The sequence below is a fragment of the Saccharopolyspora elongata genome (genome assembly GCF_004348985.1).
In the GTDB taxonomy this organism is placed as follows: Bacteria; Actinomycetota; Actinomycetes; order Mycobacteriales; family Pseudonocardiaceae; genus Saccharopolyspora; species Saccharopolyspora elongata.
Window position 1 is genome coordinate 1 of sequence record NZ_SMKW01000018.1, and the last position, 57,671, is coordinate 57,671.

The 57,671-nt window shown below is 69.4% G+C and carries 15 protein-coding genes (1 of these 15 running past the window's edge); 13 read left to right on the plus strand and 2 right to left on the minus strand.

Features of this window, described 5'->3' with window-relative positions; translation table 11 throughout:
• The first annotated feature begins 51 nt into the window (after nt 1–51).
• From E1288_RS15625 to E1288_RS15640, 4 genes are all read left to right on the plus strand, one after another.
• The gene (locus E1288_RS15625; RefSeq protein ID WP_456320501.1) at nt 52–16,392 is read left to right on the plus strand and encodes an amino acid adenylation domain-containing protein; all 16,341 of its coding nucleotides are present in this window, start codon (nt 52–54) and stop codon (nt 16,390–16,392) included.
• Nucleotides 16,385–16,606 (plus strand): MbtH family protein, encoded by a 222-nt coding sequence (locus E1288_RS15630; RefSeq protein ID WP_132485671.1) that lies wholly within the window; start codon nt 16,385–16,387, stop codon nt 16,604–16,606. The genes E1288_RS15625 and E1288_RS15630 overlap by 8 nt, the downstream gene beginning before the upstream one ends.
• Nucleotides 16,607–16,714: 108 nt before the next feature.
• On the plus strand, nt 16,715–29,470 hold the full coding sequence (locus tag E1288_RS15635; RefSeq protein ID WP_165968135.1) for a non-ribosomal peptide synthetase: 12,756 nt from the start codon (nt 16,715–16,717) through the stop codon (nt 29,468–29,470).
• Entirely contained in the window at nt 29,467–38,406 is an 8,940-nt protein-coding gene (locus E1288_RS15640; RefSeq protein WP_132485675.1) for a non-ribosomal peptide synthetase, read from the plus strand. The genes E1288_RS15635 and E1288_RS15640 overlap by 4 nt, the downstream gene beginning before the upstream one ends.
• 93 nt (nt 38,407–38,499) lie before the next feature.
• Here the strand turns inward: E1288_RS15640 and E1288_RS15645 are convergent, their stop codons facing one another.
• Together E1288_RS15645 and E1288_RS47960 are read right to left on the minus strand one after the other, a co-directional pair.
• Nucleotides 38,500–39,384 (minus strand): ArsR/SmtB family transcription factor, encoded by an 885-nt coding sequence (locus tag E1288_RS15645; RefSeq protein ID WP_132485677.1) that lies wholly within the window; start codon nt 39,382–39,384, stop codon nt 38,500–38,502.
• A 512-nt stretch (nt 39,385–39,896) separates the two neighbouring features.
• Complete coding sequence (locus tag E1288_RS47960; RefSeq protein WP_132485679.1) at nt 39,897–40,130, minus strand: hypothetical protein; 234 nt, start codon at nt 40,128–40,130, stop codon at nt 39,897–39,899.
• Nucleotides 40,131–40,431: 301 nt separating this feature from the next.
• On the opposite strand from E1288_RS47960, the gene E1288_RS15655 reads away from it, so the two are divergent.
• The 9 genes from E1288_RS15655 to E1288_RS15695 form a co-directional block, all read left to right on the plus strand.
• The gene (locus E1288_RS15655) at nt 40,432–41,217 is read left to right on the plus strand and encodes a thioesterase II family protein (protein WP_132485681.1); all 786 of its coding nucleotides are present in this window, start codon (nt 40,432–40,434) and stop codon (nt 41,215–41,217) included.
• 10 nt (nt 41,218–41,227) lie between these two features.
• Nucleotides 41,228–42,493, plus strand: a complete 1,266-nt coding sequence (ccrA, locus tag E1288_RS15660) for a crotonyl-CoA carboxylase/reductase (protein ID WP_132485683.1) — start codon at nt 41,228–41,230, stop codon at nt 42,491–42,493.
• Nucleotides 42,494–43,136: 643 nt separating this feature from the next.
• Nucleotides 43,137–48,404 carry a type I polyketide synthase gene (locus tag E1288_RS15665; protein ID WP_132485685.1) on the plus strand — a complete coding sequence of 1,756 codons (5,268 nt, stop codon included), beginning with the start codon at nt 43,137–43,139 and terminating at the stop codon, nt 48,402–48,404.
• A 39-nt stretch (nt 48,405–48,443) separates the two neighbouring features.
• Nucleotides 48,444–53,858, plus strand: a complete 5,415-nt coding sequence (locus tag E1288_RS15670) for a type I polyketide synthase (protein WP_132485687.1) — start codon at nt 48,444–48,446, stop codon at nt 53,856–53,858.
• Nucleotides 53,855–54,994: a cytochrome P450 family protein gene (locus tag E1288_RS15675; RefSeq protein ID WP_132485689.1), complete on the plus strand. Its 1,140-nt coding sequence runs from the start codon at nt 53,855–53,857 to the stop codon at nt 54,992–54,994. The genes E1288_RS15670 and E1288_RS15675 overlap by 4 nt, the downstream gene beginning before the upstream one ends.
• 55 nt (nt 54,995–55,049) lie before the next feature.
• Nucleotides 55,050–55,718: an O-methyltransferase gene (locus E1288_RS15680; RefSeq protein WP_132485691.1), complete on the plus strand. Its 669-nt coding sequence runs from the start codon at nt 55,050–55,052 to the stop codon at nt 55,716–55,718.
• Nucleotides 55,719–55,839: 121 nt separating this feature from the next.
• The gene (locus E1288_RS15685) at nt 55,840–56,706 is read left to right on the plus strand and encodes a 3-hydroxyacyl-CoA dehydrogenase family protein (protein ID WP_268951836.1); all 867 of its coding nucleotides are present in this window, start codon (nt 55,840–55,842) and stop codon (nt 56,704–56,706) included.
• Entirely contained in the window at nt 56,703–56,990 is a 288-nt protein-coding gene (locus tag E1288_RS15690) for an acyl carrier protein (protein WP_132485693.1), read from the plus strand. The genes E1288_RS15685 and E1288_RS15690 overlap by 4 nt, the downstream gene beginning before the upstream one ends.
• Nucleotides 56,980–57,671 carry the 5' portion of an acyl-CoA dehydrogenase family protein gene (locus E1288_RS15695; RefSeq protein ID WP_132485695.1) on the plus strand. The gene runs 421 nt beyond the window's last position, so 692 of the gene's 1,113 nt are visible here — the first part of the coding sequence; its start codon is at nt 56,980–56,982; its stop codon lies beyond the right edge, outside the window. Before E1288_RS15690 ends, E1288_RS15695 begins: the two co-directional genes overlap by 11 nt.

Sequence of the window (57,671 nt, forward strand, 5' to 3'; positions counted from 1 at the left end):
GGGCCGGGTTGTGTTGTGGGGCTTGCGGTTCCGCGGTCGGTTGAGATGGTCGTGGCGGTGTGGGCGGTGCTCAAGGCGGGTGCTGCGTATTTGCCGGTCGATCCGGGCTTTCCGGCCGAGCGGATCGGGTTCGTGTTGGCCGACGCCGACCCGGTGCTGGTGGTGACGACCGTCGAAGCCGAACACGCGATGCCACGGGGCTTTCCGGTTCTCGTGTTGGACGATCCAGGAACCGCGGCCGCAGTGGCCGGCGCTTCGGGTGCGGATATCACTTGTGCGGATCCTGCTGCCGTGCAGCTCGATGATGCGGCGTACGTGTTGTTCACGTCGGGTTCGTCGGGGCGTCCGAAGGGCGTGGTGGTCTCTCACCGGAATGTGTGCGGGTTCGTTGCGGCCGTCGATCCGTGGTCGGGGACCCGCTCCGGGGACAGATTGCTCGCGGTGACGACCTTGTCGTTCGACATCGCCGTGGTCGAGTTGCTGGCGCCGCTGCTCGCCGGTGCGGCGGTGGTCGTGGCTCGTGGTGGTGAGGTCGGGGATCCGCGGGCGTTGGCGGCGTTGGTGGCCGACCACGCGGTGACGGTCATGCAGGCGACACCGGCTCTGTGGCAGGCGCTGGTGTCCGAAGCGCCGGGGATGATTCACGGGCTGCGGGTGTTGACCGGCGGTGAGGCCCTGCCAGAGCAGCTGGCGGTCCGGCTGCGCGGTTCGGCCGGTGAGGTCGTCAACCTCTACGGGCCGACGGAGGCCACGGTGTGGTCGACGGCGGCGGAGATCGATCGCGATGGCCGGGTGACCATCGGCCGCCCGTTGGGCAATACCCGCGTCTACGTCCTCGGCCCGAACCTGCGGCCGGTGCTTCCCGGAGTGACCGGTGAGTTGTTCATCGCCGGTTCCGGGGTGGCTCGGGGCTATCTCGGGCGTCCCGGGTTGACGGCCGGGCGGTTCGTGGCTGATCCGTTCGGTCCTTCGGGTGGGCGGATGTACCGGACCGGGGATGTGGCGCGCTGGAACCGGGATGGGGAGTTGGAGTTCGTTGGCCGGGTGGATGATCAGGTCAAGGTTCGGGGTTTCCGGATCGAGTTGGGTGAGGTCGAGGCGGTGCTGGCTGCTCATCCGGCGGTGGCGCAGTGCGTGGTGGCCGCGCGGGAGGACCGGCCGGGCGAAAAGCGCCTGGTCGCCTACGTGGTGGCCGATGCCGGTGACCCGGCTGAATTGCGGGCGTACGCGGCTCGGCGGCTGCCCGACTACATGGTCCCGTCGGCTGTGGTGGTCCTCGACGGTTTCCCGTTGACGGCGAACGGGAAGCTGGATCGGAAGGCATTGCCCGCTCCCGATTTCGGCTCCGGCGTGGTGAAGGTTCCGCCGCGGACCGAGCGCGAGATGTTGTTGTGCGGGTTGTTCGCCGAGGTGCTGGGCGTTGCGGAGGTGGGGGTAGAAGACAGCTTCTTCGACCTGGGCGGCCACTCGTTGTTGGCGACTCGATTGGCCGGCCGTGTCCGTGCCGAATGCGGTGTGGAGTTGTCCGTACGCGCGGTGTTCGAGGCACCGACAGCCGCACAGCTGGCCATCCGGATCGACACCGAGGCGGGGATGCATCACCCGGTGGCGCTGCGCGCCGAACAGCGGCCGGAAAGGGTTCCGCTGTCCTTCTCCCAACGCCGCTTGTGGTTCGTGGGAGAGCTCGACGCGACCGGCTCGGCGTACCACATCCCCCTGGCGTGGCGGATCCCCGGTGAGGTCGACAACGTCGCCCTGCGAACGGCGGTGCGGGACGTTCTCACGCGCCACGAGGCGCTGCGGACGGTATTCCCGTTCGGCGAGGACAGCGTGCCCTGGCAACAGGTCCTGGACGCCGACACCGCGCTGGAACGAGCCTTCGGTACTGCCGAAGTGGAGATCAGCTCCGACGACGTTGAGCGGGTGGTCGCGGAGCATTCTGCGCAGGCCTTCGACCTGGGGGTGGAGCCGCCGATCAGGGTGCGATCGTGGGAGATCGTCGGCGGTGGCCGTGTCCTGATGGTGGTCTTGCACCACATCGCCGGCGACGGTTGGTCGGTGGGACCGCTGGTGCGGGACTTGGCCGTCGCATACGCGGCACGGTGCACCGGCGAGGCGCCAGGTTGGCGGGAATTGCCGGTTCAATACGCGGATTTCGCGTTGTGGCAGCGGAAAAACCTGGGCAGCGAGGACGACCCCGGCAGTGCGATTTCGCGCCAGCTGGACTTCTGGAAGCAGGCTCTGCGGGACCTTCCGGAGGAACTGGCGCTTCCGGCGGACAGGTCTCGGCCGACCGTGGCGTCGTATCGGGGCCGGACTCTTTCGGCCGTCGTCGAGCCGGGTGTGCACCGGAGATTGGTCGAGCTGGCCCGGGAGTGCCGGGCGAGCACCTTCATGGTGCTCCAGGCCGCGCTCGCCGCGTTGTTGGCGCGGTTGGGTGCGGGGACGGACATCCCGATCGGAAGTCCGATCGCTGGACGTGACGATGAGGCGTTGCACGATCTTGTTGGTGCGTTCGTCAACACGCTGGTGTTGCGGACGGATACTTCGGGGGATCCGAGTTTCCGGGAGCTGCTGGCGAGGGTCAGGGAGACGAACCTGGCTGCATACGCCCATCAGGACTTGCCGTTCGAGCGGCTCGTGGAGGCGTTGAACCCGCAGCGGTCCCTGGCGCGGCACCCGCTGTTCCAGGTGGCTCTCGCGCTCAACAACGGACCCGTCGCCGCGCTCGACCTGCCCGGCGGGAACGCCGAGCCGATTGCCGTCCCCATCAGCACCGCCAAGTTCGACCTCGCCTTCACCGCGGTCGAACTCCCGGCCTCGGGGGAGCACCCCGGCGGCCTGGAGGTGTCCGTGGAGTACAGCGTGGACCTCTTCGACGCGGACACCGCCGAGCAGCTCCTCCAACGATTGCTGCGGCTGCTGGATCGGGCGTCCGCCGATCCCGATCGGCCACTGCACGAGCTCGACGTCCTCGCAGCAGCCGAGCGCCACCGGCTCCTCCACGAGTGGAACGGCGGTCAGGCGGCACCCGGTGCCGTGGTCCCCGATCTCTTCGAAGCCCAGGTCGCACGTACTCCCGACGCGATCGCGGTCCTGTGGGACGGGACGGCGGTGACGTACGCCGAGCTGAACGCGCGGGCGAACCAGTTGGCGCGATGCCTGGTCGAGAAAGGGGCCGGGCCGGAGACCGCGGTGGGGCTCGCGATCCCCCGGTCCGTCGAGATGGTGGTGGCGCTGCTCGCCGTGCTGAAGGCGGGGGCTGCATACCTGCCGCTGGATCCGGCATATCCGGCCGACCGGCTCGCGTTCATGGTGGCCGACTCCGCACCGGTGCTCCTGCTCGCCCGCAGCGACGTCGAGCAGCAGTTCGCGGCCGGCCGAATGGTCTTGGACGAACCGGGTGTCGTCGAGGCGCTGGCCCGGTACGCCGGTACCGACCTGACCGACGCCGAGCGGAATGGTCCGCTGGATCCGGCGAACCCGGCCTACGTCATGTACACCTCCGGCTCGACCGGAACCCCCAAGGGGGTCGTCGTCACGCACTCGGGGATGGCGGATTCCGTCGCGTGCGCGCACGCGGTCGTCGGCCCGGAACGACTCGCCCGCGTGCTCGCCTCGACATCGCTGAGCTTCGACACCTCGGTGCTGGAGATCTTCCCGCCGCTGACCTCCGGCGGGGCGATCGAAGTGGTACCCGATCTCCTCACCTTGGCGGAGCGCCCGCAGGTGCTGTCGGACGGCGGCCTCGTCAGCGCCGTGCCGTCGGTCCTGGCGAAGGTGATTCGCGGCCAGGAGCGGGCGGAGGGGGTGCACACGGTGATCTTGGGCGGCGAATCCTTCACCGCCCAGCTCGTCCGGGACATCCGCGCGGTCTTCCCGAACTGCCGGATCATGAACTTCTACGGGCCGACCGAGGCCACGGTCTACTCTGCGGTCTGGTACTCCGACGGCGACGAGCCGCCGCAGGCGCCGATCGGGCCGCCGGTGCCGGGCACCAGGGCTTACGTGCTGGGCCCCGCCCTGGAGCTGGTGCCCGCCGGGGTGGTGGGCGAGCTGTACATCGCAGGTGCCGGGGTGGCGCGCGGGTACTCGGGGCGTGCCGGGTTGACGGCCGAGCGCTTCGTGGCCGATCCGTTCGGCGCAGCCGGCGGGCGGATGTACCGGACCGGCGACCGGGTGCGCTGGAACCGGAACGGGGAGCTGGAGTTCCTCGGTCGCGCCGACGACCAGGTCAAGGTCCGTGGTTTCCGCATCGAACTGGGCGAGATCGAGGCGGCGGTCGCTGCGCACCCGCGGGTCGCGCAGTGCGTAGTCGTGGCGAGGGAGGAGCAGGAGGGCGAGAAGCGCCTGATCGCCTATGTCGTCCCCGAGGCCGGCGGGTGCGATCCGGCGGAGGTGCGGGCTCAGGTGGCCCGCAGCCGACCGGATCACATGGTGCCTTCGGCGGTGGTCCTGCTGGAGAGCCTTCCGCTGACCGCCAACGGGAAGCTGGACCGGAAGGCGCTGCCCGCGCCGGACTTCGGCTCAAGGAAGGCGATCACGCCGCCGCGGACGCCGCGCGAGGAATTGCTGTGCGGGTTGTTCGCCGAGGTCCTGGACGTGGACGAGGTGGGGATAGGCGACGGCTTCTTCGATCTGGGCGGTCATTCGTTGCTGGCGACCCGGTTGGTGAGTCGCATCCGCACCACGTGCGGCGTGGGGTTGTCGGTGCGTGCGGTGTTCGAGGCGCCGACGGTGGCGGAGCTGGCCGCGCGGTTGGACGGCGCTGACGAGTCGGTGCGCCCGGTGTTGGCGGGGATGGTGCGGCCGGAGCGGGTGCCGTTGTCGTTCGCGCAGTACCGGTTGTGGTTCGTGGACAAGCTGGACGCGGTTGGTTCGGCGTACCACATTCCGCTTGCTTGGCGGTTGACCGGTGAGGTCGACGTTCCCGCGTTGCAGGCGGCGGTGTGGGACGTGGTCGATCGTCACGAAGTCCTGCGGACGGCGTTCCCAGACGTGGCGGGGGTGCCGTTCCAGCGGGTGGTCGGCGATGCCCGGGATGTTCTGGACGTTCCGGTGCTCGCGGTCTCCGCGGATGACGTCGAGGAGGTGTTGGCCGATCAGGTCGAGCGGGGTTTCGACCTGTCCTGCGAGGCACCGGTCCGGGCGCGAATCCTCGTGGTGGACGAGCGCGAGGTCGTGCTCTCGGTGGTGTTGCACCACATCGCCGGCGACGGTTGGTCGGTAGGTCCCTTGCTGCGGGACCTGGCCGCGGCGTATGCCGCGCGGTTCGCTGGTGAAGCGCCGGGTTGGCGGGAATTGCCGGTGCAGTACGCGGATTTCGCGGTGTGGCAGCGGCAAGTCCTGGGCAGCGAAGAAGATCCGGACAGCGTGATCTCCCGCCAGCTGGAGTTCTGGAAGGAAGCCCTGCAGGGTCTTCCGGAAGAAAACGCCCTTCCCACCGACCAGCCGCGTCCGGCGACCGCTTCGTACCGGGGGCGGACCCATTCGGCCGCCGTCGCCCCCGAGGCGCATCGGAGGATGGTCGAACTGGCCCAGGCGTCTCAGGTGAGCACCTTCATGGTGGTGCAGGCTGCGTTGGCGATGTTGTTGACGCGGTTGGGTGCGGGTACGGACATCCCGATCGGAAGCCCGATCGCCGGTCGTACGGAGCAGGCGACCGAGGATCTGGTGGGGTTCTTCGTCAACACGCTTGTGTTGCGGACCGACACTTCCGGTGATCCGAGCTTCCGGGAACTGCTCGCGCGGGTCCGTGAGACGAACCTGGCCGCTTACGCCCACCAGGACTTGCCCTTCGAGCGGCTCGTCGAAGCACTCAACCCGCAGCGATCCCTCGCCCGGCACCCGCTGTTCCAGGTCCTGCTCACGGCCGACAACGCGCCGGCCGGGGCGCTCCAACTGCCCGGCGCCCACGTGGAGCAGGTGACGGCCGCGGCCCGGACCGCCAAGTTCGACCTCGCCTTCACCGCACTCGAGCACGGTGGGACGGACGGCGGGCTCGACCTCTTCCTCGAATGCAGCGCGGACCTGTTCCGGCCGAACACCGGCGAGGCACTGCTCTGGCGGCTGGTTCGGGTGCTGGAAGCAGTCGTGGCCGACCCCGACGTCCGGGTCGGGGACGTCGAGGTCCTGTCCGGGGCGGAGCGGCGCCTGCTGCTCGAAGCGCGGCGGGAAGCCGATGTCCCGGTCGCCACGCTGCCGGAGTTGTTCGAGGCCCGGGTGGCGGAGTCGCCGGACGCCGTGGCGGTGGCGTGCGGCGACGAGTCGGTGACCTACGCGGAGCTGAACTCCCGCGCGAACCGGCTCGCGCGGTGCTTGGCGGATCGCGGGGTGGGGCCGGAAAGCGTTGTGGGATTGGCGTTTCCGCGAACGCCCGCGATGATCACGGCGATGCTGGCCGTGCTCAAAGCCGGCGCCGCCTACTTGCCCATCGATCCGGATCAGCCCGCCGACCGGATCGCGTTCATGCTCGCCGACGCCGAGCCCGTGCTGGTGCTGACGACCACCGAGGTCGAACAGGCCCTGCCACCCGGAACGCCCCGTCTGGTCGTCGACGATCCACGCACGGCCGACGTGCTGGCCGGGATGCCGGATGCGGATCTCTCCGATGCCGATCGCGCTGCCCCGCTGCGCGTGGGCAACGCGGCGTACCTCCTCTACACCTCGGGTTCGTCGGGACGGCCGAAGGGCGTGGTGGTCGATCACGCGAACGTTGCGAGGTTGTTGGCGGTCGCCGGCTCCCGAATCGATGCGGGACCCGGCGATGTGTGGACGTTGTTCCACTCGTACGCGTTCGACTTCTCGGTGTGGGAGATATGGGGCGCGCTGGCCGGCGGCGGGCGGCTCGTGGTCGTGCCGTGGGAGGTGACGCGTTCCCCGGCGGATTTCGCGGAGCTGCTGGTCCGTGAGCAGGTGTCGGTGCTGGACCAGACCCCGTCGGCGTTCTACCAGTTGGTGCAGGCCCTGGAGGACGAGCCGTCCCGACGGGACGGTTGGCGGGTGCGCTGCGTGGTCTTGGGCGGCGAGGCCCTGGACCCGGCTCGCGTCCCGGTCTGGGAAACCGGCATGCCCGCGGTGGTGAACATGTACGGGATCACCGAGACCACCGTGCACGTCACCCACGCGGAGATCGACGCCGAGGATCGCCACGGCCGCAGCGTGATCGGCCGGCCGCTGGCGGACCTGCGGGTGTACGTGCTGGATGCGAACCTGCGACCGGTCGCGCCGGGCGTGGTGGGTGAGCTGTACGTCGCCGGTGCGGGGGTGGCGCGGGGCTATTCGGGGCGCCCCGGCTTGACGGGGCAGCGGTTCGTGGCCGATTCGTTCGGCCCTGCCGGGAGCCGGATGTACCGGAGCGGCGACTTGGCGCGCTGGAACAGCGACGGCGAGCTGGAGTACGCGGGGCGTGCCGACGACCAGGTCAAGGTGCGCGGTTTCCGGATCGAACTCGGCGAGGTCGAAACCGTCCTGACCGGCCACCCCGACGTCGCCCAGGTCGCCGCGGTCGCCCGAGAGGACCAGCCCGGCGAGAAGCGGCTCGTCGCCTACGTCGTCCCCGGCTCCGGTGGGTGCGATCCTGCCGACGTGCGGGCTCACGCGACCCGTCGCCTGCCGGACTACATGGTGCCCTCGGCGGTCGTGTTGCTCGATGCGATTCCGTTGACCACCAACGGAAAGCTCGACCGCAGTGCGCTGCCCGCGCCGGCGGTCGAAGCCGTCCGCGGGCGACGTCCGGGCAACGAGCGCGAGGAACGCCTGTGCGCGGCGTACGCCGAGGTGCTGGGCGTCGCCGAGGTGGGAGCGGACGACGACTTCTTCCGGCTCGGCGGCGACAGCATCATGACGATCCAGCTGGTGGCGAAGGCTCGTCGCGCGGGGGTTCGGATCAGCCCGAAGCAGGTCTTCGAGCAGAAGACCCCGGCGGCCCTGGCCGTCGTCGCCGAGGTCTCGGACGAGCCCGGCGCGATGGTCGGCGGTCCGGAGGCCGGACCGGTCGCGTTGACGCCGATCCTGCACTGGCTGCGCGATCGCGGCGGCCCGGTGGACCAGTACCACCAGAGCATGGTGGTGCAGGTGCCCGCGGCGGTCGGCGAAGCCGAATTGGCCAGGGCCCTGCAGGCCGTCATCGACCACCACGATGCGCTTCGGCTGAGCCTCGACGACTGGAACCTGCGGGTGCTCCCGCCCGGGACCGTTCGGGCCTCCTCGCGGCTGCGGCGCGTCGTGCTGGACGGCCCCGACTTGGACGAGGTCGTGGGCGAGCACCTCGACGACGCGGTGCGCCGCCTGAACCCCCGCACCGGCGAGCTGCTTTCCGCGACCTGGCTGGATGCGGGGAACCACTGCCCCGGCCGGCTCCTGCTCGTGGTCCACCACGTGGCCGTTGACGGGGTGTCCTGGCGGATCCTGCTGCCCGACCTGCAGGACGCGTGGTCCCAGGTCGCGGCGGGGGAAGACCAGGTGGTCCTCGAACCCGTCGGCACATCTCTGCGCGGCTGGGCCGACCACCTGGTCGAGCAGTCCCGCTCCCCGGAGCGGCTCGCCGAGCTGCCCGGCTGGCAGCTGGTGTCCGGTGTCGAGGAGCCCATGCTCGGAAACCGGCCGCTGGATCCGGCCATCGACACCTCGGCGACGCTGCGCGCGATCGAAGTCGTCGTCTCCGCCGACGACGTGCTGCCGCTGCTGACGACCGTTCCCGCCGCGTTCCGCGGCAATGTCGACGACATCCTGCTCACCGCATTGGCCTTGGCCGTGCGGCACCGGCGTGGCGGCGGCGCCGTGCTGGTGGACGTGGAGACGCACGGCAGGCAGGAGGCGGCCGGGATCGATCTGTCCCGCACCGTCGGGTGGTTCACCTGCATCGCCCCGGTCGTCCTCGATCCCGGCGAGGTGGACCGGGAACAGGTGCTCAACGGCGGCCCGGGTGCGGCGCGGGCCGTCAAGCGGATCAAGGAACAGCTGCGCGCCATGCCAGATCGCGGGCTCGGCTACGGGCTGCTGCGGTACCTCAACCCCGATGCCCGGCTCGCCGGCGCGAAGGCGCAGATCGCGTTCAACTACCTCGGCCGCTTCACCGCACCGGCCGAGGCCGCGGATTGGGCACCGGCGCCAGGGGCGGGCCTGGGAGCCGGGAGCGATCCGGATCTGCCCGCGGCCCACAGCCTCACCATCGACGCCGTGACGGAGGACGCCCCAGGCGGACCGAGGCTCGTGGCGACCTGGTCGTGGCCGGAAGGCCTGCTCGCGGAGTCAGAAGTGAGGGCCTTGGCGGCGGACTGGGTGGAGACGCTCCGGGCGTTCGTCCGCCACCCCGGCGGTGGCGGCAGCCCGTCGGACTTCCCGCTGGTTCCGCTGAGCCAGGACGACGTGGACCGCATCGAGCAGGCCGGCCCGGCGGTCGAGGACGTTCTCCCGCTGACCCCGCTGCAAGAGGGGTTGCTGTTCCACGCGTGGTTCGACGAGCTGGGGCCGGACGTGTACTTGGTCCAGCTGTGCGTGGAGCTGGCCGGTTCCTGGGACCTGCAGCGACTGCGCAACGCCGCGCAGCGGCTCTTGGATCGGCACGGGAGCCTGCGCGCCGGGTTCGACCGGCGCGGCCGGGAGCCGGTGCAGGTCGTCGCCCGGCAGGTGTCCCTGCCTTGGCGCGAGGTCGATCTGACGGGCGCGGACGATGTCGAGCAGGCGTACCGGGACCTGCTCGACCGCGACCGGCGGGAGCGGTTCGACCTGGGGCGTCCGCCGCTCCTGCGCTGCACCGCCGTGAAGGTCGGGGACGGTCGCCATCGTCTGGTGATGACGCACCACCACGTGCTGCTGGACGGCTGGTCGCTCCCGATCGTGCTGCGGGAGCTGCTCGCCCTGTACTACTCCGAGGACGAACTTCCGCCGGCTCCGGTGTGGCGGGACTACTTGGCGTGGTTGTCCGATCAGGACGGTGCGGGGGCTGTTCGGGCGTGGGCCGAGGCCCTTGCGGGGGTGGAACAGCCGACGTTGGTGGCTCCGGGCGCGGCTCGGGGCGGAGTGGTGCCGGGCCGTGTGGTCGCGGGGGTGTCGGGCGAGCTATTGGGTGGTCTGCGGGCTCTGGCCGGCGGCCGTGGTGTGACGTTGTCGTCGGTGGTTCAGGCTGGTTGGGGGGTGTTGCTCGGTCGTCTGGTCGGTAGCGGGGATGTCGTTTTCGGTTCTGTGGTGGCGGTCCGCCCCTCGGAGGTCCGGGGTGTCGAGTCGCTGGTGGGTTTGTGCGTGAACACGGTTCCGGTGCGGGTTCGGTGGTCGTCCGGAACGCGTGTTGGCGGCTTGCTGGGGGAAGTTCAGTCCGCGCAGGTCGAGTTGATGCCGCACCGGCATGTGGCGTTGCCGGAGATCCAGGGTGCGCTGGGTGTTGGTGAGCTGTTCGACTCGGTGGTGATCTACGAGAACTATCCTGCGGGACCGGACCTTCTCTCGGATGGTCCTGACTCGACCGTCGACGACGAGCCGTCAGTAGTGAGCGTCGAAGGCCGCGATGCAACGCATTACGGGTTGGCCTTGGTAGTCGTACCGGGGGACGAGCGGCTGACGTTGCGCCTGGACTACCGGCCGGATTGCTTCACCGCCGAGGAAGCGGAACTGGTCCTGCGGCGGTTCGTCCGCGTGCTGGAGTCGATGGCGGCCGATCCCGACACGCTCGTGGCGGACATCGACATCCTCACCGACGAAGAACGGTGCCAACTCCTCGAAGGCCGGAACGGACGGAGGCCTGACGTTCCGGTGTCGACTCTGCCAGAGCTGTTCGAGGCTCAGGTGGTGGAGTCGCCGGATGCCACTGCAGTGGTGTGCGGCGATGAGTCGGCGTCGTACGCCGAGTTGAACGGCCGGGCGAATCGGCTTGCTCGGCGTCTGATCGCTCTTGGTGCCGGGCCGGGTTTCGTTGTGGGGCTTGCGGTTCCGCGGTCGATCGAGATGGTCGTGGCGGTGTGGGCGGTGCTCAAGGCGGGTGCCGCGTATCTGCCGGTCGACCCGGGCTTTCCGGCCGAGCGGATCGGGTTCATGCTCGCCGATGCCCGCCCGTTGCTGCTCGTAGCGACTTCCGGGGTTGTGCCTGGATTGCCCGGCGAGGTCGATGTTCCTGTTCTGGTGGTGGATGATCCGGTCGTTCGTTCGGAGGTCGCGGGTGCAAGTCCGGACGACGTGGTCGATGTTGATCGCGTGAGCGGTTTGTGCGCGGATCACCCGGCGTACGTGTTGTTCACGTCGGGTTCGTCGGGGCGGCCGAAGGGCGTGGTGGTCACGCACCGGAATGTGTGCGGGTTCGTTGCGGCGATCGATCCGTGGTTGCGGGTTGGGCCGGGGGATCGGTTGTTGGCGGTGACGACGCTGTCGTTCGACATCGCCGTGGTGGAGCTGCTGACGCCGCTGCTCAACGGTGCATCGGTGGTCGTGGCTCGGGGTGGCGAGGTCGGGGATCCGCACGAGTTGGCGGCGCTGGTGAGTGATCACGCGGCGACGGTCGTGCAGGCCACGCCCGCTTTGTGGCAGGCCTTGGTTTCCGAGGTTCCCGAGACGTTGCGGGGGCTGCGGGTGTTGACCGGTGGCGAGGCCTTGCCGGAGCACCTGGCGACCGGGCTGCGGACCTTGTCCGAGGAGGTCGTCAACCTCTATGGGCCGACGGAGGCCACGGTGTGGTCGACCGCGGCGGAAGTCGACAGCGATGGTCCGGTGACCATCGGCCGGCCGCTGGGCAATACCAGTGTCTACGTCCTGGATGCGCGTTTGCGGCTCGTCCCGCCTGGTGTCGTGGGTGAGCTTTTCATCGCCGGTGACGGCGTGGCGCGGGGATACCTCGGGCGCGCTGGGTTGACGGCCGGGCGTTTCGTGGCCGATCCGTTCGGTCCGTCCGGTGGGCGGATGTACCGGACCGGGGATTTGGCCCGCTGGAATCGCGATGGGGAGCTGGAGTTCGTCGGCCGGGTGGATGATCAGGTCAAGGTTCGCGGTTTCCGGATCGAGTTGGGTGAGATCGAGGCGGTGCTGGCTGCTCATCCGGCGGTGGCGCAGTGCGTGGTAGCGGCCCGTGAGGACCGGCCGGGCGACAAGCGCCTGATCGCCTATGTCGTCCCCGGGACCGGCGGATGCGATCAGGCCGAATTGCGGGCTCACGTCGCCGGCAGCCTGCCCGATCACATGGTGCCTTCAGCAGTGGTCCTGCTGGAGAGCCTTCCCCTGACCGCCAACGGGAAGCTGGACCGGAGGGCATTGCCTGCACCCGATTTCGGTTCCAAGCCGGTGAAAGCACCGCCGCGGACTGAGCGTGAGGCACTGTTGTGCGAGTTGTTCGCCGAGGTGCTGGGCGTCGATGGGGTGGGGGTGCGCGACAGCTTCTTCGAACTCGGCGGACATTCGTTGTTGGCGACTCGGTTGACCGGCCGCATCCGAGCCGCGTGTGGCGTGGAGTTGTCCGTACGCGCAGTTTTCGAGGCGCCAACGGTGGCGCAGCTGACCTCGCGGGTAGAGCTCGCCGACAAGTCGGCGGGTCCGGACCCGGTGTTGGCGAGGATGGTGCGGCCGGAGCGGGTGCCGTTGTCGTTCGCCCAGTACCGGTTGTGGTTCGTGGACAAGCTCGATGCCGCGGGTTCGGCGTACCACATCCCGCTGGTGTGGCGGTTGACCGGTGAGATCGATGTTCCCTCGTTGCAGGCGGCGGTGCGGGACGTGGTGGACCGCCACGAAGTGCTGCGCACGGTTTTTCCTGCTGCGGAAGGAAATCCGTGGCAACAGGTGATCCACGACGCGGGTTCGGTGCTGGGTGTGCCGGTGGTGTCGGCAGCCGAGCTGGACCCCTTGCTGGACACCGTGGTGGATGAGCGCTTCGACCTCGTCCGAGAGCTGCCGATCCGTGCGCGGATCGCCGTGGTGGACGAGCACGAGGTCGTGCTGTTGGTGGTGTTGCACCACATCGCCGGTGACGGTTGGTCGGTGGGCCCGTTGCTGCGTGACTTGGCTGCCGCGTACGCAGCGCGATGCGCCGGAGCGGCACCGAGCTGGCAGGACTTGCCGGTGCAGTACGCGGACTTCGCGTTGTGGCAGCGGGAAGTCCTGGGGAGCGAGGAAGATCCGGGTAGCGTCATCTCCCGCCAACTGGAGTTCTGGAAGGACACCCTTCGGGATCTTCCGGAAGAACTGGTGCTCCCCACCGACCGGCCTAGACCCGCCGTGGCCTCGTACCAGGGCCGCCGAGTGGATCTCGAGGTCTCGCCCGAGCTGCACGTGGGCTTGATCCGCCTCGCCGGTGGAAGTCGAACGACGGTGTTCATGGTCGTGCAGGCCGCGCTCGCCGCGTTGCTGACGCGGTTGGGTGCGGGGACGGACATCCCGATCGGAAGTCCGATCGCCGGGCGCGACGATGAGGCGTTGCACGATCTCGTGGGGACGTTCGTCAACACGCTGGTGTTGCGGACGGATACTTCGGGGGATCCGAGCTTCCGGGAGCTGCTGGCGAGGGTCAGGGAGACGAACCTGGCTGCATACGCCCATCAGGATCTGCCGTTCGAGCGGCTCGTGGAGGCGTTGAACCCGCAGCGGTCCCTGGCCCGTCACCCGCTGTTCCAAGTGCTGCTGGTCGTCAACAACGGTCCTGCCGCGCCCCTCGGCCTACCGGACGCGGACATCGAGCAAATGACTCCGCCCGCTCGCACGGCGAAGTTCGACCTGACCGTGGAACTGACCGAGCGCAGCGGGACAGCGGGTGAGCCGCAGGGATTCGCCGGGGCGGTGGAGTTCAGCACCGACCTCTTCGACCTCGCCACCGCGCAACGGCTCGTCGCCAGGCTCGTGCGCGTCCTGGAGGCAGTCGTCGCCGATCCCGAGATCCGGGTCGGGGACATCGACGTCCTCACCGAACCGGAACGCCACCAGCTGCTCGAAGCGCGGACCGCAGAGGCCCCCGCGCCGATGGTGCACGCGGCGTTCGAGGCCCAGGCGGTGCGGACCCCGGATGCCACCGCGGTGGTGTGCGGCGGAGATTCGGTGTCCTACGCAGAGCTGAACACGCGGGCCAACCGGCTGGCCCGATACCTGGTCGCGCAGGGGACGGGGCCGGAGTCCGTCGTGGCCTTGGCGGTGCCGCGGTCGGTGGACATGGTCGTGGCGATGCTGGCGGTGCTCAAGTCGGGAGCCGCCTACTCGCCGATCGACCCCGCCTACCCGGCGGAGCGGATCGAGTTCGTGCTGGCCGACACCGAGCCGACGCTGGTGGTGACGACCACCGAGGTCGCGGCCGGCCTGCCGATTTCGGGGATACCCGCAGTCGAGCTGGACGCACCCCACGTGCGCGGCCTGATCGCAGGAGAACCTCCCAGCGATCTCGCGGACGCGGAGCGCCGGCGACCGTTGCGACCGGACCACGCGTCGTACGTCCTGCACACCTCGGGTTCCACCGGCCGCCCGAAGGGCGTGGTGATCTCCCACCGCAACCTGGCCTCCTTCTCGACGGCGGTTCAGGCCTGGGCGGGATTCGAGCCCACCGATCGGGTCGCGGCGGTCACCACGCTGTCGTTCGACCTCGCGGCCCTCGAACTGCTGGTGCCGCTGCTGACCGGTGCCGCGGTGGTGGTGTCGACCGGCAACACCCCGGAGGAACTGTCCCGGCTGGTGGCCGAGCACCGGATCTCGGTCATGCAGGCCACCCCCACGCACTGGCAGCTCCTCGTGTCGGCGGTCCCGGAGATGATCCGGGGATTGCGGGTCCTCGCCTGCGGCGAAGCCCTCCCCGACAGGCTCGGTGCCGAGCTCGCCGCCCTGGCCGGCGAGGTCGTCAACGCCTACGGGCCGACCGAGGCCACGGTGTGGTCCACCGCGGCGCGGGTGACCCGGTCGGCACCGGTGACGATCGGCCGAGCGCTGCGCAACACCCGGGCGTACGTGCTGGATCCGGGCTTGCGGTTGGTGCCGCCCGGCGTGGCGGGGGAGCTCTACCTCGCCGGCGAGGGCGTGGCCCGTGGGTACTGGGGACGCCCCGCGCTGACGGCCGAGCGGTTCGTGGCGGATCCGTTCTCCGCCGGTTCCCGGATGTACCGGACCGGGGACCTGGCCCGCTGGAACTCGGAAGGTGCTTTGGAGTTCGTCGGACGTGCCGATGACCAGGTCAAGGTCCGCGGCTTCCGCATCGAGCCAGGTGAGGTGGCGGCGGCGCTGGCCGATCACCCGCAGGTGGCCCGAGCCGTGGTGGTGGTCCGCGAGGACCGGCCGGGCGACCGGCGGCTCGTGGGCTATGTCGTGCCCGAAGCGAAACAACCTTGCGACCCGCTGGAGGTGCGCTCGCACGCGACCCGGATCCTGCCCGACCACATGGTGCCCGCGGCCGTGGTGGTGCTGGACGAATTTCCGCTGACCAGCAACGGAAAGGTGGACCGTCGAGCACTGCCGGCCCCGGACCCGCACTCGGCGAGCGCGGCACCTCGCACGCCGGACGAGGAGTTGTTGTGCGGGCTGTTCGCCGAGGTTCTCGGGATGCCGCGAGTCGGAGTCGACGACAGCTTCTTCGACCTCGGCGGGCATTCCTTGCTGGTGCTGCGCCTGGTCGAGCGGATCCGGGCGGAGCTGGGGGTGGAGATCGGGATCGGCGCGGTGTTCCAGACGCCGAGCGTCGCCGGGCTCGCACCGCACCTGTCCGGCCGAACGCGGCAGGATCCGTTCGAAGTCGTGCTGCCGATCACGCCCGACGAGGGCAAGCCGAACCTCTTCTGCGTGCACGCCGCAGGCGGTATCGCCTGGTCGTACCGCGAGCTCGCCCGGACCGCATCCGCCTTCGCCGTCTACGGAATCCAGGCGCGCGGCCTGGATCCGGCGGAGGAACTGCCCACCAGCGTGGCCGAGATCGCCGGGGATTACGCCGCGCAGATACGAACGATCCAGCGGCGTGGCCCCTACCGCCTGTTGGGGTGGTCGTTCGGCGGCGTGATCGCCCACGCCCTCGCCACGCTCCTGCAGGACGAGGGCGAGCAGGTCGAACTGCTCGCGGTGCTGGATGCCTACCCGGTCACGGCCGCCGAATCGGGGAACGCGGAACCGCCCACAGCGTACGAGATCAGGGAACTGCTGCCAGGGCTTTTCGGCACCCGCGATGAGGACGGCCTCTGGCACCGGGTCGTCGAGGGCGTCCGCCGGGTGTACAGCAACAACACCGCCCTGCTCGCTTCGAGCGAACTAGGCGTCTTCCACGGCGACGTTCTGCTCTTCACCGCCGCGCGGGAGGCGAACGGACGCGCGGCGGCGCTCGACGTCTGGCGTCCCCACGCGACCGGGGAGATCCGCACCCACCAGATCGACTGCAGGCACGCGGACATGATGCGACCGGAGTCCGCCGATCAGATCGCCCGCATTTTGATGGAGATACAGGAGGCAAGCGATGAGTAGTCCGACGAATCCGTTCGACGACGAGAATGGCAAGTTCCTCGTCCTGGTCAACGACGAGAACCAGCACTCCCTCTGGCCGTCGTTCGTCGACGTCCCGGCCGGATGGCACGTGGTGCACCCGGAGGACACCCGGCAGGCCTGTCTGGAGTACATCGAGGCGAACTGGACCGACCTGCGGCCCCGGAGCCTGGTCGAGAAGATGAAGCAGGCCTGACCCGAAGCCGAGCCGGTGAGGTCGCCCTGCGCCCGGTCCTACCGCGCCGGGCGGCCTCCCGATGCCGTCTCCGCCTGGTTGATGACGATTTGAAGGAGTCGGGCCTTGGTGGCGTTGAATCCTGTCCGGGGCAACACGGTGCCAGAGCTGTTCGAGGCGCAGGCCGCTCGCGCACCGGAAGCGATCGCGGTGGTGGCCGAGGACGCCACGCTGACCTACGCCGCGCTCAACGCCCGCGCCGACGACCTCGCCGGACTCCTCTTGAAGCGTGGTGCGGGAAGCGAGACCAGGGTGGCCGTGCTGCTGGACCGCTCCGCGGATCTGGTGGTGGCGTTGCTCGCGGTGCTGAAGGCGGGCGCGGCGTACGTTCCGCTGGACCCGCGTCACCCGGCGGACCGCATTCGCTTCCTGCTGCGGGACTCCGCAGCGTCGATGCTGCTGACGGACGATGCCGCACCGGAGCTCGCTGAGTCGGTCGACATCGTCGTGCTCGACGACGCGGCTGACCGGGCGGCATCGAAACCCGCGGGTCCACGCGATCCTCGGCAGCTCGCGTACGTGATGTACACGTCCGGTTCTTCCGGGCTGCCGAAGGGAGTTGCGACCACCCACGCCGACGTGGTGGCGCTCGCGTCGGACAGCGCATGGGACTCCGGGCAGCACGAGCGCGTCCTGGTGCACTCGCCGAGCGCCTTCGATGCGTCGACGTACGAGTTGTGGGTTCCGCTGCTGCGCGGCGGCCGGGTCGTGGTCGCGCCGCCGGGAGACCTGACCGCTCATGCGCTGGACCGCTTGATCGCGGAACACCGCATCACCGGGCTGTGGCTCACCGCAGCCCTTTTCAACGTCTTGGCGGACGAACGACCAGAGGTCTTCGCCAAGGTTGGCGAGGTTTGGACAGGTGGGGAAGCCGCTTCGGCCGCGGCCTTCCGCCGGGTCTTGGACGCTTGCCCGCGGACGACGTTGGTGAACGGGTACGGCCCGACGGAAGTCACGACGTTCGCGACCAGCCATGTGGTGCGCCCGGGCACGGAACTGGGGAACGGTGTCCCGATCGGTGGTCCGCTGGACGACACGCGTGCGCACGTGCTGGACGCGGGCCTGCGACCGGTGCCTCCGGGTGCGGTGGGCGAGCTGTACGTCGCAGGTGCCGGGGTGGCGCGCGGGTATTGGGGGCGTGCCGGGTTGACGGCCGAGCGGTTCGTGGCGGACCCGTTCTCCGCCGGTTCCCGGATGTACCGGACCGGGGACCTGGTCCGCCGGAACCCGGAAGGTGCTTTGGAGTTCGTCGGACGCGCCGATGACCAGGTCAAGATCCGCGGCTTCCGGATCGAGTTGAGCGAGGTCGAGGCCGTCCTGAGCGCCGATCCCCGGGTGACGCGGTGCGTGGTGGTGGCCCGGGAGGACGGGCCGGGGGACAAGCGGCTGGTCGCGTACGTCGTCGCCGGGCCGGATGGGTGCGAACCGGCCGAGGTGCGGGCGAACGCGGCCCGGCTCCTACCGGACTACATGGTGCCCTCGGCGGTCGTGGTCCTCGAACGCTTTCCGTTGAACACCAATGGGAAGGTCGACCGGGGCGCGTTGCCGGTTCCGGAGGTCGCGGCCGGGAAGGGGCGGGGCCCCCGCACGCCCCACGAAGACCTGCTGTGCGGGTTGTTCACCGAGGTGTTGGGCGTGGCGGGGGTGGGGGTTGACGACAGCTTCTTCGATCTGGGCGGCCATTCGCTGTTGGCGACGCGGTTGGTGAGTCGTGTTCGCGCCGCGTGTGGTGTGGAGTTGTCCGTACGTGCGGTGTTCGAGGCGCCGACGGTGGCGGAGCTCGCTGCGCAGGTCGGCGCTCAAGAGGGTGGGGCGAGTCTGCCGTTGGTGGCCGGGGACCGGCCGGATCGCATTCCGCTGTCGTTCGCCCAACACCGGCTTCGGTTCGTCGACGAGCTCGAAGCTGCCGGGTCGGCCTACCACATTCCGCTGGCATGGCGGCTGACCGGCGAGGTCGACGTTCCGGCCCTTCGCGAGGCGGTCTGGGACGTGGTGGACCGCCACGAAGCACTTCGGACGGTGTTGCCCGAGGTCGGGGGGGTGCCGGAGCAGAAGGTGCTCCACAACGCGCGGAGCGTCCTGGACGTTCCGGTGTTGCGCGCTTCGGCTGGTGAGGTCGACCGGATCGTGGCCGACCACGCGGAGCAGCGGTTCGACCTGTCCCGGGAGGTGCCGGTTCGTGCGCGGATTCTCGTGGTGGACGAGCAAGAGGTCGTGCTGTCGGTGGTGTTGCACCACATTGCCGGTGATGGGTGGTCGGTGGTCTCGCTGGTGCGGGATCTGGGCACGGCGTATGCCGCGCGGTGCGTTGGTGAGGTGCCGGGTTGGCGGGATCTGCCGGTGCAGTACGCGGATTTCGCGCTGTGGCAGCGGGAAGCCCTGGGGAGTGAGGATGATCCGGGGAGTGTGATCTCGCGCCAGTTGGAGTTCTGGAAGGGCGAACTCCGTGGTCTTCCGGACGAGATCGCGCTGCCGGTGGATCGGTCTCGTCCTGCGGTTGCTTCGCATTCGGGCCGGCGGTTGGGTTTTGGGGTCTCGCCGGAGTTGTACGCGGGTTTGGCGGGCGTGGCCGGTGAGTGCCGGGCGACGGTGTTCATGGTGGTGCAGGCCGCGTTGGCGGTGTTGTTGACGCGGTTGGGTGCGGGTACGGACATTCCGATCGGAACTCCGATCGCTGGTCGTAGGGAGCAGGCGACCGAGGATCTGGTGGGGTTCTTCGTCAACACGCTGGTGTTGCGGACCGACACATCGGGTGATCCGAGTTTCCGGGAGCTCCTGGGGCGCGTCCGCGAGTCGGATCTGCCTGCATACGCCCACCAGGACCTGCCTTTCGAGCGTCTTGTCGAGGCGTTGAACCCGCAGCGCTCTCTTGCCCGGCATCCGCTGTTCCAGGTCATGTTGGCGTTCCAGAACGTCGAGCAGGCGAGCTTCAGCTTGCCCGGCGTTGAGGCGGAAGCCCTATCGGCGGTCGACGGTTCGGCGAAGTTCGATCTGACTTTCGAGCTGACCGAGCGGCGTGGTGAGGGGCTCGCCGGTGAGCTGGAGTTCAGCACGGACCTGTTCGATCGTGCCACCGCGGAACAACTCGCTGCCCGGCTGGTGCGCGTGCTGGAAATGGTTGCCGCAGAACCGGATGTCCGGGTCGGCGACATCGACGTCCTGACCGAGGACGAGCGCCATCGGTTCCTCGAACGCTCGAATGAAGCACCGGACGTCCCGGTGTCGACCCTGCCGGCTTTGTTCGAGGCCCAGGCGGCGGATTCGCCCGATGCCGTCGCGGTGGTCTGCGGCGACGAGTCGGTGTCGTACGCCGAGTTGAACGCTTGCGCGAACCGGCTTGCCCGGCACTTGGCCGCCCGCGGCGTCGGCCCGGATTCCGTGGTGGCCTTGATGTTCCCGCGGTCGGTGGAGATGGTCGTGGGAATGCTGGCGGTGCTGAAGGCGGGTGCCGCGTACCTGCCGATCGATCCGGACCAGCCCGCCGAGCGCATCGGGTTCATGCTCGCCGACGCCGATCCGGCGCTGGTGATGACGGTCCGCCGGGCCGAGGCCGGACTACCTCGCGGACCCGGGTTCCCGGTGCTGACGGTGGACGATCCGGCCTCCGCCGAGGTCGTGGCCGGGATGTCGGGTGTCGATCTTTCCGATGCGGATCGTGCACTTCCGCTGGATACCGGTCATGCGGCGTACGTGTTGTTCACGTCGGGGTCGTCGGGGCGGCCGAAGGGTGTGGTCGTCACCCATGCCAACGTTGCGCGGCTGCTGGCGGTCGGTCGAGCCCGCTTCGGCTTCGGCCCCGACGACGTGTGGACCTTGTTCCACTCCTACGGGTTCGACTTCTCGGTCTGGGAGTTGTGGGGCGCGTTCTCGTGCGGCGGTCGGCTGGTGGTCGTCCCGTGGGAGGTGTCGCGCTCTCCCGGCGAGTTCGCCGAGCTGCTGGTCCGGGAGCGCGTGACGGTGCTGAACCAGACGCCGTCGGCGTACTACCAGCTGGTGCGAGAAGCTCAAGATGGCCGGCTTTGGGAGCGGGGCTGCGTCCGGTACGTGGTCCTGGGCGGTGAGGCGCTGGATTGCAGCCGGGTTCCGGATCGGGGTGACGGTCGGGGCCCGGTGGTGGTGAACATGTACGGCATCACCGAGACGACCGTGCACGTCACCCACGCTGAGATCGGGGCCGGTGATGGCGGGCGCGGCAGGATCGGTCGGCCCCTGGCCGATCTGCGGGTGCACGTGCTCGACGCGAACCTGGCACCGGTGCCGGTGGGCGTGGTGGGCGAGATGTACGTCGCCGGCGCGGGCGTGGCACGGGGCTACGCCGGGCGACCCGGGCTGACCGGGCAGCGGTTCGTCGCCGACCCGTTCGGCGAGCCCGGTGGGCGGATGTACCGCAGCGGAGACCTGGCCCGCCGGAACCGGCACGGCGAACTGGAGTACGTCGGCCGGGCAGATGACCAGGTGAAGGTTCGTGGCTTCCGGATCGAATCGGGCGAGGTGGAGGCCGCGCTGGGCGCGCATCCTCGGGTGGCGCGGTGCGTGGTGGTCGCGCGCGAGGACCAGCCCGGCGACAAGCGGCTGGTGGCTTACATCGTGGCTGATGCTCACGGCTGCGACCCGGGCGAGGTGCGGGCGTTCGCGGCCGGACGCCTTCCGGACTACATGGTGCCCTCGGCAGTGGTGGTGCTGGACGATTTGCCGCTGACAGCCAACGGGAAGCTCGATCGCCGCGCGCTACCTGCACCGGATCTCGGCCCCGCGGCGGGGAACGTGCCGCCTCGGACGCCGCGCGAAGTGCTGTTGTGCGGGTTGTTCGCCGAGGTGCTGGCGGTGGAGGGGGTGGGGATCGACGACAGCTTCTTCGATCTGGGCGGGCATTCGTTGCTGGCGACTCGGTTGGTGAGTCGCATCCGTGCCGCGTGCGGTGTGGAGTTGCCGGTGCGTGCGGTGTTCGAGGCGCCAACGGTCGCCGAACTCGCTGCGCGGATGGAGAGCAGTGACGTACCGGCGGGTGCCGTCCGGGGCTTGGTCGCTGATGTGCGGCCGGAGCGGGTGCCGTTGTCGTTCGCTCAGTACCGGTTGTGGTTCGTGGACAAGCTGGATGCGGTCGGTTCGGCGTATCACATTCCGCTGGCGTGGCGGCTGTCCGGCGAGGTCGACATCCTGGCGTTGCAGGAAGCGGCGCGGGACGTCCTGGCGCGGCACGAGGTGTTGCGGACGGTCTTCCCGCAGGACGAGGACGATGTTCCTCGGCAGCGGATCCTGGACACCGGAACTGCGTGGGAGCTGGCGGCCGGCGGAACCGGAGTACCGGAGATCGCCGCCGACGAGGTCTCTGGGGTGATGGCCGAGGAAGCCGGGCAGGCTTTCGACTTGGGTGTGGAGCCGCCGATCAGGGTGCGTTCGTGGGACGTCGCCGGAGGCGGCCACGTCTTGTTGGTGGTGTTGCACCACATCGCCGGTGATGGGTGGTCGGTGGTGCCGCTGCTGCGGGATCTGGGCACGGCGTATGCGAAGCGGCGTACCGGTGAGGCACCGGGTTGGCAGGACTTGCCGGTGCAGTACGCGGATTTTGCGTTGTGGCAGCGGGACGTGCTGGGCAGTGAGGAAGATCCGGGCAGCCTGATCTCTCTCCAGCTGGAGTTCTGGAAGGACGAGCTCCGCGGCCTTCCGGAGGAGATCGTCCTTCCGGTGGACCGGTCTCGTCCGGCGGTCGCTTCGCATTCGGGGCAGCGGTTGGGTTTTGAAGTCTCGCCGGAGTTGTACGCGGGCTTGGCGGGTGTGGCTGGTGAGTGCCGGGCGACGGTGTTCATGGTGGTGCAGGCCGGACTTGCTGCGTTGCTGACGCGGTTGGGTGCGGGTGCGGATATTCCGATCGGGAGTCCGATCGCTGGTCGTACAGAGCAGGCGACCGAGGATCTGGTGGGGTTCTTCGTCAACACGCTGGTGTTGCGGACCGACACATCGGGCGATCCGAGCTTCCGCGAGCTGCTGGCGCGGGTCCGGGAGACGGACCTGGCCGCATATGCCAATCAGGACCTGCCATTCGAGCGTCTCGTCGAGGCCATCAACCCGCAGCGGTCGCTGGCTCGGCATCCGCTGTTCCAGGTGATGTTGGCGTTCCAGAACGTTGAGCAGACGGATCTGGAGATCGCCGGCGCCGGAGTGGAATCCCTGCCGGTGGACGGTGCGGCGGCGAAGTTCGATCTCACCGTTGAGCTGACCGAGCGGCGTGGTGACGCGGGCGAGGCGGGGCTCGCCGGTGAGCTGGAGTTCAGCACGGATTTGTTCGATCTCGCCACCGCGGAACAACTCGCTGCCCGACTGGTGCGGGTGCTGGAAGCCGTTGTCGAAGACCCGGATGTTCGGCTAGGAGAGATCGACATTCTCACCGGCGCCGAACGGGATCAGTTGCTTGAGGTGTGGAACGGGCGAGGTGTGGTCGTCGCCGAGTCGACCTTGCCGGAGTTGTTCGAGGTCCAGGTTGCGGAGTCGCCGGATGCCACTGCGGTGGTGTGCGGTGATGAGTCGGTGTCGTACGCCGAGTTGAACGGCCGGGCGAATCGGCTTGCTCGGTGTCTGATCGGTCGTGGTGCGGGGCCGGGTTGTGTTGTGGGGCTTGCGGTTCCGCGGTCGGTTGAGATGGTCGTGGCGGTGTGGGCGGTGCTCAAGGCGGGTGCTGCGTATTTGCCGGTCGATCCGGGCTTTCCGGCCGAGCGGATCGGGTTCATGTTGGCCGACGCCGACCCGGTGCTGGTGGTGACGACCGTCGAAGCCGAACACGCGATGCCACGGGGCTTTCCGGTTCTCGTGGTCGATGATCCGGGTACTGCGCCTGTGGTGGCCGGGTTCTCGGATGCGGATCTCACTCGCGGAGACCGGGCTGGAGCGGACCTCGATGATGCGGCGTACGTGTTGTTCACGTCGGGTTCTTCGGGGCGCCCGAAGGGTGTGATCGTCACCCATCGGAACGTGTGCGGGTTCGTTTCGTCGATCGATCCGTGGTTGGAAGCAGGACCCGGGGATCGGTTGCTGGCGGTGACGACGTTGTCGTTCGACATCGCCGTGGTGGAGCTGCTGGCGCCGCTGCTCGCCGGCGCCTCGGTCGTGGTCGCGACCAAGGCCGAGCTGGCGGATCCGCCCGCGTTGGCCGGGTTGGTGGCCGAGTGGGGTGTGACGGTCATGCAGGCCACACCAGCCCTGTGGCAGGTCGTGGCGGCCGAGACTCCGGCGATGTTGCGTGGGCTTCGCGTGTTGACCGGTGGCGAGGCCTTGCCGGAGGACCTGGCGACCCGGCTGGGGATGTTGGCCGGTGAGGTGGTCAACCTCTACGGGCCGACGGAGGCCACGGTGTGGTCGACCGCGGCGGAAATCGACCGAACGGGTTCGGTGTCCATCGGCCGACCGCTGGACAACACCCGCGTCTACGTCCTGGATGTAGGCCTGCGTCCGGTACCGCCTGGTGTGCGAGGTGAGTTGTTCATCGCCGGTGCCGGGGTGGCCCGGGGCTATCTCGGGCGTCCCGGGTTGACGGCCGAGCGTTTCGTGGCTGATCCGTTCGGTCCTGCGGGTGGCCGGATGTACCGGACCGGGGATGTGGCGCGCTGGAACCGGGATGGGGAGTTGGAGTTCGTTGGCCGGGTGGATGATCAGGTCAAGGTTCGGGGTTTCCGGATCGAGCTGGGTGAGGTCGAGGCCGCCCTGGTTGCTCATCCGGCGGTGGCGCAGTGCGTGGTGGCCGCGCGGGAGGACCGGCCGGGCGAAAAGCGCCTGGTCGCCTATGTCGTGGCTCGCACGGGCGACCTAGACCCTGCGGACTTGCGGGATCACGTGTCCCGCAGCCTGCCGGATTACATGGTCCCTTCGGCAGTGCTGCCCCTGGAGCATCTTCCGCTCACCGCCAACGGGAAGCTGGACCGGAAGGCGCTGCCCGCTCCGGACTTCAACTCCGGGCCGGCGAAAGCGTCACCGCGGACACCGCGCGAGGAACTGCTTTGCGAGTTGTTCGCCGAGATCCGAGGCCTGCCGGAGGTGGGCGTCGAGGACAACTTCTTCGATCTCGGTGGGGACAGCATCGGGTCCATGCAGCTGGTGAGCCGCGCCCGAAGCGCCGGACTGGTGATCACCCCTCGCGATGTGTTCGAGCACAAGACGCCGGCGGCATTGGCGGCCGTCGCGGGAGTGCTGGAGACCGCGCCGGACACCTCGGACGAGTCCAGCGAATCCGATTCGGTGCTGGTCGTGCTCGATGCGGTTGAGGCTCGGCTGGTGGAGGAGGCGGTCGGTGGGGTGGTGGATGTCCTTCCGCTGTCGCCGCTTCAGGAAGGGTTGCTGTTCCACGCCGTCTTCGATGACGGATCGAACGATGTCTATTCGGTGCAGCTGGTTTTCGAGCTGTCGGGGGAGGCGGATGGCGAGAGGCTGCGGCGTGCTGGGGATGTGCTGCTCGCGAGGTATCCGAATCTGCGGGCGTGCTTCGTTCACGAGGGGCTGAGTCGTCCGGTTCAGGTCGTGCCGGGGGAATCGGATATCGGCTGGACCGAGGTGGATCTGTCGGCCTGCGAGGAGACCGAGCGCGAGCTGGATCGGTTGTTGGAGCGGGATCGTGCTGCCGGGTTCGACGTGCAGCGGGGACCGCTGCTGCGGATGATGTTGGTTCGCCTCGGCGAGGAGCGTTCCCGAATGGTGGTGACCACCCACCACCTCGTGCTGGACGGCTGGTCGCTTCCGTTGCTGGTGCGTGAATTGTTCACGTTGTACGAGCGACGCGGCGATGATGGTGACTTGCCCATGCCGAGGAGGTATCGGGACTTCCTGGCGTGGCTGAGCAATCGTGACCGCGACGCGGCACTGGGAGCGTGGCGGGAGGCGCTGGAGGGTGTTGAGCCGTTGTTGCTCGGCGCTGGGGATCGGGTGCCGGTCGTACCGCAGCGGTTTTCATTGGAGCTGCCGGAGGAGCTGACCGCAGGGCTGGTGGAATGGGCCCGGGCCTGCGGACTGACGCTGAACACGGTGGTGCAGGGCGCGTGGGCGCTGCTGCTGAGCCGGTGGACCGGGCGCGGGGATGTGGTGTTCGGGTCCACCGTGTCGGGTCGTCCTCCGGAGCTTCCGGAGGTGGACTCGATGTTGGGCCTGTTCATCAACACGATCCCGGTCCGGGTCCGGCTGGATCCTTCGGAGACCGTCGCGGAGCTGCTGGTCCGGTTGCAGGCGGAGCAGGCGCGGCTGCTGGACCACCAGTACTTGGGCCTGGCGGACATCCAGCGCCAGGTGGGCACCGGTGAGCTGTTCGATACCGCCACCGTCTACGAGAACCATCCGATCGACCTCGATGAACTGTCGAATCCGATGCGCGAGTTGCGGATGACGTCGGCGGAGAGCCTCGACGCCACCCACTACACCCTCAACCTGGCGGTGATGCCCGGCGAGCGGCTGCAACTGCGGTTCGGCTACCGCCCCGACGTCTTCGAGCAGGCCACCGTCGAGACGCTCGCCAGCCGCTTCCAACGCATCCTCGAAACAGTTGTCGAAGATCCGGATCAGCGGGTGGGGCGCATCGATGTCCTCTTCGAGGCGGAGCGCCATCGGCTTCTCGTGGACTGGAACGCGGCCGAGGTCGATGTTCCGGAGGTCGCGCTGCCGGAGTTGTTCGAGGCTCAGGTTGTGCGGGCGCCGGGGGCCACGGCGGTGGTGTGTGGTGGTGTGTCGGTGACGTACGGGGAGCTCAATGCGAGGGCGAACCGGCTCGCTCGTTGTTTGGTCGCGCGGGGTGCTGGGTCGGAATCCGTTGTTGCGTTGGCGCTTCCGAGGTCGGTGGACATGGTTGTCGCCGTGTTGGCCGTTCTCAAGGCGGGGGCCGCGTACCTGCCCATCGACTTGGACCATCCCGCCGAACGAATCCGGTTCATGCTCGACGACATCAAGCCGGTGCTGGTGGTGACGGCCGGTGACGTCGAAGATGTCGTTCCGCCAGACGTGCCTCGACTGGTGGTGGGTGATCCGGTGGCGGCCGCGTTGTCGGATGCGGATCTAGCTGATGGGGATCGGGTTGGTCCGTTGGCTGCGGGGAATGCGGCGTATGTGTTGTACACGTCGGGTTCGACGGGGCGGCCGAAGGGTGTCGTGGTCGGACATTCGAGTGTTGTTGGTTTGGCGATGTGGGCCGCGAAGGCTTTCGGCGATCGGTTGCGGTGTGTGTTGGCATCGACGTCGTTGAGCTTCGATGTTTCGGTTTTCGAGATCTTGGTGCCGTTGACGGTGGGCGGGCGCGTCGTGCTGGTGGATGATCTGCTTTCCTTGGCGGATTCGCCGGGGTTGCTGTCCGAGGTTTCTCTCGTCAGCGGTGTTCCGTCGGCAGTCGCAGGTCTGCTGGGGGCGTGCGACATGCCGGAGAAGCGGAGCGTCGAGACGTTGGTCCTGGCAGGTGAGGGGTTGCCGGCGTCGTTGTTGTCGCGGGTGAGGTCGGTGTTCCCGGATTGCTCGGTGGCCAACATCTATGGGCCGACCGAGGCGACGGTGTATGCGACGGCGTGGTTCTGGCGCGATGACCGGCCGGTGGAGGTGCCGCCGATCGGCCGCCCGGTTTCCAATACCCGGGTTCATGTGCTGGATTCCGAATTGCGGTTGGTACCGCCTGGCGTGGTGGGAGAGCTCTACCTCGCGGGAAGTGGGCTGGCCCGCGGCTACTCGGGGCGTTCCGGCCTGACCGCGGATCGTTTCGTCGCCGACCCGTTCGGCTCTGCGGGCGGCCGGCTGTACCGGACCGGTGACCTGGTGCGCTGGAACCGGGATGGCGAGCTGGAGTTCGTCGGCCGGGCCGACGACCAGGTCAAGGTGCGCGGCTTCCGGATCGAGCTCGGCGAAGTCGAGACCGCCCTGACCTCCCACCCGCAAGTGGCTCACGCCGTCGTCGTCGCAAGGCAGGATCGGCCGGGGGAGAAGCGGCTGGTGGCCTACGTGGTGCCGACCGGCGACGGCTGTGAGCCGGACGAGCTGCGGGATCACGTCGCCAGGGCCCTGCCCGACTACATGGTGCCCACCGCTGTCGTGTTGCTGGACGGATTGCCGTTGAACTCCAACGGGAAACTCGATCAGGAGGCGCTCCCCGCGCCCGAGGTGAAGGCAGGGGGAGGACGAGGTCCACGTTCCGAGCGGGAGGGGCTGTTGTGCGAGGCGTTCGCCGAGGTGCTCGAGATCGACGACGTCGGCCCGGAGGACAGCTTCTTCCAGCTGGGCGGGGACAGCATCTTGTCGATCCAACTGGTCGCCAGATTGCGCAGGGCCGGTTTGGTGTTGAGTCCGCGTCAGGTGTTCGAGCACCGGACTCCGGCAGGACTGGCGGTGGTGGCGGCATCGCGTTCGGCGTCGGCCTCGGTGGTTTCCGGGGTCGGGGCCGTGGCGTTGACGCCGGTGATGCATTGGCTGGGCGAACGGGGTGACCTGGGGGCGGCCTACTTCCAGTCGGTGGTGCTGGAGGTTCCGGCCGGATTGTCGTTGGGGGCCTTGGTATCGGCTCTCGGGGCTGTGGTGGATCGTCATGATCTATTGCGGGCTCGGTTGGGCGAGCAGGGTTTGGTGGTGCCGCCGGTGGGGTCGGTCGATGCCGCCGATCTGGTGGAGCGGGCCGAAGTTCCCGAGGCTGATCCGGACTGGCGGGTCGTGCTGGCGGGAGCGGAGGCAGCCGCGGCGGCTGGTTTGGATCCCGCGCGAGGGGTGATGCTCCGGGCGGTCTGGCTGGACGCGGGTGGTTCACGACCAGGACGACTTCTGCTGGTCGCCCATCATCTGGTGGTCGATGGGGTGTCGTGGCGCGTTCTGGTGTCGGATCTGCGGGAAGCGCACCGAGCATTGGCCTCAGGGCGGCCCGCGGGGTTGCAGCCGGTCGGCACGTCGTTTCGCCAGTGGGCCGGTCTGCTGGGCGAACTCGCGGAATCGCGGGCGTCGGAGCTGCCGATCTGGAAAGAGGTCTTGGCCCATCCCGGCCTGCGTGTGACCGATCGCGACGTTGCGGGCGAGGACACGGTGGCAGGAGTGCGGTCGTTGAACGTCTCACTGCCTGCGGAGCAGACGGCGGCGTTGCTGACGAGAGTCCCTGCGGCGTTCTTCGCCGGTGTCGACGACGTGTTGCTTACGGCGCTGGCGTTGGCCGTGCGGCACCACACCGGCTCACCGGGTGGCGTGCTGGTCGATGTGGAAGGGCACGGCAGGCACGAGGAGGTCGTCCAAGGGATCGATCTGACCCGAACGGTGGGTTGGTTCACCACGTTGCACCCGGTGCTGCTGAATCCCAGCGAACTCGACTGGGCCGAGATCACCACCGGAGGCCCCGCTCTGGGAACGGCGTTGAAGCAGGTCAAGGAGCAGCTTCGGGCGATTCCCGATCACGGTTTGGGCTACGGACTCCTGCGGTACCTCAATCCGGACACCGCGCCAGAGCTCGTGAGGCCGGCAAGTCCGCAGATCGCGTTCAACTACCTGGGGCGATTCAGCGCACCTGCCGGCGGTGAGTGGGCCTGGGCGCCGGAAGCCGATGCCCTCGGCGGTGGTGCGGACCCGAGGCTGGGCGTGGGGCATGGCATCGAGATCAACGCGATCGCGGAAGACCGTGCCGATGGGACGCGGTTGACAGCGACGTGGTCCTGGCACACCGATGTCACCAGCCGCGAAGCCGTGCACGGACTCGCGCAGGACTGGCTGGCAGTCCTGAATGGACTCCTCGCCCACGCCGATCGGCCCGGAACAGGTGGACGTACTCCGTCGGACCTGCCCCTGCTCCAGCTCGACCAGCACGACATCGAGCGCCTTGAATCTTGGTGGAAGGACTCCAAATGACCAACCCGGATTTCGAAGACGTGCTGCCGCTGTCGCCGTTGCAGGAAGGGTTGCTGTTCCACGCCGTTTACGACGGGGGAGGGGGCGATGTGTATGTGATGCAGTTGGTGTTCGACTTCGCGGGTGAGGTGGACGGGGAGGCGTTGCGGCGCGCCTGGGACGTGTTGTTGCGGCGGTATCCGAATTTGCGGGCATGCTTTGTCCACGAGGGGTTGAGCCGTCCGGTTCAGGTCGTACCGCGGGATTCGGGTATCGGCTGGTCCGAGGTGGATCTTTCGGATTGCGACGAAGCCGGGCACGAGTTGACGCGGCTGCTGGAGCGGGATCGGGCCGCTGGGTTCGACGTGCAGCGGGGTCCGCTGCTGCGGCTGATGCTGGTTCGCCTGGGGGAGGGGCGTTCCCGGTTGGTGGTGACCAACCACCACCTCGTGTTGGACGGCTGGTCGCTCCCGCTGCTGGTTCGCGAGCTGTTCGCCCTGTACGAGCGGGGCGGCGACGACGGCGATCTACCGGTTCCGGGGAGATATCGGGACTTCCTCGTGTGGCTGAGCAACCGCGACCGAGAAGCTGCGCTGGGAGCGTGGGCCGAAGCGTTGGAGGACGCCCAGCCGCTGTTGGTGGGTTCGGGGGATCGGGCTCCCGTGCTGCCGGACGGATACTCGCTGGAATTGCCCGAGCCCTTGACGACGGCCCTGGCCCGATGGGCTCGGGAGCGTGGGTTGACGCTGAACACGGTGGTGCAGGGTGCGTGGGGGTTGTTGCTGAGTCGGTGGACCGGTCGAGGGGATGTGGTGTTCGGGTCCACTGTGTCCGGTCGTCCTCCGGAGCTTCCGGGGGTGGAGTCGGTGCTGGGGCTGTTCATCAACACGATCCCGGTCCGGATCCGGTTGGATCCGTCGGAGTCGATCGTGGACATGCTCGTCCGGTTCCAGGAGGAGCAGGCCAGGTTGTTGGACCACCAACACCTCGGCTTGGCCGACATCCAGCGGCAGGTCGGTACCGGGGAGCTGTTCGACACCGCCATCGCATTCGAGAACTACCCGCTCGACCCCGACGAGGTGCTCAACCCGTCCTCCGCGATCACCGTTACGTCGGTGTCGAGCTGGGACGCCACCCACTACGCGCTCCACCTCGTGGTGATGCCCGGCGAGCGGCTCCGGCTGCGGTTCGGTTACCGGCCCGATGTCTTCGACCGCTCCACGGTGGAAGGATTCGCCGGACGTCTCGTCGAGATCTTGCGAACCATCGTCGACGAACCTGACCAGCACGTGGGGCGCATCGACATCCTCACCGACGCCGAACACCACCGGCTTCTCGAAGAATCGGGCGGGAGCCGGACCAACGTTCCGGCGGTCACATTGCCGGAGTTGTTCGAGCGTCAGGTGGTGCGGGCGCCGGAGGCCACGGCGGTGGTGTGTGGTGGTGTGTCGGTGACGTACGCGGAGCTCAATGCGAGGGCGAACCGGCTCGCTCGTTGTTTGGTCGGTAGGGGTGCTGGGCCGGAATCCGTTGTTGCGTTGGCGCTTCCGAGGTCGGTCGACATGGTTGTCGCTGTGTTGGCCGTTCTCAAAGCCGGAGCCGCCTATCTGCCCATCGAGCTCGACCATCCCGCCGAGCGGATTGAGCTCATGCTCGACGACGCCAAGCCGGTGTTGCTGTTGACGGCTTCTGCGGTCGAGGTCGGCCTTTCCGACGAGGCCCTGCCCGTTGTGGTGGTGGACGATCCGGTGGTGGCCGGGTTGTCGGGTGCGGATCTGGTGGATGGGGATCGGGTTGGTCCGTTGGCTGTGGGGAATGCGGCGTATGTGTTGTTCACGTCGGGTTCGACGGGGCGGCCGAAAGGGGTCGTCGTCGGGCATTCGAGTGTCGCGGGTCTTTGTGCGTGGGCTGCGAAGGCGTTCGGTGATCGGTTGCGGTGCGTGTTGGCGTCGACGTCGTTGAGCTTCGATGTTTCGGTTTTCGAGATTTTGGTGCCGTTGACGGTGGGCGGGCGCGTCGTGCTGGTGGATGATCTGCTCGCCTTGGCGGATTTGCCGGGGTTGCTGTCCGAGGTTTCTCTCGTCAGTGGTGTTCCGTCGGCAGTCGCAGGTCTGCTGGGGGCGTGGGGCGAGTCGGAGGCGCCGGGCCTGGAGACGTTGGTGCTGGCGGGCGAGGGGCTGCCGGGCTCGCTGCTTTCCCGGGTGAGGTCGGTGTTCCCGGACTGCTTGGTGGCCAACATCTACGGGCCGACCGAGGCGACGGTGTATGCGACGGCGTGGTTCTGCAACGACGGCCGGCCGGTCGGAGTGCCGCCGATCGGCCGGCCGATCTCGAACACCCGGGTTTACGTGCTGGATTCCGAAATGCGGTTGGTCCCACCAGGCGCGGTTGGCGAGCTCCACCTGGCCGGTTCCGGACTGGCGCGGGGCTACTTCGGTCAAGCCGGGTTGACCGGCCAGCGGTTCGTCGCGGATCCGTTCGCTGCTGGGGAGCGGATGTACCGGACCGGTGACCTGGTGCGCTGGAACCGGGATGGCGAGCTGGAGTTCGTCGGCCGGGTCGACGACCAGGTCAAGGTGCGGGGCTTCCGGATCGAGCTCGGTGAGGTCGAGGCCGCCCTGGCCGGCCACCCGCAGATCGCGCAGGCCGCGGCAGTCGTCCGCGAAGACCAACCTGGCGACAAGCGGCTCATCGCCTACGTCGTCCCCGACGCCGGGCGGCGGGAGCCTGGCGAGGCGGACCACCAGAAGGTCGGCGATTGGCGAGCGGTCTACGACGAGCTGTACCGGGAAGGTTCCGCCGCCGAGTTCGGTGCCGACTTCACGGGCTGGAACAGCAGCTACGACGGCCTCCCCATCCCGCTGCCCGAGATGCGGGAATGGCGCGACGCGACGGTGGAGAGGGTGGCATCGCTCGCCCCGGAGCGGATCCTGGAGATCGGCGTCGGCACCGGCCTGCTGATGTCGCAGCTGGCGCCGAGGTGCGAGTCCTACTGGGCGACCGATTTCTCGCCCGTGGTGGTCGAGGCGCTGCGGAACCGGCTCGACGGAGATACCGGTTACGCGAACGTGGAGTTGTTGTGCCGGCCCGCGCACGTGCTGGACGACCTTCCCACCGACTTCTTCGACACCATCGTCATCAACTCCGTGGTCCAGTACTTCCCCAGCGTCGACTACCTGGTCGAAGTGCTGACCGCTGCCGTGCGGCTCCTCCGCCCGGGCGGTGCCGTCTTCGTCGGGGACGTGCGCAACCTCCGGCTGCTCAGGTGCTTCGCCACCGCCGTCGAGCTCGGCCGGGCGGACGGCTCGACGCCGCCGTCGGTCCTGCGCAGGTCGGTCGAGCAGAACATCTTGCAGGAAAAGGAGCTGCTGGTCGCGCCCGACTTCTTCGCGCGGTTCCGCGACGTCGTCGAGGACGTGGGCGAGATCGATGTGCGGATCAAGCGCGGTGCGGGCCACAACGAGCTCACCCGCTACCGCTACGACGCGGTGCTGCGCAAGACGACCGATGTCGTCGGCCCGACCGGTGATGCCGCGGAACCGCTCGAACTGAGGTGGGGGCGCGATGTCCGGGACTTCGCCGGTCTGCGCGAGGTGCTTTCCAGCACCCGGCCCGAGCGGCTGAGCGTCTCCGGGATCCCCAATGCCCGCTTGACGACGGACCTGGCGGCCGTGCGGGCGGTCGAACACGGCGCGGACGTCGAATCCGCGCGAGCCGAGCTGGTGCGGGATGTGGCCGGTGCCGAGCCGGACCCCGAGGGGTTCAACGAGTTGGCGGCGGAGATCGGCTACCGCGCGGCGCTCACGTGGTCGAGGGCAGCGGAAGAGCTCGATGCCGTGCTGGTTCGCGGCGACATCCTGGGCGACGGCCAACCGCACCCGCCCACCGGCGGCGCCGGGCGTCCCTGGTCGGTGTACGCCAACGACCCAGCGTCGTCGAGCGAGGTGGGTGCGGTCATCACGGCGTTGCAGCCCTACGTCGAGGAGCGGCTGCCCGCGCACATGGTCCCGGCGGCGATCGTCGCCGTGGACCGGCTTCCCCTGAATTCCAACGGGAAGTTGGACCGGCGACGGCTACCGGCGCCGGACTTCGGCGGCACCACGTCGGGCCGCGAACCCCGGACACCGGGGGAAGAGCTGCTGTGCGAGCTGTTCGCGACGGTGCTCGGCGTGCCGCGGGTGGGCGCCGACGACAGCTTCTTCAAGCTCGGCGGGGACAGCATCATGTCGATCCAGCTGTCCAGCCGCGCCCGCCGGGACGGGGTGGTCATCAGTCCGCGGCAGATCTTCGAGCACAAGACGCCCGCGGCGCTCGCGGCCTTGGTCGCCGAGGAACGGAACGGCAGGCACGAGCAGACAGCCGATTCGGCTTCGGTCGTGCTCGACGGGGCCGAGACCGCTCTGGTGGAGGAAGTGGTCGGCGAGGTGGCCGACGCCCTTCCGCTCTCGCCGTTGCAGGAAGGACTGCTGTTCCACGCCGTCTATGACGATGGCCTGGGGGATGTGTATGTCGTGCAGTTGGCGTTCGAGCTGCTGGGGGAGGTGGATGGGGACGGGTTGAGGCGCGCCGGGGACGCGTTGTTGGAGCGGTATCCGAACTTGCGGGCGCGTTTCGTCCATGAGGGGTTGAGTCGTCCGGTTCAGGTAGTGCCCCGGGAGTCGGCTGTCGCCTGGTCCGAGGCGGACCTGTCGGCTTGCGAGGAGGCCGAGCGCGAGGAGGAGTTGGATCGGCTGCTGGCAGCGGACCGGACGGCCGGCTTCGACGTGCAGCGGGGTCCATTGCTGCGAATGACTTTGGTACGGCTGGGCGAAGGGCGTTCTCGGCTCGTCGTGACCAACCACCACCTCGTGCTGGACGGCTGGTCGATGCCGCTTCTGGTGCGCGAGCTGTTCGCCCTGTACCGGGCGCGGGCGGATGGGTCCGGGATGCCGGCTCCGGGGGCGTACCGGGATTTCCTCGCGTGGTTGGCGAATCGTGATCGTGACGCGGCGCTGGGCGCGTGGGCTGAGGCGCTGGAAGGCGTTCAGCCGCTACTGCTCGGCCCCGGGGATCGAGTTTCGGTCGTTCCACAACGGTTCACGCTGGATATTCCGGAAGGGCTGACGGCCGACCTGGTGGAGTGGGCTCGGGAGCGTGGGTTGACGCTGAACACGGTGGTGCAGGGTGCGTGGGGGGTGTTGCTGAGTCGGTGGACCGGGCGCGGGGATGTGGTGTTCGGGTCCACTGTGTCGGGTCGTCCTCCGGAGCTCCCGGGTGTGGAGTCGATGTTGGGCCTGTTCATCAACACGATCCCGGTCCGGATCCGGTTGGATCCGTCGGAGTCCGTTGTGGACATGCTCGTTCGGTTCCAGGAGGAGCAGGCCAGGTTGTTGGACCACCAACACCTCGGTTTGGCGGACATCCAACGGCAGGTCGGCACGGGGGAACTGTTCGACACCGCCACCGTCTACGAGAACTACCCGCTCGACCCCGACGAGGCGATCGACCCGGAATCAGAGCTCCAGGTGGGGTCGGTGTCCGGTTGGGACGCCACCCACTACGCGCTGAACCTGGTGGCGATCCCGGGGGAGCGCCTGCGCCTGCGCCTGGGCTACCGGCCCGATGTCTTCGACCACGCCACGATCGAGGCGCAGTCCGCCCGGCTCCAACGCGTCCTGGAAGCGATCATCGCAGATCCCGACCGGCAGGTGGGTCGGCTCGACCTCCTCTCCAGCGCAGAACGCCGCCAACTGCTCGACCAGTGGAACGGGCGCCAGACCGGCACCCAGGAGACCGTGCTGCCGGAGCTGTTCCGGACCCAGGTCGAGCGGACACCCGATGCGGTGGCGGTCGTCTGCGGCGGCGAATCGGTGACGTACGCGGAGCTCGACGACCGGGCGAACCGGCTCGCCGGCCTGCTCGTGGAGCTCGGGGTCGGGCCGGAATCCGTGGTCGCGCTGGCGCTCCCGAGGTCGATCGACATGGTCGTGTCGATGGTGGCGGTGCTCAAATCCGGAGGCGCTTATCTGCCGATCGATCTGGACCACCCCGCTGAGCGGATCGACTTCGTGCTCGCAGACGCCAAGCCGACCCTGCTGATCACCAACGGCTCCGGCGGGATGAGTGCCGACATGGCGACCGTGCTGCTCGACGATCCAGCCACCTTTGCGGGCCGCGCCGGGGCAGCCGCGCCGGGCCGATCGACGCCGCATCCGGAGAACATCGCCTACGTGATGTACACCTCGGGCTCCACCGGGCAGCCCAAGGCCGTCATGGTCGCGCACGCCAACGTCGTCGACCTGGTCGCGTGTGCGCGGGAAACGATCGGCGTGGACAGGCTGGGCCGGGTGCTGGCGGCAACTTCGCTCGGCTTCGACTTCTCCGTGTTCGAGATCCTCGTACCGCTGATGGTCGGTGGCGCGGTCGAGGTGGTCCCCAACCTCTTGGCCCTGGCGGACGGCCCACCGCGCGGCGGGCTGGTCAGCGGCGTGCCGTCGGTGTTCGCCAGGGTCATCCAGGAGCAGGAGCGGCGTCCGGGAGTGGACACGGTGGTGCTCGGCGGGGAGCCGGTTCCACCCGAGTTGTACGACGGCATCCGCGCGGTCTTCCCCGGCTGCCGGGTGGCCAACATCTATGGCCCTACCGAGACGGTGGTGTACTCGACGATCTGGTCCTCCGACGACGACCTGGACGGCGCCCCGCCGATCGGAAGGCCGGTGCCCAACACGCGGGTGCACGTGCTGGACCCCGAGCTGAGGCTGGTCGCCCCTGGCGTGGTGGGGGAGCTGTACATCGCGGGCAGCGGGTTGGCACGGGGCTACTGGGAGCGGGCCGGGTTGACCGGCGAGCGGTTCGTCGCGGATCCGTACGGCCCTGCGGGCGGCCGGATGTACCGGACCGGTGACCTGGTGCGCTGGAACCGGGATGGTGCGTTGGAGTTCGTCGGCCGGGTCGACGACCAGGTGAAGGTCCGCGGTATCCGGATCGAGCCGGGCGAGATCGAGGCAGTGCTGACGACCCACCCGGACGTGGCTCGCAGTGCGGTGGTGGTCCGGCGGGACCGGCCGGGGGAGAAGCGGTTGGTGGCCTACGTGGTGCCGACCGGCGACGACTGCGAGCCGGGTGTGCTGCGGGATCACCTCGCCAGGACCCTGCCCGACTACATGGTGCCGTCCGCAGTGGTGGTGCTGGAGAGCTTCCCGCTGAACTCCAACGGGAAACTCGATCGTCAAGCCTTGCCCACGCCGGCGGTGACCACCGGGCCCAGCCGCGGTCCTCGCACCGATCGGGAGCGGCTCTTGTGCGAGGCGTTCGCCGAGGTGTTGGGGGTCGCTGAGGTCGGCGCGGAGGACGGTTTCTTCCAGTTGGGCGGGGACAGCATTGCCTCGATGCAGCTGGTTGCCAGATTGCGCAAGGTTGGGCTGGTTCTGAGTCCTCGTCAGGTGTTCGAGTGCAGGACGCCTGCGGGACTGGCGGTCGTGGCGTCGTCAGGTTCGGTGTCGGCCTCGGTGGCTTCCGGGGTCGGGGATGTGGCGTTGACGCCGGTGATGTGTTGGCTGGGCGAGCGGGGTGGGCTGAGGTCGGTCTTCTACCAGTCGGTGGTGCTGGAGGTTCCGGCGAGCTTGTCGCTGGACGTGTTGGTGGGTGCCCTCGGAGCGGTGGTGGACCGGCATGATCTGTTGCGGGCTCGGTTGGGTGAGCAGGGCCTGGTCGTGCCGTCGGCGGGGTCGGTGGATGCCGCTGATCTGGTGGAGCGGGTAGTGGTGCCCGAAGCCGTGGACTGGGCTTCGGTGCTCGCCGGGCGGGGCGAGGTCGCTGCGGCTGGTTTGGATCCCGCGCGAGGTGTGATGCTCCGGGCGGTCTGGCTGGACGGCGGTGGTTCGCGGTCTGGCCGGTTGTTGGTGGTGGCTCATCATGCGGTGGTCGATGGGGTGTCGTGGCGGGTGCTGGTGTCGGATCTGGGGGAGGCGTGCCATGCGCTGCTCTCGGGGCGGTCAGTTGAGTTGCAGCCGGTGGGCACGTCGTTTCGCCAGTGGGCCGGTCTGTTGGGGGAGCTGGCGGAATCGCGGGTGTCGGAGCTGCCGGTGTGGAAAGAGGTGCTGGCTCATCCCGGCGTGCGTGTGACCGATCGCGACGTTGAGAACGGGGACGCGGTCGCAGGGACGCAGTCGTTGACGGTGTCGTTGTCGGTGGAGCGGACGGCGGCGTTGCTGACGAGGGTCCCTGCGGCGTTCTTTGCCGGTGTCGATGATGCGTTGCTGACGGCGCTGGTGTTGGCCGTGCGGCATTGCGCGGGCATGCCGGGTGGTGTGCTGGTCGATGTGGAGGGGCACGGTCGGTATGAGGAGGTCGTTCCGGGGGTTGATTTGACGCGGACGGTGGGTTGGTTCACCACCTTGCACCCGGTGCTGCTAGATCCCGTCGCCCTGGATTGGCGGGAGGTCACCACCGGAGGTCCGGGTTTGGGGACGGCGTTGAAGCAGGTCAAGGAGCAGCTTCGGGTGATTCCTGACCACGGGCTGGGTTATGGGCTGCTGCGGTACCTCAATCCGGACACCGCGCCGGAGCTTGCGAGGCTCGCGCGTCCGCAGATCGCGTTCAACTACCTGGGTCGTTTCGGCGCATCCGCCGGTGGTGAGTGGGGTTGGGCCCCGGAGGGCGATGCGCTCGGTGGTGGCGCCGATCCGGCGTTGGGTGTGGGGCATGGCATCGAGATCAATGCGGTTGTGGAGGACGGTGTCGATGGTCCGTGGTTGGGCGTGACGTGGTCCTGGCACACCGCCGTTACCAGCCGTGAAGCGGTGCACGACCTGGCGCAGGACTGGCTGGCGGTCCTGAATGGACTCATCGCCCACGTCGATCGGCCCGGCACGGGCGGACGCACTCCGTCGGACCTGCCCCTGCTCCGGCTCGACCAGCACGACATCGAGGAGCTGGAAGCAGATCTGGAGCTGGAGTGGGAAGACCTCGACCGCTGATCGCGGCGGCCGGCCGCTCGGCGGGTCCAGGCCCGTTCGGCGGGCGCCACCACTCGGGGCGCTCGTCGAGAGGACCCGTGCCTGCCGCCCGCCTTACCCGGCCGAGTCGGCGAGGTACGGCAACCGCCTGGGCCCCGGACGGCTGACTCCCCGGTGATCACCCGGCGCGACCGCGCCGGGCTGGTCATTGGTGCCGACGAGTTCCCGCCCGAGCGGGGTGAGGCTGTGCAGGACCGCCTTGCCCAGCCGGGTCGAAGTGATCAGACCGGCCTCGCGCAGGATGGTGGTGTGCTGGCTGGCGGAAGCCAGCGACGCGTCGATCTGCCGGGCGAGACCGGAGGTCGAACTGGGCGTCTGCAACGCCAGCAGGACCTGCGCGCGCGTGTGCCCGAGCAGGGCGGCCAGCCGCTTCGACGCGTTCTCCCTGCCACCGCCGGGGCGCACGCCGTTCGTCGCCTTGTGAGCGGGGTAGACGAGCACGGGCGGGAGCCCCGGGTCGATGAAGGTGATCGGGTTGCCGAAGCAGAAGTACGACGGGATCAGCGTCAGGCCGCGGCCGTCGAGGTGCAGCGTCCGGTTCTCCGGGTAGTTCGTCTCCAGGACTGGCCAGCGCCATTTGATGGGGGCCGGGAGCGAGTTGAACAGCTTCTCGGCGCCCCCGGTCGTGAGGTGACGTGTCCGCAGCGCGTGGTCTTCGGTGACCTGGTGGTGGACCTTCGGCCAGTGCGGGCGGATGGCGGTGTTGAAATAGTCCCGGAGCGTGTCGCAGAGCTTGTTGAGCGCGGCCCGGTCGCCGTTGGACAGCTTGCGGATCCAAGGCGGCGCGCTCTGCCGCGCGAACGCCGCGGAAAGGTCGTTGCTGAGTCGGGTCTGCCCGGCGGACAGGATGCTTTCGAGGCCGGCCTCGAAGTCCGGCCCGGCGGTGACCGGGGTGAGGAAGTCCGGGAAGTTCCCCTTGACGGGAACCAGCGAGGACACGAGATGCATTCGGGTGGATAAGCCCGTGTCGCGTAACCTGTGTCGCGTCCAGCCCCGCCACGCGAGTTGCGTCGGCCAGGTGACGTGTCCGCGGAGGACGTGCAAGCTGAGCGCGAGTTCCCACATCGGATCGGGCTGTTCCGCCACGCGGGTGCGGAGGACATCTTTGGGGGTGAAATAGATTCTCAGCATAACGATACTCCAACATGGTGATCAACTACCAAGGTAGATCCATTCGTAGTAATGCGATTCCTTTCATTGATCAGGTCGCGGGAGTCCATTCGGCACAGTTCACGGCTTTGTTGACTCCTGTAGGAGTTTCGCGGTTTCGGGCGTGGAACGGTTGCCGGATTGTTGGGTCGCCTGGCGATGGGAATAAGTGTGAATGAAATTGGGAAGCGTCGTCGGCGTTTCTGTGATAAGGTGTGTCCCGCGGTGCTTCGGAATGGGGAAAGCAGTGGGGTAGTTGTATTGAAAAAGGAAATACCTGATCACCCTGCTGGCGGTTGAATTCAGGCGGTGATTCCGCGCGGCGGCGGCGAGCCGCTCGCCGACCGGTCTACCACGGCCCACGCCCCGAACGTCTTCGGCCGCTCGCCGGCCGGGAAGACCTGCGCCAAGATCGCCAGGGTGGCGGGCATGACCAGCGCGGCGCTCGCCCTCATTACCCCGCGCATCGCCGCGGATGCCCCGCCGCCGAGGGTGTGGCCGGGCCGTTGCCACCCCGCTTCCAAAGTGGATGGCACGTCGGCGACCCTGGACGCTCCGGCTGACGATCGATGCCGAATCCCGTTGTGGTCCTGGGGAAAACAGCCGTGCTCGCGCTGGTCGGCAGGTGCGCGGTGGAACCTGTGGCAGCTTGTGGCCGCAAGCTTGTGCGGCGGATCGCGTTCCTCCTAGCGTCGAGATGTGCCAGCGCCGGCGTCGCCGTGCGAGTTGGCCGCACCCCGCCGAGATCAGCAGCCCCGCGAAGACGACCACGCCCGGCAGGTGGGTAGTCGCCGGGTCGAAGTCCGCCGTGATGGCCGAACTGGGAGGCACCAACGCATGAGCACGGCCGTGACCGAAGGTGGCGAATGGATCCGGTGCTTCGACGCGGAATCCGGCGGTGCCACCAGGTTGATCTGCTTTCCGCACGCGGGCGGCTCGGCGTCGTTCTTCCGGCCCCTCTCGATGCGGTTGGCGCCGGAGGTCGACGTGCTGGCCATCCAGTACCCCGGGCGGCAGGACCGCTACCGAGAGCCGGTGATCACCGAGATCGGCGAGCTGGCCGATCGGATCGCGACCGAACTGGCGGCGCTGCCGGGCCCGCCGCCGGTCTACCTCGGCCACAGCATGGGCGCGGTGCTCGCCTTCGAGGTGGCGCAGCGCCTGGAAGCACGCGATCGCAACGGCCCACGGGCGTTGCTGCTCTCCGGACGGCGGGCGCCGTCGAAGAAGTACGTCGAGCGGAACGTGCACCTCAAACCCGACGACGACGTCATCGCGGAGCTGAAGTTGCTGAGCGGAACATCCCCGGACCTGCTGGGCGATGACGAGATGCTCCGCCTGGTGCTGCCCGCCATCCGCGGCGACTTCCAGGCGGTCGAGACCTACCTGGCCGATCCGGAGTCGGTGGTGGGGTGCCCGATCACGGCCCTCGTCGGCGACGCCGACCCGCTCACCACGGTCGACGAGGCGCGTGCCTGGGGCAGGCACACGAGCGCCGCGTTCGAGGCGAAGGTCTTCGCCGGCGGCCACTTCTACCTGGCAGAGCGCCAACCCGAGGTGATCGAGGAGATCAGGAAGCAACTACGACACCTGTCGGCCCCGGCCGACGCGAGTGGCAATTGAGGAGAAGGCCATGACGAAGTCGCTCTACGAGATCGGCGAGGTGCCTCCGCTGGGCGAGGTCCCCGAGCGGATGTACGCGTCGGTGATCCGCCAGGACCGGTTCGGACCGCCGAAGCAGGCGTTCCAGATCGAGGTCGTCGACGTGCCACGGGTGGGCCCCGGCGAGGTCCTGGTGTACGTGATGGCGGCCGGGATCAACTACAACAACGTGTGGGCGGCGCTGGGCATACCGTTGGACGTCATCGGCATGCGGCAGCGCCTCGGGCAGCCGGAGGACTTCCACATCGGCGGCACCGACGGCGCGGGTGTGGTGTGGGCGGTCGGCGAGGGCGTGCGGCACGTCAAGGTCGGCGACCACGTGGTGCTCTCCGGCGGGCAGTACGACGAGAAGGACGAGGACATCCGGTTGGGCGCGGACGTGGCGACGTCCAACAGCGGTCGTGCGTGGGGGTACGAGACCAACTACGGTTCCTTCGCGCAGTTCTGCTTGGTCAACGACTACCAGTGCCACCCGAAGCCCAAGGACGTGTCGTGGGAGGAGTCCGCCAGCTTCATGCTCTGCGGCTCCACCGCCTACCGGCAGCTCTTCGGCTGGCACGGCAACACGGTGCAGCCCGGTGACCCGGTGCTGATCTGGGGCGGGGCCGGCGGCCTGGGCTCCATGGCCATCCAGCTGGTCAAGATGGCCGGTGGGGTCCCGATCGCGGTCGTCTCCGACGAGGCCCGCGGCGAGTACTGCCTCGAGCTCGGCGCGAAGGGCGTCATCAACCGGCACGAGTTCGACCACTGGGGCCGGTTGCCCGCGGTGGACGACGTCGAGGGCATGACCAAGTTCCTGCGGGGCGCGCGGGCCATGGGCAAGAAGATCTGGGAGATCCTCGGGGAGCGGAAGTCACCGCGGATCGTGTTCGAGCACAGCGGGCAGGACACCCTGCCCACCTCCATGTACCTGTGCGACAGCGGCGGCATGGTGGTGATCTGCGGCGGCACGACCGGCTACAACGGCGACATCGACCTCCGGCACCTGTGGATGCGCTCCAAGCGGCTGCAGGGTTCGCACGGCGCGAACGCCCGCCAGTTCCGCGACGTCGTCAGGCTGGTCGATGCGGGCCTGCTCAACCCGTGCCTGTCCACCTGCGAGACCTTCGAGGACATCGGCTCCCTCCACCAGTTGCTGTTCGACAACGCGCACCCGATGGGAAACATGGCCGTGCTCATCAACGCCCTGGAGCGCGGCACGAACACGATCGACCTGCCGGCCGCGGACGCGGCCTGAGCGCTGGGGCCGAGCGCGGGTGCACGCGCACCGGTGCGCCCGCGTGATCCCGATTTCGTTGTGCAGCAATGAGGTTTTTCCAACCTCGTTTTGGGTGGCGGTGCGGGTGGCGGAACCTCAGAGGCTCCCTGGTCTGTGGGTGCCCTGATTTATGTATGTCCAATACACGGCGTCAGGGCCGTCCTCGCCCAGGAGTGCCCCAGGGGCACGGGCGCAGTGAACCCGCGGCGGTGCGAGTGTCGTAGGTGGGTTATGCGCCTGCGGCGCATGCGACAGCCCATCGACGTGCGGCTTTGCGACCCGGGGCTGCGGGCCGACCAGGATGAAAAACGCTCAATGATTCTTCCGAACTGGAGGCGAGTCGTGCCGTCGCGCTGTGGCAGCTTGTGGCCGTCTTCCTTGTGCACCGGATCGGGCCGGACGTAGCGTCCCGTTTCGCCGACCTCGGCAACTCGCACACGTTGGAGGAGGCGCGACCGCAGCGGCGAGGAAGTCGTGCGTTGCAGCGGAAATCCTCGCGTTCCCGGCCGGTTCTTCGTGGCACTTCCCCGAATTCGGGGTGAGCTCGCAGGAACTGGCGTGCCGGCGGTGCGCCCCCATGGATCCACCGAACGTCCCCGAGCCCACTAGTGGAAGGTATCTGGTGAACACTCAGTCGGCGGCCGTGGCCGAGTTGCGGGACCTGCTGGCCGGGGAGACCGGCGATCGCCAGGACAGGATTCTGCTGAACCTGGTGCGAGCGCAGGTCGTCTCCGTGCTAGGCGGCGGTCTGCCCTCGCGGATCGCCGAGAGCAAGCCCTTCCGGGACATGGGGATCAAGCGGGAGGCGAGGGAGGAGCTGCGGCAGGAGCTTTCGCGGGCCACCGGAATCGCCCTGCCGCCGACCTTGCTCTTCGACCACCCCAACCCGATGTCGGTCGCCCGCTACCTGCGCGAGCGCATCACCGGCCGGTCGGGAGCGGAGTCCTCCGCCACGGCGCACGCAGAGGTGCGGTTGGACGAGCCGATCGCGATCGTGGGGATGGCGTGCCGGTACGGGGGTGGCGTGTCGTCGCCGGAGGACTTGTGGGAGTTGGTCGCCGGCGGCCGTGATGCGGTGGCGGGGTTTCCGGTGGATCGGGGTTGGGACCTGGAGGGTCTTTACGACCCGGACCCCGACCACGCAGGCAAGTCGTACACCCGCGCGGGGGTTTTCCTCGACGGCATAGCCGGATTCGACGCCGCGTTCTTCGGCATCTCGCCCCGGGAGGCCGCGGTGATGGATCCGCAGCAGCGGCTGCTCCTGGAGACGACCTGGGAGGCGCTGGAACGGGCCGGAATCGACCCGACGAGCCTCGGCGGAACCAGCACCGGCGTGTTCGTCGGCACCAACTACCAGGACTACCGGTACGCCTTCGACGAGATCCCGGCGAGCAGCGAAGGCTATGTGATCACCGGGAACGCGGCCAGCGTGAAGTCCGGCCGGTTGGCGTACGTGCTGGGGCTGCACGGGCCGGCCGTCACGGTCGACACGGCGTGCTCGTCGTCGTTGGTGGCGTTGCACCAGGCGTGCCAGGCGTTGCGGTTGGGCGAGTGCGACCTCGCGATCACCGGCGGCGCATCGGTGCTTTCGACGCCCGAGGGTTTCGTCGAGTTCTCCCGCAAGCGCGTCCTTTCCGTCGACGGCCGGTGCAAGGCGTTCGCGGAGTCGGCGGACGGCACGGGCTGGGGTGAGGGCGTCGGCGTGCTCTTGGTCGAGCGCTTGTCGGATGCGGTGCGGCATGGCCGGAAGGTGCTGGCGGTCGTCCGCGGCAGCGCGGTGAGCCAGAACGGTGCGTCGAATGGTTTGACGGCGCCGAACGGCCCGTCGCAGGAGCGCGTGATTCGGGCGGCGCTCGCAAGCGGGGGCCTGTCGACGTCGGATGTTGATGCGGTGGAGGCGCACGGGACTGGAACTCGGCTGGGAGATCCGATCGAGGCGGGGGCGTTGCTGGCGACCTACGGCGAGGGCCGCTCGTCGGAGCGGCCTTTGTGGTTGGGGTCGGTGAAGTCGAACATCGCGCACACGCAGGCCGCTTCGGGTGTTGCCGGTGTGATCAAGATGGTCATGGCCATGGAGAACGGCTTGCTGCCGAAGACCTTGCACGTGGACGAACCATCGTCCCATGTGGACTGGTCCTCGGGTGCGTTGCGGTTGTTGGTGGCGGAGCGTCCGTGGCCGGAGACCGGCCGCCCTCGCCGCGCGGCGGTGTCATCGTTCGGAGTCAGCGGCACCAACAGCCACGTCATCTTGGAACAAGCCCCCGCCCAAGCCGAGGAGGCCGCCGGCGAGGCGCTCCCCGCGGTGCCGTGGGTGCTGTCCGGCCGGACCGAGGACGCACTGCGCCAGCAGGCGGCGCGGCTGCTGGCGCGGGTCGAGCGGGACCCGGAACTGGACCTGGCGGACCTGGGTGCCGCTCTGGTGCGGAACCGATCGACCTTCGAGCACCGGGCGGTCGTCGTCGGGACGGAACGCGCGGACCTGCTCGCCGGGCTGGCGGCGCTCGCCGATGGCGAGCCGGCGCCCCAGGTGGTCCGCGGCGTCGCCGGTGACATCGACACAGCGCCGGTGTTCGTGTTCCCCGGACAAGGGTCGCACTGGGTGGGGATGGGCCGGGAACTGCTCGATTCTTCGCCGGTGTTCGCGGAATGGATGGACAAGTGCGGCGCGGCGCTGCGGCCCTGGGTGGACTGGGACCTGACCGACGTGCTGGACGACCAGGAGGCGCTGGCGCGGGTCGACGTGGTCCAGCCGGTGCTGTGGTCGGTGATGGTGTCGCTGGCTCAGGTGTGGCGCTCGCACGGCGTCGAGCCGGGCGCGGTGGTCGGGCACTCGCAGGGCGAGGTAGCCGCCGCATGCGTGGCCGGTGCGCTTTCGCTGGAGGACGGCGCGCGCGTGGTGGCCTTGCGCAGCCAGGCGCTGGCGCGGCTCGCCGGGAAGGGCGGGATGGTGTCGGTGATGGCGCCGGCCGACCGGGTGCGCGACATGATCGCCCGGTGGGGGGATCGCCTCGCCATAGCGGCGGTCAACGGCCCGGCGTCGGTCTCCGTCTCCGGCGACGACGGCGCGCTGACCGAGCTGGAGCGCGAGCTGTCCGCGCAGCGCGTGGTGCGCTGGCGCGTGCCCGGAGTCGACTTCACGGCCCATTCGCAGCACGTCGAGGCCCTGGCCGGAGAACTGGAACGCGCCCTGGCGCCGACGGAACCGACGCCCGCGCGAATCCCCTTCTTCTCCACGGTGGAAGTCGACTGGCTCGACGGCCCGGAGCTCGACGGCGGCTACTGGTACCGGAACTTGCGTCGCCAGGTCCGGTTCGGCGATGCCGTCGAGGCGCTGGCCGAACGGGGGCATGCCGCATTCGTCGAGATCAGCCCGCACTCCGTGTTGACGGCGGCGGTGGAGCAGACCCTCGACGGCATGGGCGATCAGCTCTTCGTCGCCGCCACCCTCCAGCGCGACAGGGGCGATCTGAGCCACCTGTACCGCTCCATGGCCGAAGCCTTCGTCGTCGGCATCCCGGTGGACTGGGAGCCACCGTTCGCGGGATCCGCCCGTCGCGACGTGGACCTACCGACGTACCCCTTCCAGCGGCAGCGGTACTGGCCCGAGAAGCAGCCAGCGCCCGGACCCACGCCGGTGAGCAGCGGGTCATCGGCAGAGCAGCGGTTCTGGACCGTGGTCGAGGGCGAGGACGTCGCGGCGTTGGCGGCGACGCTGGGAGTTGAGGCGAGTGGGACGCTGCAGGACGTGCTGCCGGCGCTGGCCGCCTGGCGCCGCCGGGACTGCGAAGCCTCGGCGCTGGACGACCTGCGCTACCGAATCACTTGGGAGCCAACCGAATTCGAGACCCGCCGACTGTCGGGGACGTGGCTCGCGCTGACCCCCGAAGGCGACGCCGACGAGAAGTGGGCGACCGCGGTGCTGGACGGTCTGGCCGACCGCGGCGCCGTCGTGCTGCCGTTCGGGATGCCTGCCGGGATGCGGCGCGGCGAACTGCTCGACCGGCTCCGCGCCACGCTTGCCGACGCCGGGCTGCGGCCGTCGGACGTTTCCGGAGTGGTGTCGCTGCTCGCGTTGGACGAGACCGCCGACCCGGAGCACCCGGGTATCCCTGCGGGAACCACCGGGACGCTGGCGCTCATCCAGGCCCTCGGCGACGCGGAGGTGGGCGCACCGCTCTGGCTGCTGACGCGGGGAGCGGTCTCCACCGGCGCCTCGGATCCGCTGGTCCGCCCGCTGCAGGCGTTGACCTGGGGCCTGGGCCGGGTCGTCGGCCTGGAACACCCCGAGCGGTGGGGAGGATTGGTCGACCTACCGCAGGAACCGGACGACGGCGTGCTCGGGCAGCTGGCCGGGGTGCTGGGCGCGGCCGACGACGAGGACCACATCGCGATCCGCGACTCGGGGGCGTTCGTGCGCCGCCTGACCCGGGCCCGGCTCGGCGAGCGGACCGGAACTCGTGCCTGGCGCCCCCGGCCGGGCGGAACCGTGCTGATCACGGGCGGCACCGGCGTGCAGGCCGGGCACGTCGCCCGCTGGCTCGCCCGCAGCGGTGCCGGTCACCTCGTGCTGCTCGGCCGCCGCGGCGATGCTGCGCCCGGCATGGCCGAGCGGGTCGCCGAACTGGAGGCGCTCGGCGCCGAGGTCACCGTGGTGGCCTGCGACGTGCGGGACCGGGAGGCGCTGCGCGGAGTACTGGCCGCGATCCCGGCGGAACGACCGCTGTCGGCGGTCGTGCACGCGGCCGGAATCGGCCGGTTGCAGTCGCTCCCCGACACGAGTCCTGCCGACTTCGCAGAGATCGCGGAGGCGAAGGCCGTTGGCGCGCGGCATCTGCACGAGCTGACCGAGGATCTGGACCTGGACGCGTTCGTCCTGTTCTCCGCGATCACCGCGACTTGGGGCGTCGGGCGCCACGGCAGCTACGGCGCGGCGAACACGTACTTGGAGGCGCTCGCGCAGCACCGCCGAGCTCGCGGCCTGCCCGCGACCGCGATCGCCTGGGGCGGCTGGGCCGGGGACGGTATGGCGGTCCGCGACGCCGCTGAGGACACCTTGCGTCGCCGCGGGCTTCCGTGGGGTGCGTGGGCCGAAGCCGGTTCGACGATGCAGGAAGCGGCGGACGAGACGCTGCGCCGCTGGGGCGTCCACGTCATGGCGCCGGAACTGCTGATCACGGCGCTGCAGCAGACTCTCGACGTCGACGAGACGCTGGTGACGATTGCGGACATGGATTGGGAGCGCTTCGTCACCGGCTTCACCCTGGCCCGCAGGCGCCCGCTGCTGGACGAGCTGCCGGAGGCGCGGCAGGCGATCGAGGCGATGAGCCGCACCGCCGCGGACGACGCCCGCGGCGGGGAGGAACCGGCGTCGCTGCCGCAACGGCTGGCGTCCGCCTCGCGGCACGAGCAAGACCGGCTGCTGCTGGATGCGGTCCGCACGCAGGTCGCCGCGGTGCTCGGGCATCCGTCGCCGGAGGCCGTGGACCCCGGGCAGACGTTCCTCGCCATGGGCCTGGACTCGGTGACCGCGGTGCAGCTGCGCAACGGACTCGGCGCCGTGATCGGCCAGCGGCTGCCGGCCACGGTGGTGTTCGACTACCCGACCACCACCGAGCTCGTGGCCTTCCTCCGCACCAGGCTCGTCAAGGACGACCCCGCCCCGGCCGTCAAGGCCCTGCTGGAGATCGACGGCCTGGAGAAGGCGCTGGCCGACGGCTCCTACGGCCCGGAGGAGCGCCGCGCGATCGCGGCGCGCCTCGTCGACCTGGCCGGGAGCCTGGGAGCCGCCGCTGCGGAGTCCGATGTGGACGGCAATGGGGTCCGTGACCTCGAATCCGCCGATATCGGCGAGATGTTCGACATCCTCGACAGCGAACTGGACACGCCCTGAGCTCGTGGATGCCCCGGCGGTCGGATAGGTGGAACTGACGTGACGGAAGACGCGAAGACCCTCGACTACATGAAGCGGGCTACCGCCGCGCTGCGCGATGCCCGCAAGCGCGTGCGCGAGCTGGAGGAGCGTTCTCGCGAGCCGATCGCGATCGTGGGGATGGCGTGCCGGTACGGGGGTGGCGTGTCGTCGCCGGAGGACTTGTGGGAGTTGGTCGCCGCCGGTCGTGATGGGGTGGCGGGGTTTCCGGTGGATCGGGGTTGGGACCTGGAGGGTCTTTACGACCCGGACCCCGACCGGCTCGGCAAGTCCTACGTCCGGCACGGGGCTTTCATGGACGACCCCGCCGGCTTCGATCCGGCGTTCTTTGGCATCTCACCGCGCGAGGCGCTGATGATGGACCCGCGGCAGCGACTGCTGCTGGAGACCACCTGGGAGGCGTTCGAAAGGGCCGCCATCGCGCCGACTTCGGCGCACGGCACGTCGACCGGTGTGTTCATCGGCGCTTCCGGGGACGACTACCTGGGCCTCCTCGACCGGGTGCCCGACGCCGACGAGGGGTATCTGCTGGCTGCCAACGGGCAGAGCGTCATGTCCGGCCGGTTGGCGTACGTGTTGGGGCTGCACGGGCCCGCGGTGACGCTGGACACGGCGTGCTCGTCGTCGTTGGTGGCGTTGCACCAGGCGTGCCAGGCGTTGCGGCTGGGCGAGTGCGACCTCGCCATCGCAGGGGGAGCGGCCGTGATCGTCTCACCCCGGATCTTCGTCGAGGGTTCGCGGCAGCGGAGCCTGGCCGCGGACGGCCGGTGCAAGGCGTTCGCGGAGTCGGCGGACGGCACCGGTTGGGGCGAGGGCGTCGGCGTGGTTCTGGTGGAGCGCCTGTCGGATGCGGTGCGGCATGGCCGGAAGGTGCTGGCTGTCGTCCGCGGCAGCGCGGTGAGCCAAGACGGCGCGACCAACGGTTTGACGGCGCCGAATGGCCCGTCGCAGGAGCGGGTGATTCGTGCGGCGTTGGCGAACGCGGGCTTGTCGGCGTCGGATGTCGATGCGGTCGAGGCGCACGGGACCGGGACTCGGTTGGGGGATCCGATCGAGGCCGGTGCGTTGCTGGCGACCTACGGCGAAGGGCACTCGCCGGAACGGCCGTTGTGGTTGGGGTCGGTGAAGTCGAACATCGCGCACACGCAGGCCGCTTCGGGCGTGGCCGGTGTGATCAAGATGGTCATGGCCCTGGAACGTGGTTTCCTGCCGAGGACGTTGCACGTGGACGAACCATCGTCCCATGTGGACTGGTCCTCGGGTGCGTTGCGGTTGCTGGTGGACGAGCGGGAGTGGCCGGAGACGGGCCGCCCCCGCCGCGCAGCGGTCTCGTCCATCGGCGGAGCCGGCACCAACGCCCACGTGATCCTGGAACAGGCCGAGGCCGAGACCAGTACGGCGGAACCCGCAGCTGTTCCGGCGGTGCCGTGGTTGCTGTCCGGCAAGGGCACGCCCGCATTGCGCGCACAGGCCGGAAACCTGCGGAGGTTCGCGGAGTCGGCCCCCGGCATCGGCAGCGAGGACCTGGGGCGGTCGTTGTTCCGGTCACGAGCGGCGTTGTCGCATCGCGCCGTGGTGGTCGGTCGGGACCGCGAACAGTTGCTCGCCGGTCTGGCCGCTGCCGAGCGCGACGAGCACTCCACGCAGGTCGTGGCGGGCGTCGCCCGGCAGCACATCGGCGCGCCGGTGTTCGTGTACCCGGGGCAGGGCGGGCAGTGGGCGGGCATGGGCATGGCGCTGCTGGACTCGTCCCCGGTGTTCGCGGCGGCGCTGCAGGAATGCGCGGACGCGTTCGCGCCGCTGGTGGGCTGGTCGGTAGTGGACGTGCTGCGCCAGCTGCCGGGAGCTCCGTCGCTGGACCGCGGCGAGGTCGTCCAGCCGGTGCTGTTCTCGGTGATGGTGGCGCTCACGCGCCTGTGGCAGTCCTACGGGGTGCAGCCCGCCGCCGTGCTCGGTCACTCGCAAGGCGAGGTCGCCGCCGCCCACATCGCCGGGGCGCTGACGCTGGAGGACTCGGCCAAGCTCATCGCGAAGCGATGCGAAGCACTGATGCCGTTGCACCGCAAGGGAACCATGGCGGCCATCGCGATGCCGGTCGGGGAACTGCGCCAGCGGCTGGAGAAGTACGGCGACCGGTTGTCCGTCGCCGCGGAGAACGGGCCGACCGCGCTCACCGTCTCCGGCGACCTGGACGCGATCGACGAACTGCTGGAAGAGCTGAAGGCCGCGGGCGTGCGCGCCCGCAGGATCCGGGCCGCCACCGGAGCCGGGCACTCGGCCCAGGTGGAGGCGCTGCGCGACGACCTGCTGGCCGCGTTCGACGGGATCTCCCCGGCGCGGGGGCAGATCCCGTTCTTCTCCACCGTGACCGGCGATGTCCTGGACACCACCGAGCTGGACGCCGACTACTGGTACCGCAACGCGCGCGAGACGGTCCGCTTCGAACCGGCCGTGCGCAGCCTGCTCGCCCGCGGGCACGAGGCGTTCGTCGAGATCAGCCCGCACCCGCTGCTCGCCGAAATGGTCCAGGCGATCGCCGATGCGGCGGAGGCCGAAGTGGTGGTGGGCGACACCCTGCACCGCGACGACGGTGACCTGGACCGGTTCTTCCTCGCCGCCGCCCAGATGCACGTCAACGGTGTGCACGTGGACTGGGAACCCGCCTTCGGCGACGGCGCCTCCCGGACGGTCGACCTGCCGACCTACCCGTTCCAGCGCAAGCGGTACTGGATGGAGTACGTCCCCCGGGGAGCGACCGGATCGCGCTCGGAGGACGCCGAATTCTGGGATCTGGTGGAGAAGGCGGACCTCCCCGCGATGGCCGCCGAGCTGAGCGCCGATGCCACCGCGCTCGAACCGGTCATCCCGCTGCTGTCCGCCTGGCGGCGGAAGCGCCGGGAGAGGTCCACACTGGACAACTGGCGGTACCGGACCGGTTTCGCCCGGGTGCCGGAAGCCACCGCGCCACAGCTCGACGGGACTTGGCTTCTCGTCGTTCCGGCCGGACTCGACGACGGCTGGAGGGCCGCATCGGCCCAGGCCCTCAGCGTGCACGGCGCGACGGTGCGCGCGGTGGAGTTGCCCGCCGACGCGGACCACGGCGTCGCGTTGGAGCGGTTGCGCGCGGCGATCGACGAACCACCGGTGGGCATACTCTCGCTGCTGGGGCTCGCATCCGGACCACACCCGGCGCTGCCCACCGGCCTGGTCGCCTCGATCGGCCTCGTGAGCGCGTTGGGTGAACTCGACGTCCAGGCGCCGCTGTGGTGCGCGACCAGCGGAGCCGTATCGACTTCGCCGACCGACGCGCCGCCCGATCCGGCGCAGGCCGAGCTGTGGGGTTTCGGCCGCGCAGTCGCGCAGGAACACCCCGTACGTTGGGGCGGGCTGATCGACCTTCCCGAAGCAGCGGACGAGTTCGCGATGCGGCGCCTGGCAGGCGTCCTCGCGGGACGGACCGAAGACCAGGTCGCGGTGCGCGCATCGGGCGTGTTCGGCTGCCGCCTCGTTCGCGCCCCGCTGGCCGACGCCCAGCCGAAGCGCACCTGGCAGCCGCGCGGCACGGTGCTGGTCACCGGCGCGATCGGCAACGACATCGGAGAGGGCCTGGTGAAGTTGCTGGCCGAATCCGGCGTCGAGCACCTCGTGCTGCAACGCCGCCCCGGGGACCCGGAACCCGAGGGGCTGGCCACCGGAGACCGGGTGAGCATCGTCGAATGCGACACGAGCGACCGGGAGGCGCTCTCCCGGCTGCTGGCGGGGATCGACCGGGAGCTCACCGCAGTGCTCCACGTCGCGCCCCCGAACGCCGGAGCGGAGCAGTCCTGTACGGGCCTGGCCTACGACCTGGCGGCCGCCACCAACCTCGACGAACTGCTCGCGGACCGGGAACTGGATGCTTTCGTGCTGCTGTCCTCGGCCGGTGCGGTCTGGGGCAGCGCGGGGCAGGCCCGAACCGGGGCGGTCGGAGCGTTCTTCGACGGGCTGGCCCGGCGACGCCGCGCACGCGGAGCGGTCGCGACCGCGGTGGCGCTGGACCGCGGACCCGACCTTCCCGCAGAGCTGGTGGTCGACGCGCTTCGCCAGGCGGTGGAGCACGAGGAGACGTCGCTGATCGTGTCGCCGGTCGACTGGACGCGGTTCTTCCCCGACTTCACCGCGTCCCGCCCGAGTCCGCTGCTCGCGGACCTACCGGACGTGCGGCGGCTGGGCCGGGGCGACGAGCCAGCGGACGCGTCGTCGCTCGTGGACGAGGTGTCCGGACTTCCGGAGGAGCAGCAGGAAGAAGCGCTCCTGGGCCTGGTCCGCGGCCAGATCGCCGCCGTCCTCAACTACACCGAGGCCGACGAAGTGGATCCGGCGCAGCGCTTCACCGAGCTGGGCCTGGATTCGCTGACCTCGGTCCAGTTGCGGAAGCGGCTCTCGGCGGCCACCGGCCTCAAACTGCCCACCAGCCTGGCCTTCGAACACCCCACACCGGCCGAGCTCGCCCGGTACCTGCGCACGGCGCTGACCGGCTCCCGCGAAAGCGGTCCGGCCGACATGATGGTCGAGCTCTACCGGCAGGCCTGCGAGAACGGCACGGCCATGGAGGCGATGCCGATGCTGGAGGCGGCCGCGAACCTGCGCCCCGGCGCCAGGAACCCGGAGGAGCTGCTGAACCGGCCCACCCCGCTACGCCTGGCGCGGGGACCGGAGCGGCCCGCGCTGATATGCCTGACCCCGTTCGTCACGCCGGCGGGCGCGCACCAGTTCGTGCGCCTCGCCGCCCCGTTCCGCGGCAAGCGGGACGTCTGGGTGCTGCCCCACCCCGGTTTCGGCCGTGGCGAACAGCTTCCCGAGAACATGGCGACGCTGGTCCGGCACCACGCGACGACAGTGCTGGAGTGCGCGGGCGACGAGCCGTTCGTGCTGCTCGGCTACTCCTCGGGCGGCTGGGTCGCGCAGGAGGTGGCGGCACACCTGGAGAGCATCTGCTCGCCGCCGCAGCGCCTGGTGCTGGTGGACGCCTACAGCCCCAACCTCCAGTACGCGCACCGGGTCTTCGACGAACTGATGGCGGCGAACTCGCGGCTCGTGCGGACGCTGAACGTCGGCAGCGAAGAACTCACAGCCATGAGCCGGTACCTGCAGCTGTTCGAGAAGTGGGAGGCGCGGCCGGCCGCGGTTCGGACCCTGTTGCTGCGGGCCCGGGAGCAGGTGTTCCTCGACGCGACGGGCGGCGAGAGCCCGGCACCTCCGGACGGTGTCGACGAGATCGTCGTCGTGCCCGGTGATCACGCCACCATGCTGCACGACCACGCCACCACGACCGCCGCCGCGCTGGAGACCTGGCTGGCCGATGACCTCGGGACAGCTGCAACGGCGTCCGGCGACCCATCGGTGCAGCCGCCGATGCGAGGAGGATCGTCATGAGGGACATCCCGGTTCGCCAGATGGTCATGTCGTCGGGGTTCCGGCCGTGGCTGATCACCGGCCACGCGGAGGTGCGCGCGGCGCTGGCCGACCAGCGGTTCGCGAAGGACTCGCACCGGGTCGCCGAAATGCTGGACCGGCACTCGCTGGCCGGCACCGACAGCCTGTTCGGGCAGTCGCTCCTGCACCACATGCTCAACACCGATCCGCCGGAGCACGGCAGGCTGCGTGGGCTGGTCAACAAGGCGTTCACCCCGCGCGCGGTCGAGCGCCTGCGGCCGCGGATCGAGGAGATCTGCGACGAGCTGCTGGACGCCTTGGGCGGGCGGCAGCACGTCGACCTGCTGGCGGTCTTCGCGGTTCCGCTGCCGATCAAGGTGATCTGCGAGCTCCTGGGTGTTCCACAGGAGGACCGGGAGGAGTTCCGGTCCTGGTCCAACGCGCTCGTCTCGGCGCTGCCGCGGGAAGTCGTGACGGAGGCGTCCAACGCGATGGCGGACTACCTGCACGGCTTGATCAAGGCAAAGGAACAGGACCCGGGCGAGGACATGCTCTCCGCGCTGGTCCACGCCCGGGACGGCGGTGATCGGCTGACCGCGGACGAGCTGGTCTCGATGGCGTGCCTGCTGCTGGCGGCCGGCCACGAAACCACGGTGAACCTGATCGGCAACGGCGTGCTCGCGCTGCTGACCCACCCGGACCAGCTCGCGTCGCTGCGGGACGACCCGACCCGGTTGCCCGGCGCCATCGAGGAGTTCCTCCGCTACGACAGCCCCATCAACCAGGCGACGCTGCGGTTCACGACCGAACCCGTGGAGATCGCCGGGGTGCGCATCCCGGAGGGCGAGTTCGTGATGCTCAACATCGACTCCGCCAACCACGACGCGCGGCGCTACGCGGACCCGGACGTCCTGGACATCGGCCGGGACGAGGGCGGCCACCTCGCCTTCGGGCATGGCATCCACTACTGCCTCGGCGCGCCGCTGGCCCGGCTGGAGGCGGAGATCGCGTTCACCAAGCTGCTGGGCAGGTACGGCCGGATCGACCTCGCGGTACCGGCCGAGCAGCTGGAGTGGCGGTTCAGCGTCGTGATGCGCGGACTCGAGCGACTCCCAGTCCGGCTCAGCCGGACGTAGCCGGAACTCGCTCCGGAGGCACGAGGCAGGCATCAGGCGGGAGGTTGCAGAAGACATGGCCGATCAAACCGGGTTCTCCCCGGAACTGCTCTCCTACGTCCGCGAGGTTTCGCTGCGGGAGGACGAGATCCTGCGCGAACTGCGCGACGAGACGGTGGCCTATCCGATGGGGAAGGTCATGCAGGTCATGCCCGAGGAAGGGCAGCTGCTCGCGTTCCTGGTCGGGCTGATCGGGGCCCGTTCCGTGTTGGAGGTCGGCACCTTCACCGGCTACAGCACGCTGTGCATGGCCCGGGCACTTCCCGCCGACGGGCGCCTGGTGACCTGCGACATCACCGACAGGTGGCCGGCGATCGGCGCCCCGTACTGGAAGCGCGCCGGTGTCGCCGACCGGATCGAGGTCCGCGTCGGTGATGCGCGGACGACGCTCGCCGGACTCATCGCCGAGGGCGGCGGGAACCGGACGGACCTGGTGTTCATCGACGCCGACAAGGCGAACTACCCGAGCTACTACGAGGACGCCCTCGCCCTGGTGCGTCCAGGCGGGCTGATCGTGCTGGACAACACGGTGTTCTTCGGCAGGGTCGTCGATCCGGCGGCCCAGGATCCGGACACGGCCGCGCTGCGCGAGCTCAACTCGCGCATCCGCGCCGACGACCGGGTCGACCTCGCGATGCTGACCATGGCGGACGGCATTTCCCTAGTCCGGAAGAAGGTGTCCTGATGCCCAGGCCCACCTCCGGCGGGCAGGAACGACTTGAGACGACAACCAGCCTCCCGTCCATCCGGCCGTCCGAACAGGACGGTCGGCGGCGGGTGGCCTCCACACTTCGATAGGAGATGCGGTGGAATTCGGTCCGGGAGAACACCGGCTCACCGTCCTGGGGGCGGGGGTGATGGGATCGAACATCACGACCCTGGCCATCGGGTACGGGCTGCCCGTGCACCTGGTAGACGTGGACCGGCCGACGCTGGATCAGGCGCGGGCGCGGATCGCCCGGCAGCTGCGGCACGCCCACCTGCTGGGCGCGCTGCCCGCCGACCAACCCGCCGGCGAACTGGTCACCAGCACGTCCGTCGCGGGCGCGGAAGGGGCGACCGCCGTCCTGGAAGCGGTCACCGAACTTCCCGACGTGAAGCGGAAGGTGCTGGCCGAGGTCGCGGCGGTGGTCCCGCCCGGAACACCCCTGGTGTCCAACACCTCGGGCATCCCCATAGACGAACTCGCCGAGGAGCTGCCGTGCCCCGAGCAGCTCGTCGGGACGCACTTCATGAACCCGACGTACCTGATCAAGATGGTGGAACTCGTCCGCGGCCCGCGCACCTCCGACGCGGCGGTCGCGGCGGTCGAGTCGCTGCTGGGCGCGCTCGACCGGACCCCGGTCGTCGTGCGGGACGATCCCGGGTTCGTCACCAGCCGGTTGCTGCACCCGATGATCAACCAGGCGGCGCGGATCGTGGAGCGCGGCACCGCCACGGTGGACGCGGTCGACACCTTGATGCAGGGCTGTCTCGGCCACCCGACCGGCCCGCTGCGGACCGCGGACCTGATCGGCTTGGACAACCTCGTGGATTCCCTCGCGGCGCTGTACGAGCGGACCGGCGAGCAGAGCTGCCGACCGTGCGACCTGCTGCTGGAGAAGGTGGCCAGCGGAGACCTGGGGCGCAAGACCGGCCAGGGCTTCTACGACTACGGAGAGGTGCTCTCATGACAACGGATCAATCGGTCGAGCAGGGTTCCCGCGCGGCGATCGAGCGCGAGCTGCTGTCGTTCCTGGAACAGCGGCTGAGGACGTCGGTGGCACCCGACCGGGACCTGTTCGCGGAGGGGCTGATCACGTCGCTGTTCGCGATGGAGCTGGTGGTCCAGCTGGAGCAGACCTTCGACGTGTCCATCGTCGGACCGGACCTGAAGATGGACAGCTTCCGCTCCGTCAACGCCATGGCGGACCTCGTCCACCGGCTCCAACGGGCCGCGCCCACCGATGGCGCCTGAGCGGCTCGCCGACGAACGCGCTCTGGTCGCGGCGCTCGTCGGCGACCAAGCCGATTCCTGGGACGTGGCGGGACTCCTGCCGGGAGAGGTGCTGCGCGAACTCGGCGACCGGGGCCTGCTGTGCCCCCAGGTCCCGACGGAGCACGGCGGCCTCGGCCTCGACAGCCTCGCCTGCGGGGAGTTCACCGCCCACGCGGGCAGCCTCTGCAGCTCGCTGCGCAGCGTGATGACCTCGCAGGGCATGGCGGCGTGGACCATCCAGCGACTCGGCGACGCCGACCAGCGCAGCACCTACCTCGCGCGCCTGACCGGCGGGGAGCTGGCTGCGGTCGGGTTCAGCGAACCGGAGGCGGGCAGCGACCTGTCTGCGATCGGCACCGAAATCCGCCAGGACGGCGACTCCGTCGTCGTGAGCGGGCAGAAGGTGTGGATGACCGCCGCGCACTACGCGGACCTGCTGGTGGTCTTCGGCCGCCACGGGGATGGCGCTGCCGCGGTCGTCGTGCCCGCCTCGGCACCCGGCGTGCACGTGGAGCGGATCGCGGAGCCGCTGGGTTGCCGCGCGGCAGGGCACGCAAACGTCCGCTTCGATTCCGTGCGGCTGCCGAGGAACAGCGTCCTCGGCGGCACCGGCCAGTCCCTCGCGCTGCTGGTCACGACGGCCCTCGCCTACGGCCGCAT

What these genes read in the sequence shown, in the direction of transcription:
- E1288_RS15680 (WP_132485691.1), top strand. Translation starts at nt 55,050, where the DNA reads ATGGCCGATCAAACCGGGTTCTCCCCGGAACTGCTCTCCTACGTCCGC.
- ccrA (WP_132485683.1), top strand. Translation starts at nt 41,228, where the DNA reads ATGACGAAGTCGCTCTACGAGATCGGCGAGGTGCCTCCGCTGGGCGAG.
- E1288_RS15690 (WP_132485693.1), top strand. Translation starts at nt 56,703, where the DNA reads ATGACAACGGATCAATCGGTCGAGCAGGGTTCCCGCGCGGCGATCGAG.
- E1288_RS15640 (WP_132485675.1), top strand. Translation starts at nt 29,467, where the DNA reads ATGACCAACCCGGATTTCGAAGACGTGCTGCCGCTGTCGCCGTTGCAG.
- E1288_RS15630 (WP_132485671.1), top strand. Translation starts at nt 16,385, where the DNA reads ATGAGTAGTCCGACGAATCCGTTCGACGACGAGAATGGCAAGTTCCTC.
- E1288_RS15675 (WP_132485689.1), top strand. Translation starts at nt 53,855, where the DNA reads ATGAGGGACATCCCGGTTCGCCAGATGGTCATGTCGTCGGGGTTCCGG.
- E1288_RS15655 (WP_132485681.1), top strand. Translation starts at nt 40,432, where the DNA reads ATGAGCACGGCCGTGACCGAAGGTGGCGAATGGATCCGGTGCTTCGAC.